General features: G+C 73.1%; 54 protein-coding genes (2 of these 54 only partly in view). 30 read left to right on the plus strand and 24 right to left on the minus strand.

Features of this window, described 5'->3' with window-relative positions:
- Positions 1-1,065, plus strand: partial view of a glycoside hydrolase family 16 protein gene (locus BUE41_RS32530; protein WP_143172333.1) — the 3' portion only. The gene continues 408 nt to the left of window position 1, outside the view; the window shows 1,065 of its 1,473 coding nt (coding positions 409-1,473); the start codon falls outside the window, past its left edge; the stop codon is at positions 1,063-1,065.
- A gap of 62 nt (positions 1,066-1,127) precedes the next feature.
- On the opposite strand, the gene BUE41_RS24550 is transcribed toward BUE41_RS32530, so the two are convergent.
- Together BUE41_RS24550 and BUE41_RS24555 are read right to left on the minus strand one after the other, a co-directional pair.
- The gene (locus BUE41_RS24550; RefSeq protein ID WP_073459687.1) at positions 1,128-1,682 is read right to left on the minus strand and encodes a helix-turn-helix domain-containing protein; all 555 of its coding nucleotides are present in this window, start codon (positions 1,680-1,682) and stop codon (positions 1,128-1,130) included.
- A gap of 59 nt (positions 1,683-1,741) precedes the next feature.
- A complete protein-coding gene (locus tag BUE41_RS24555; RefSeq protein ID WP_073459688.1) occupies positions 1,742-2,560 on the minus strand; it encodes a DUF6319 family protein in 819 nt (272 codons plus the stop codon).
- A gap of 110 nt (positions 2,561-2,670) precedes the next feature.
- On the opposite strand from BUE41_RS24555, the gene BUE41_RS24560 reads away from it, so the two are divergent.
- Genes BUE41_RS24560 through BUE41_RS24570 form a run of 3 tightly spaced genes read left to right on the plus strand, consistent with a single transcriptional unit; the run spans position 2,671 to position 5,090 of the window.
- Positions 2,671-3,354, plus strand: a complete 684-nt coding sequence (locus BUE41_RS24560; RefSeq protein ID WP_073459689.1) for an AzlC family ABC transporter permease — start codon at positions 2,671-2,673, stop codon at positions 3,352-3,354.
- Complete coding sequence (locus BUE41_RS24565; protein ID WP_073459690.1) at positions 3,351-3,659, plus strand: AzlD domain-containing protein; 309 nt, start codon at positions 3,351-3,353, stop codon at positions 3,657-3,659. Before BUE41_RS24560 ends, BUE41_RS24565 begins: the two co-directional genes overlap by 4 nt.
- A gap of 27 nt (positions 3,660-3,686) precedes the next feature.
- On the plus strand, positions 3,687-5,090 hold the full coding sequence (locus tag BUE41_RS24570) for an SDR family oxidoreductase (protein WP_200804095.1): 1,404 nt from the start codon (positions 3,687-3,689) through the stop codon (positions 5,088-5,090).
- Here BUE41_RS24570 and BUE41_RS24575 read toward each other — a convergent pair.
- On the minus strand, positions 5,074-6,255 hold the full coding sequence (locus BUE41_RS24575) for an MFS transporter (RefSeq protein ID WP_200804096.1): 1,182 nt from the start codon (positions 6,253-6,255) through the stop codon (positions 5,074-5,076). The genes BUE41_RS24570 and BUE41_RS24575 overlap by 17 nt on opposite strands.
- Positions 6,256-6,369: 114 nt before the next feature.
- The gene (locus BUE41_RS24580) at positions 6,370-8,493 is read right to left on the minus strand and encodes an elongation factor G-like protein EF-G2 (protein WP_073459692.1); all 2,124 of its coding nucleotides are present in this window, start codon (positions 8,491-8,493) and stop codon (positions 6,370-6,372) included.
- Positions 8,494-8,658: 165 nt separating this feature from the next.
- Here BUE41_RS24580 and BUE41_RS24585 point away from each other — a divergent pair, with 165 nt between their 5' ends.
- From BUE41_RS24585 to BUE41_RS24605, 6 genes are all read left to right on the plus strand, one after another.
- Complete coding sequence (locus tag BUE41_RS24585) at positions 8,659-10,062, plus strand: NAD-dependent malic enzyme (RefSeq protein WP_073459693.1); 1,404 nt, start codon at positions 8,659-8,661, stop codon at positions 10,060-10,062.
- A 41-nt stretch (positions 10,063-10,103) separates the two neighbouring features.
- Positions 10,104-10,697 carry a pyridoxal 5'-phosphate synthase glutaminase subunit PdxT gene (gene pdxT / locus BUE41_RS24590; RefSeq protein ID WP_200804097.1) on the plus strand — a complete coding sequence of 198 codons (594 nt, stop codon included), beginning with the start codon at positions 10,104-10,106 and terminating at the stop codon, positions 10,695-10,697.
- A 79-nt stretch (positions 10,698-10,776) separates the two neighbouring features.
- Positions 10,777-11,130 (plus strand): ArsR/SmtB family transcription factor, encoded by a 354-nt coding sequence (locus BUE41_RS24595; RefSeq protein WP_073459695.1) that lies wholly within the window; start codon positions 10,777-10,779, stop codon positions 11,128-11,130.
- Positions 11,127-11,615: an SRPBCC family protein gene (locus tag BUE41_RS31480; protein ID WP_200804098.1), complete on the plus strand. Its 489-nt coding sequence runs from the start codon at positions 11,127-11,129 to the stop codon at positions 11,613-11,615. The genes BUE41_RS24595 and BUE41_RS31480 overlap by 4 nt, the downstream gene beginning before the upstream one ends.
- Complete coding sequence (locus BUE41_RS31485) at positions 11,605-12,192, plus strand: TIGR03086 family metal-binding protein (RefSeq protein ID WP_200804099.1); 588 nt, start codon at positions 11,605-11,607, stop codon at positions 12,190-12,192. Before BUE41_RS31480 ends, BUE41_RS31485 begins: the two co-directional genes overlap by 11 nt.
- Before the next feature lie 42 nt (positions 12,193-12,234).
- Complete coding sequence (locus BUE41_RS24605; protein WP_073459696.1) at positions 12,235-12,987, plus strand: YebC/PmpR family DNA-binding transcriptional regulator; 753 nt, start codon at positions 12,235-12,237, stop codon at positions 12,985-12,987.
- A 459-nt stretch (positions 12,988-13,446) separates the two neighbouring features.
- On the opposite strand, the gene grpE is transcribed toward BUE41_RS24605, so the two are convergent.
- Complete coding sequence (gene grpE / locus BUE41_RS24610; RefSeq protein WP_200804100.1) at positions 13,447-13,914, minus strand: nucleotide exchange factor GrpE; 468 nt, start codon at positions 13,912-13,914, stop codon at positions 13,447-13,449.
- Between the two features lie 29 nt (positions 13,915-13,943).
- Between grpE and BUE41_RS24615 the strand changes: the two genes are divergently transcribed.
- From BUE41_RS24615 to BUE41_RS24630, 4 genes are all read left to right on the plus strand, one after another.
- The gene (locus BUE41_RS24615) at positions 13,944-15,635 is read left to right on the plus strand and encodes an Hsp70 family protein (protein WP_073459698.1); all 1,692 of its coding nucleotides are present in this window, start codon (positions 13,944-13,946) and stop codon (positions 15,633-15,635) included.
- Entirely contained in the window at positions 15,601-17,673 is a 2,073-nt protein-coding gene (locus BUE41_RS24620; protein WP_073459699.1) for a hypothetical protein, read from the plus strand. Before BUE41_RS24615 ends, BUE41_RS24620 begins: the two co-directional genes overlap by 35 nt.
- 170 nt (positions 17,674-17,843) lie before the next feature.
- Positions 17,844-18,977 carry a DUF475 domain-containing protein gene (locus BUE41_RS24625; protein ID WP_073459700.1) on the plus strand — a complete coding sequence of 378 codons (1,134 nt, stop codon included), beginning with the start codon at positions 17,844-17,846 and terminating at the stop codon, positions 18,975-18,977.
- Positions 18,978-19,010: 33 nt separating this feature from the next.
- On the plus strand, positions 19,011-19,586 hold the full coding sequence (locus BUE41_RS24630; protein ID WP_073459701.1) for a TerD family protein: 576 nt from the start codon (positions 19,011-19,013) through the stop codon (positions 19,584-19,586).
- Between the two features lie 95 nt (positions 19,587-19,681).
- Here BUE41_RS24630 and BUE41_RS24635 read toward each other — a convergent pair whose 3' ends face one another.
- The 7 genes from BUE41_RS24635 to BUE41_RS24660 form a co-directional block, all read right to left on the minus strand.
- Positions 19,682-20,137, minus strand: coding sequence for a tellurite resistance TerB family protein (locus BUE41_RS24635; RefSeq protein WP_073459702.1), 456 nt, complete (start codon positions 20,135-20,137; stop codon positions 19,682-19,684).
- A 51-nt stretch (positions 20,138-20,188) separates the two neighbouring features.
- Complete coding sequence (locus tag BUE41_RS24640; RefSeq protein WP_073459703.1) at positions 20,189-21,016, minus strand: HAD family hydrolase; 828 nt, start codon at positions 21,014-21,016, stop codon at positions 20,189-20,191.
- Between the two features lie 7 nt (positions 21,017-21,023).
- A complete protein-coding gene (locus BUE41_RS31490) occupies positions 21,024-22,154 on the minus strand; it encodes a cysteine protease StiP family protein (protein ID WP_200804101.1) in 1,131 nt (376 codons plus the stop codon).
- Positions 22,151-23,500 carry a phosphoribosyltransferase family protein gene (locus BUE41_RS31495; RefSeq protein ID WP_200804102.1) on the minus strand — a complete coding sequence of 450 codons (1,350 nt, stop codon included), beginning with the start codon at positions 23,498-23,500 and terminating at the stop codon, positions 22,151-22,153. Before BUE41_RS31495 ends, BUE41_RS31490 begins: the two co-directional genes overlap by 4 nt.
- The gene (locus tag BUE41_RS24650) at positions 23,497-24,657 is read right to left on the minus strand and encodes an HpcH/HpaI aldolase/citrate lyase family protein (RefSeq protein ID WP_073459704.1); all 1,161 of its coding nucleotides are present in this window, start codon (positions 24,655-24,657) and stop codon (positions 23,497-23,499) included. Before BUE41_RS24650 ends, BUE41_RS31495 begins: the two co-directional genes overlap by 4 nt.
- 113 nt (positions 24,658-24,770) lie before the next feature.
- Positions 24,771-25,454, minus strand: coding sequence for a TerD family protein (locus tag BUE41_RS24655; RefSeq protein WP_073459705.1), 684 nt, complete (start codon positions 25,452-25,454; stop codon positions 24,771-24,773).
- An 11-nt stretch (positions 25,455-25,465) separates the two neighbouring features.
- Positions 25,466-26,041, minus strand: a complete 576-nt coding sequence (locus BUE41_RS24660; protein WP_073459706.1) for a TerD family protein — start codon at positions 26,039-26,041, stop codon at positions 25,466-25,468.
- A gap of 211 nt (positions 26,042-26,252) precedes the next feature.
- Between BUE41_RS24660 and polA the strand changes: the two genes are divergently transcribed.
- A complete protein-coding gene (polA, locus tag BUE41_RS24665) occupies positions 26,253-29,030 on the plus strand; it encodes a DNA polymerase I (RefSeq protein ID WP_073459707.1) in 2,778 nt (925 codons plus the stop codon).
- A gap of 25 nt (positions 29,031-29,055) precedes the next feature.
- Here polA and BUE41_RS31500 read toward each other — a convergent pair whose 3' ends face one another.
- Positions 29,056-29,505 carry a hypothetical protein gene (locus tag BUE41_RS31500; protein ID WP_073459708.1) on the minus strand — a complete coding sequence of 150 codons (450 nt, stop codon included), beginning with the start codon at positions 29,503-29,505 and terminating at the stop codon, positions 29,056-29,058.
- Positions 29,506-29,615: 110 nt separating this feature from the next.
- The gene (locus tag BUE41_RS24675) at positions 29,616-30,158 is read right to left on the minus strand and encodes an MOSC domain-containing protein (RefSeq protein WP_073459709.1); all 543 of its coding nucleotides are present in this window, start codon (positions 30,156-30,158) and stop codon (positions 29,616-29,618) included.
- A gap of 107 nt (positions 30,159-30,265) precedes the next feature.
- On the opposite strand from BUE41_RS24675, the gene ruvC reads away from it, so the two are divergent.
- The 8 genes from ruvC to BUE41_RS24715 all read left to right on the plus strand — a co-directional run bounded on the left by ruvC (position 30,266) and on the right by BUE41_RS24715 (position 39,001).
- Positions 30,266-30,832 (plus strand): crossover junction endodeoxyribonuclease RuvC, encoded by a 567-nt coding sequence (ruvC, locus tag BUE41_RS24680; RefSeq protein ID WP_073459710.1) that lies wholly within the window; start codon positions 30,266-30,268, stop codon positions 30,830-30,832.
- A complete protein-coding gene (ruvA, locus tag BUE41_RS24685) occupies positions 30,829-31,422 on the plus strand; it encodes a Holliday junction branch migration protein RuvA (protein ID WP_073459711.1) in 594 nt (197 codons plus the stop codon). Before ruvC ends, ruvA begins: the two co-directional genes overlap by 4 nt.
- Positions 31,423-31,564: 142 nt before the next feature.
- Positions 31,565-32,599 carry a Holliday junction branch migration DNA helicase RuvB gene (gene ruvB / locus BUE41_RS24690; protein ID WP_073459712.1) on the plus strand — a complete coding sequence of 345 codons (1,035 nt, stop codon included), beginning with the start codon at positions 31,565-31,567 and terminating at the stop codon, positions 32,597-32,599.
- Between the two features lie 53 nt (positions 32,600-32,652).
- Positions 32,653-33,006: a preprotein translocase subunit YajC gene (gene yajC, locus BUE41_RS24695; RefSeq protein WP_073459713.1), complete on the plus strand. Its 354-nt coding sequence runs from the start codon at positions 32,653-32,655 to the stop codon at positions 33,004-33,006.
- Positions 33,007-33,081: 75 nt separating this feature from the next.
- Complete coding sequence (gene secD / locus BUE41_RS24700) at positions 33,082-34,800, plus strand: protein translocase subunit SecD (RefSeq protein WP_073459714.1); 1,719 nt, start codon at positions 33,082-33,084, stop codon at positions 34,798-34,800.
- 1 nt (position 34,801) lies between these two features.
- A complete protein-coding gene (secF, locus tag BUE41_RS24705; RefSeq protein WP_073459715.1) occupies positions 34,802-36,040 on the plus strand; it encodes a protein translocase subunit SecF in 1,239 nt (412 codons plus the stop codon).
- Complete coding sequence (locus tag BUE41_RS24710; RefSeq protein ID WP_073459716.1) at positions 36,037-36,567, plus strand: adenine phosphoribosyltransferase; 531 nt, start codon at positions 36,037-36,039, stop codon at positions 36,565-36,567. The genes secF and BUE41_RS24710 overlap by 4 nt, the downstream gene beginning before the upstream one ends.
- Positions 36,568-36,640: 73 nt before the next feature.
- Complete coding sequence (locus tag BUE41_RS24715) at positions 36,641-39,001, plus strand: RelA/SpoT family protein (RefSeq protein WP_073459755.1); 2,361 nt, start codon at positions 36,641-36,643, stop codon at positions 38,999-39,001.
- A gap of 54 nt (positions 39,002-39,055) precedes the next feature.
- On the opposite strand, the gene BUE41_RS24720 is transcribed toward BUE41_RS24715, so the two are convergent.
- Positions 39,056-39,862, minus strand: coding sequence for a peptidylprolyl isomerase (locus BUE41_RS24720; protein WP_073459717.1), 807 nt, complete (start codon positions 39,860-39,862; stop codon positions 39,056-39,058).
- Positions 39,863-39,944: 82 nt separating this feature from the next.
- Here BUE41_RS24720 and BUE41_RS24725 point away from each other — a divergent pair, with 82 nt between their 5' ends.
- The 3 genes from BUE41_RS24725 to BUE41_RS24735 are packed head-to-tail and all read left to right on the plus strand — an operon-like array spanning position 39,945 to position 42,505.
- Positions 39,945-40,667: an MBL fold metallo-hydrolase gene (locus tag BUE41_RS24725; RefSeq protein ID WP_073459718.1), complete on the plus strand. Its 723-nt coding sequence runs from the start codon at positions 39,945-39,947 to the stop codon at positions 40,665-40,667.
- Positions 40,664-41,953, plus strand: coding sequence for a histidine--tRNA ligase (gene hisS / locus BUE41_RS24730; RefSeq protein WP_073459719.1), 1,290 nt, complete (start codon positions 40,664-40,666; stop codon positions 41,951-41,953). Before BUE41_RS24725 ends, hisS begins: the two co-directional genes overlap by 4 nt.
- 30 nt (positions 41,954-41,983) lie before the next feature.
- On the plus strand, positions 41,984-42,505 hold the full coding sequence (locus tag BUE41_RS24735; protein ID WP_073459720.1) for a class I SAM-dependent methyltransferase: 522 nt from the start codon (positions 41,984-41,986) through the stop codon (positions 42,503-42,505).
- Here the strand turns inward: BUE41_RS24735 and BUE41_RS24740 are convergent.
- On the minus strand, positions 42,494-43,657 hold the full coding sequence (locus BUE41_RS24740) for a YibE/F family protein (protein ID WP_084755777.1): 1,164 nt from the start codon (positions 43,655-43,657) through the stop codon (positions 42,494-42,496). The genes BUE41_RS24735 and BUE41_RS24740 overlap by 12 nt on opposite strands.
- Positions 43,658-44,214: 557 nt before the next feature.
- On the opposite strand from BUE41_RS24740, the gene BUE41_RS24745 reads away from it, so the two are divergent.
- The gene (locus BUE41_RS24745) at positions 44,215-46,245 is read left to right on the plus strand and encodes an intein-containing Rv2578c family radical SAM protein (protein WP_268794546.1); all 2,031 of its coding nucleotides are present in this window, start codon (positions 44,215-44,217) and stop codon (positions 46,243-46,245) included.
- 91 nt (positions 46,246-46,336) lie between these two features.
- Positions 46,337-47,527, plus strand: a complete 1,191-nt coding sequence (locus tag BUE41_RS24750) for a hypothetical protein (RefSeq protein ID WP_073459721.1) — start codon at positions 46,337-46,339, stop codon at positions 47,525-47,527.
- 47 nt (positions 47,528-47,574) lie between these two features.
- Here the strand turns inward: BUE41_RS24750 and BUE41_RS24755 are convergent, their stop codons facing one another.
- The 5 genes from BUE41_RS24755 to BUE41_RS24775 form a co-directional block, all read right to left on the minus strand.
- A complete protein-coding gene (locus tag BUE41_RS24755; RefSeq protein WP_073459722.1) occupies positions 47,575-47,838 on the minus strand; it encodes a hypothetical protein in 264 nt (87 codons plus the stop codon).
- A gap of 74 nt (positions 47,839-47,912) precedes the next feature.
- Positions 47,913-48,215: a hypothetical protein gene (locus BUE41_RS24760; RefSeq protein WP_143172336.1), complete on the minus strand. Its 303-nt coding sequence runs from the start codon at positions 48,213-48,215 to the stop codon at positions 47,913-47,915.
- A gap of 133 nt (positions 48,216-48,348) precedes the next feature.
- Complete coding sequence (locus BUE41_RS24765; protein WP_073459724.1) at positions 48,349-49,503, minus strand: aminotransferase class I/II-fold pyridoxal phosphate-dependent enzyme; 1,155 nt, start codon at positions 49,501-49,503, stop codon at positions 48,349-48,351.
- Positions 49,503-49,994 (minus strand): Lrp/AsnC family transcriptional regulator, encoded by a 492-nt coding sequence (locus BUE41_RS24770; protein ID WP_073459725.1) that lies wholly within the window; start codon positions 49,992-49,994, stop codon positions 49,503-49,505. Before BUE41_RS24770 ends, BUE41_RS24765 begins: the two co-directional genes overlap by 1 nt.
- 10 nt (positions 49,995-50,004) lie before the next feature.
- Positions 50,005-51,192, minus strand: a complete 1,188-nt coding sequence (locus BUE41_RS24775) for an aminotransferase-like domain-containing protein (RefSeq protein WP_073459726.1) — start codon at positions 51,190-51,192, stop codon at positions 50,005-50,007.
- 183 nt (positions 51,193-51,375) lie between these two features.
- On the opposite strand from BUE41_RS24775, the gene BUE41_RS24780 reads away from it, so the two are divergent.
- Both BUE41_RS24780 and BUE41_RS24785 read left to right on the plus strand, forming a co-directional pair.
- Complete coding sequence (locus tag BUE41_RS24780; protein WP_073459727.1) at positions 51,376-52,722, plus strand: replication-associated recombination protein A; 1,347 nt, start codon at positions 51,376-51,378, stop codon at positions 52,720-52,722.
- A gap of 143 nt (positions 52,723-52,865) precedes the next feature.
- Positions 52,866-53,888 (plus strand): calcium:cation antiporter, encoded by a 1,023-nt coding sequence (locus tag BUE41_RS24785; protein WP_084755791.1) that lies wholly within the window; start codon positions 52,866-52,868, stop codon positions 53,886-53,888.
- Positions 53,889-53,891: 3 nt separating this feature from the next.
- On the opposite strand, the gene BUE41_RS24790 is transcribed toward BUE41_RS24785, so the two are convergent.
- The 3 genes from BUE41_RS24790 to BUE41_RS24800 form a co-directional block, all read right to left on the minus strand.
- Positions 53,892-54,500: a carboxymuconolactone decarboxylase family protein gene (locus BUE41_RS24790; protein WP_073459729.1), complete on the minus strand. Its 609-nt coding sequence runs from the start codon at positions 54,498-54,500 to the stop codon at positions 53,892-53,894.
- 267 nt (positions 54,501-54,767) lie between these two features.
- Entirely contained in the window at positions 54,768-56,126 is a 1,359-nt protein-coding gene (locus tag BUE41_RS24795; protein WP_073459730.1) for an ABC transporter substrate-binding protein, read from the minus strand.
- An 11-nt stretch (positions 56,127-56,137) separates the two neighbouring features.
- Positions 56,138-56,798, minus strand: the 3' portion of a protein-coding gene (locus tag BUE41_RS24800; protein ID WP_073459731.1) for a carbohydrate ABC transporter permease. It continues 221 nt past the right edge of the window; the window shows 661 of its 882 coding nt (coding positions 222-882); its start codon lies beyond the right edge, outside the window; the stop codon is at positions 56,138-56,140.

Below are 56,798 nucleotides of genomic sequence, written 5' to 3' on the forward strand. Positions count from 1 at the left end.
GCGGTCCCGGCCGGCGCCGATCCCGTCTCAGCACCGGCCGGCGGTGGCCCTGCAGCCGCGCCCGCGGGTACTGACCCGGCGGCACCGGCACCGACCGGCACCAGCCCCTCCGGGACCGACCCGACCCGCACCGACCCGGCTGCACCGGTGCCGAGCCCGGCCCCGCTCGCCGGTGCCGCGGTCCCGTCCCTGCCCGTCTCCGGTGCCGATCCCCTCGGCACTCTGCAGGGCGCCCTGCCCGGCGCGAGCAACCCGGCGGACGACCCTGCCGCGGCACCGGCGGCCGACCCCGCCGGTGCCGCGGGCGCCACGCCGGCCCCGGCAGGAGGCGACCCGGTCGCCGGCACGACCGGCTCGCCGGAGGGCTGCGTCGACCCGACGAGCGCAGCGAGCCTGCTGGGCTGGGGCAACCCGGTACGGAGCGTGGACTTCACCTCGGTCGAGGACACGCTCTCCGCGGCCCAGGGCTGGACGGCGTACTCCGGCTCCGGGGACGGCGGCCGCGGCACCCGCACGCCCGATGCGCTGAACCTCCTCGACGGCCTGCTCACCATCTCCGGCGACGCGGGCGGCACCACCGGTGGCCTGGCCCTGGGGCCCGGGCAGCTCTTCGGCCGGTGGGAGGTGCGGGCACGGATCCCGGTCGGTGACCCGAACTACCACGCCGTCCTCATGCTCTGGCCCGACTCGGACAGCGGCGCCGAGATCGACTTCCTGGAGCTGCAGGACCCGGACCGCGGCACCGCCATCGCCGCCGTGCACAACGCGGAGGGCGCGCAGGACGTCGCCGTCACGAAGATCGACGCGACCCAGTGGCACAACTGGGCGGTCGAGTGGACCCCGACCCGGGTGACCGCCTACGTCGACGGCAAGCGCTGGTTCGAGACCACCGATCCGGCGCTCGTCCCGAGTGAGCCGATGCACCTGTGCCTGCAGCTGGACTACTTCGGCGACGGTGACCCCGTCACCCCGTCGAGCATGGAGATCGACTGGGTGCGCCAGTACCCGGCCGGTGAGAACGCCGAGGGCGGGCGCATCGCCGAGGGTGGGCCCGACCAGAACTGACCGATCACGGACGGCGCTCCCCGTGGGAACCCGGGGAGCGCCGTCCGTGATCTCGGCGAACCTCAGACGTGCTCCATGACGAGCACGGCGGTGCTGCCCGGCTCCAGGGCTTCGTAGCGGTGCGGCCGATCGCCGCGGAAGCGGATGTAGTCGCCCACGTTCAGCTCCACCGGTTCCGCCTCCGGCCCGGCCAGCCACCGACCGGTGATCACGATCAGGTGCTCGGTGGTGCCGGCGATGTGGGCGTGCGCGGCGCGGGTGCCGCCGGGCTCGGCCTGCAGGATGTGCAGATCACGCCGGGCCCCCGGCGGGCACGTGGAGAGCAGCACCGCGGCGAACGGGGCCTGCTCGGAGTGCACGATGTACCCCTCACCGGCCCGGATGACCTGCACCGGATCGGCCGGCGGATCCACCAGGCGGCTGAACGGCACGCCCAGCTCCACGGCCAGCGCCCACAGCGTCTCCACGCTCGGGTTGCCGGTGCCGGCCTCGAGCTGCGACAACGTCGACTTGGCCACCCCGGCCCGCCGGGCGAGCTCCGTCAGCGAGAGACCCAGCCGCTCCCGCTCGCGGCGCACGGCGGCGGCGATGGTCTCCAGCGGTGCGGCGCGCTGCACGGGAACTCCCTCCGACCGGCGTTCAGTGCAGGGAACGCACGTACGATCCGCCGAACAACTTATCCGCCCAGCTCCTGCAGGGCCTGCCGGGCCGCCTCCAGCTCGGCCTGCAGCATCGCCACCCGCTCCTGCTGGCGGGCGCGTGCCGCGGCCAGCGCGGAGTCGACCGCGTCCCCGATCGCGGGCGGCAGGCAGCGGGCCGCCTTCGCGATGTCGGCAGGCGGCACCGGGGTCGGCTTCACCACGGTGCGCGAGCCACGGACCACCGACGCCGTCCACTCGCCGTCGCTCGTCGGCTGCAGCACAACGGTGATGTCCGGCACGGTCGTCTCCTTGCTGCTGCGCCGCTTCGCGGGCTTCGGCGTCTTCTCGCTGATCAGCGGAGTGGTCCTGGCAGCCGGCGTCGTCGAGGCCCCGTCAGCCGACCGCGCCACCGTCTTCTCCGCCACCGTCTTCTCTGCCACCGGTCTCCCCGCACCCGTCTTGTCCGTCGCGGGATCCTCGGTCGCCGTCTTCGCCGTGGCCGGCGCCGCCGCGGCGACCGCGCGCGGCCTGCTCCGCGCCGGACGGGCCGGCTCGGTGGTGCCCGACGCCTCCCGCGGCCGCGGCACCTCCGCCTTCGCACCCGCCCGCCGCCGCGGCGGGCGGGTGCGGGTGAGCTCAGCCGGGGAGCAGAACAGCTCGTCGCGTGACCCCGTGGGCCGGACCTGGATGAACTCGCCCACCGCCGGGTCGCCGATCGACACGATCTTGGCCGAGCCGCCCACCGGCATCCCGACGGCGGCTTCGGTGAACCACACCGTGACCGACCTGCCGGCCGCCAGCTCGGCGCGGACCTCCTCGATCTCCTTCTCGGACAGAGCGGTGGCCGTACTCATGCGCGCAGTGTGCACGGCGGTACCGACAACGCTGCGCCGACCCGGCGTTCGGCGTGGCGGTCTACGTGTTCGGGTTGACGAACAGATGAGTCGGGTTCATTCTGTCGAACGTGCGGCCGATTCAACGAACACTGCTCGGTCCCGATCTCCGCGACGCGCTGGCGCTGGCCGCTGCCATCGGGCTGGTCGGCGTCTCGTTCGGGGCGCTCGCCGCGGCCGCGGGGGTGCCGCCGGTGCTCACCGTCGCGCTCTCCGTGCTGGTCTTCGCGGGCGGATCGCAGTTCCTGCTGGTCGCGGTCCTGTCCGCGGGCGGGGGAGTGGTGCCGGCGGTGCTCGGCGGGCTCCTGCTCAACGCCCGTCATCTGCCCTTCGGCCTGGCGATGGCGCCGGTGATCGCCGACCGCTGGCCGGCCCGGCTGATCGGCGCCCACTTCATGATCGACGAATCGGTCGCGTTCGCGAAGGCGCGCGGTACCGGCCCGCGCGCCCGGCGGGCGTTCTGGCTGAGCGGGCTGCTGGCGTTCGTGGTGTGGAACGTGTGCGCGATCGGCGGGATGCTGATCGGCGCGGCCGTGCCGGATCCGGAGGTGCTCGGCGTCGACGCCGCTTTCCCCGCCGCGCTCGGGGCCCTGCTGCTCGGGCAGCTGCGGCATCCCGAGACGCAGCGGGTCGCCCTGGTCGCGGTCACCGCGGCCCTGGCTGCCACACCGTTCCTGCCCGCCGGCGTGCCCGTACTGCTGGGGCTCGCCGGGCTGCTGGTGGCTGGGCGCGCCGCACCGGAGGAAGCGCGATGACCTGGGCAGCTGTCGTCGCCCTCGCCGCCGGGACGTACCTGCTGCGGCTCGCCGGGATCGTCCTGCGCGGCCGGATGACGGTGCCCGCCCACGTCGAGCGGCTGCTCGATCTCGGCGCAACCGCGCTGCTCGTCGCGCTCGCCGCCACCGCAGCGCTCAGCGCCGACGGCGGGTTCGCCGGCTGGGCGCGCCCGGCCGGGGTCGCTGTCGGGCTGGTGGCCGCCTGGTGGCGGGTGCCGTTCGTGCTGGTCGTGGTGCTCGCCGCGGCCACGACCGCGGGCCTGCGGCTGCTCGGCGTGCCCTGATCGCGCCCTTGGGGAACGCTGGGGGGCGTGCACTGCCTCGTGATCGGCGCGACCGGCTACGTCGGCGCCCGCCTCGTCCCCCGCCTCCTCGCCGCCGGCCACGACGTGCGGGTCCTCGCCCGGGACGCCCGCCGGGTCGCCGCCCGGCCGTGGGGAGCCGCGGTGCAGGTGAACGTCGGCGACGTGACCGATCCGGCAGCCGTGGCCGCGGCCTGCTCCGGCGTGGACGCCGTCTTCTACCTGGTCCACATGATGGACGCGACCGGCCGCGACGAGTTCCGCGAGCGCGATCTCGCCGCGGCCGCGACGTGCGCCCGCGCGGCCGGCGCGGCCGGGGTCGTCCGCATCGTCTACCTCGGCGGCCTGCAGCCCGCGACCGGCCCGGCGTCGGCGCACCTCGCGTCGCGGCACGAGGTCGGCCGGGCGTTCCTGGAGTCCGGCGTGCCGACGGCGGTCCTGCAGGCCGGAGTCGTGGTCGGCACCGGATCGGCGAGCTTCGAGATGATCCGCCACCTCGCCGCCTCGGGGCCGCTGCTGCCGCTGCCTGCCGCCGCCGACCACCTCGTCCAACCGATCGCGATCGACGACGTGCTGCACCACCTCGTGGCGTGCCTGCAGCTGCCGCCGCGGATCAGCACCGTGTTCGACGTCGGCGGCCCCGATGTCCTCTCCTACCGCGAGATGCTCACCGGCTACGCCGAGGAGGCCGGGCTACCGCTGGTCGGGGTGCCGGTCCCGCTGCCGATGCCGCGGGCGGTGGCCGCTCGGCTCGTGGCGGCGATGACGCCGGTCGACCGCCACCTCGCCGGACCGCTGCTGGAGTCGATGGCGCACGACCTGGTCTGCCGCGGGGAACCGCCCACACCGCCACCGTCCGGCGGGCCGACGCCGTACCGGGTGGCGGTGCGCCGCGCGCTCGCCGGCGAGGGCGCGGCCGGGTCGATGCCCGCCGACCCGGCGGGGCCCGAGCTGGTGTCGGAGCGGATCGAGCCGGTCGCCGCGCCCGCCGCCGAGCTGTGGCGGGTGATCAGCAGCATAGGCGGGCGGACCGGCTGGTACACGCTGCCCGGGGTGTGGGAGCTGCGCGGCGCGCTCGACGCGCTGCTCGGCGGCGTCGGCGCACGGCGCACCCGGCCCGAGCGGCTGGCCCCCGGCGCGGCCCTCGACTGGTGGCGCGTCGAGGCCGTCGACGAGGGCCGGATGCTGCGGCTGCGGGCCGAGTCGAAGCTGCCCGGCGTCGCGCGGCTGGAGATGCGGGCCGAACCGGACGGCACCGGCAGCCGCTACGTCCAGCGCACCACCTTCATCCCGGACGGTCCGGCCGGGCGGCTCTACTGGTACGCGCAGCTGCCCGCCCACGGGTTCGTCTTCGCGGTGATGGCCCGCACGATCGCCGGAGTGGCCGAGCGCGGGCTCAGCCGACCCTGCTGACCCGGCCGACCGCGGCCCGCGCCCGCGGCGTCGCCAGCACGGCCGCCACCACGGCCACGAGCACGGTCAGCCCGGTCAGCGGGGCGACGAAGCCGAGCGCGCCGGCGTCGGCGCCGCCGATCACCGACAGCAGCAGCGGCACCGCGAACCCGAGGTAGGCGCAGGCGTAGAAGGTGGCGGTCACCGCCCCGCGGGCGGTCGGGTCCGCCAGCTCGCCGACCATCGTCAGCCCGCCGGTGAGGCACAGCCCGTACGCCAGGCCGAGCAGGACCGCCGTCGGGATCAGCACCGGCCACGCGTGCAGGGCCACGCCGAGCAGGGCGAGCCCGAACCCGGCCGCGCCGATGCCGAACCCGGCCGGTCCGGCGGCCGTGCCCAGCCTGCGCGCCAACGGCGGGGCGAGGGTTCCGGTCAGCAGCGTCACACCGGCGACGAACCCGGTGATCGCGACCGCGATCTCGGGCATCGCCGGGGTGAGCAGCAGCGGCAGCACGGTCACCGCGGTGGCGGGGAACGTGAACACCCCGATCGCGATCGGCACCACGACGAGCGCGAACGGCACCCGCGCCGGCTTCGGCACCCCCAGGTCCACCCAGCGACCGCGGCGCCGATCCTCGGGCGCGAGGGTCTCCGGCACCCGGGGGATCAGCACCAGCCCGACGATCATGAGCGCGACGTGCACCAGGTACGGCAGCGCGGTCGGCCACGGCAGCCACTGCGCCAGCACTCCGGACAGGCACGGGCCGAGCGCCCAGCCGGCGCTCAGCGCCGCGGTGGTGCGCCGCGCCGCGCGTGGGGGATCGTCGACGAGCTCCGCCAGCCACGCGGTGCCGACGCTGAACACCACCCCGGACACCGCGCCCTGCAGCCAGCGGCACACGAACAGCAGCTCCACCGACGACCCGGCGCCCAGGAACAGCAGCGACGTGAGCGCGGAGAGCACGACGAACGGGACGACCACCGGGCGCCGGCCGAACCGGTCCGACGCCGGCCCGGCCAGCAGCAGCGCGGGCACGAGCCCGGCGGCGTAGACACCGAAGGCGCCGGTCAGCGCGTCGGAGGAGAGGCCGAGCTCGTCGCGGTAGACCAGCAGCAGCGGAGTGGGCACGTTGGTGCCGAAGGCGACCACGAACACCGCGGTCCACAGCCGCGCCACCGTCGACACCACCTGCACGCTACCTCAGCGCTCGGGTCCCCGCGCCGACGACGGACCCGTGGTGATCAACAGCGCTCGTCGATCACCACGAGGCCGTCCTCGACGCACCGGGGAAGCGGGGCCTCAGGTGGGCATCGGCTCGTACCGGGCGAAGGTGCGGGTGAACGTGGCCGCGCCGCTGGTCATCGACCTCAGGTCGACGGCGTAGCGCAGCAGCTCGGTCTGCGGCACCTCGGCCCGCACGCACGTGTACCCGGCCGGGACGTCCCCGCCGGCGTCCGTGCCCAGCACCCGCCCGCGGCGGGACGACAGATCCCCGAGCACGGTGCCCAGGAACTCGTCCGGCACCGTCACCGCGATCTCGTCCAGCGGCTCGAGCACCACCGTGCCGCACACGGCGGCGGCCTCGCGCAGTGCCAGCGCCCCTGCGGTCTGGAACGCCGCGTCGGATGAGTCGACGCTGTGCGCCTTCCCGTCGACCAGCACGGCCCGCACGTCGACGACGGGGTACTGCGCGTCCCCTTCGCCGAGCCCGCGTTCGAGCTGGGTGCGGATGCCGCGCTCGACGCTCGGCACGTACTGGGTCGGCACCGCCCCACCGACGACCCTCGACTCGAACTGGAACCCGCTGCCGCGCGGCAGCGGCTCGAACTCGACGTGGCACACCGCGTACTGGCCGTGACCGCCGGACTGCTTGACGTGCCGCCCGGTCACCCGGCCCGGCTCGCGCAGGGTCACCCGCAGCGGCACCCGCACGTCCTCGGTCGCCACCTCGGCCCCGGCCGCGCGCAGCCGGGAGAGCACGACGTCGGCATGCGCCTCGCCCATCGTCCACAGCACGGTCTGACGGGTCTCCGCGTTGCGCTCCATGCGCAGCGCCGGATCCGCGGCCACGACCCGGGACAGGGCCTTGACCAGCGCGTCCTCGCCGCCGCGGGTCGCGGGGACCACGGCGACCGGGAACAGCGGCTCGGGCAGGTCCCAGCAGGACAGCAGCAGCGGATCGGACGCGGCGGACACGGTGTCGCCGGTCTCGGCGCCGGCCAGCTTGGTCAGCGCGCAGATGTCACCGGCCACGCAGGCGTCGACCTCGGTCAGCTCGGCCCCCGACGCGGTGTAGACGTGCGCGATGCGCTCGTCCTCGTCGTGTCCCTCGGGCAGCGCCTCGCCCGCGCGCTGCTCGGGTATCCGGGCGTGGTGCCCGCTGACGTGGATCGCGGTGTCCGGCCGCAGCGTGCCGGAGAAGACCCGGATCAGCGACACGCGCCCGACGTAGGCGTCCGCCGAGGTGTGCACCACCTCGGCCGCGAGCGGGCCGTTCGGATCCGCCGTGAGCTGCGGGCGCGGCGAGCCGTCGATGCCGGTGACCTTCGGCAGCGGCCGCTCCAGCGGGGAGGGGAACCCGCCCGCGATGACCTCCAGCAGCGCGTCCATCCCGACCCCGCTCGACGCGCACACCGGGATGACCGGGTGGAAGCCGCCCCGGACGACCGCCGTCTCCAGATCTGCGATGAGCGTGCGCTGGTCGATCTCCTCGCCCGCGAGGTAGCGCTCCATGAGCGCCTCGTCCTCGGACTGCTCGATGATGCCCTCGACGAGGGCGGCCCGGGCGTCGTCGGCGTGCGCGGGGGCGCGGTCGGCCGGGGTCCGCGAGATCAGCCCGTACAGCCCGGTGAGCGAGCCGCCGTCGAACAACGGCAGGTAGAGCGGGGCAACGCCGGCACCGAACGCCTCCTGGCAGGCCGCCGTCGTGGCCTCGATGTCGGCGCGCTGGTGGTCGCAGCGGGCGATCACGACCGCGCGCGGCATCCCGACCCGCGCGCACTCGGCCCACTGCCCGACGGTGACCGGGTCGATCCCGCCCGCGCTCGCGGCGTCGGCCGGGACCACGAACAGCGCCGCGTCCGCCGCGCGCAGCCCGGCCCGCAGCTCCCCGACGAAGTCACCGTAGCCGGGGGTGTCGATGAGGTTGATGCGCAGCTCGTCGTGGGTGATCGGGGCGACGGCCAGCGCCACCGACCGGTGCTGGCGCACCGCTGCCGGGTCGTGGTCGCAGACGGTGGTGCCGTCGGCGATCGTGCCCGCTCTGCTCAGCACTCCGGTGTGCACGAGCAGGGCCTCGATCAGGGTCGTCTTCCCGGCGCCGGACGGCCCGACCAGCGCCACGTTGCGGATCCGAGAGGGATCGGTGACGGCTCTGCCGAGGACAGCGCCGCGCCGCGATCCCGTTGCTGCTCTGCCGGCCATGGGGACCACCTCCTCGTCTCTCCGCGTCGTTGCGTTCGGAGGGAGTGGTCCATCTCACACCCGCTGCCGGGGTCGGCACAACCGCAGGACGGGCGGGCGGGAGTGCAGTCATGGTCACAACGAACGGAATGCTCGGCCCGCCACCCGTCCGAGTAGGGTTCCGCCGTGCCCGTTCCCGGTCCTGGATACGCGATCACCGCGCGGGTCGAGGTGCCCGCCTCCGCCAGCGCTGCGGGAGACCTCACGATGGCCGTCGGCCGCGTCGGCGGCGTCGTCACCGCGTTCGACGTCGTGGAGTCCCACACCTCCACGATGGTCGTCGACATCAGCTGCAACGCGCTGAACGAAGCGCACGTGCAGGAGATCACCGATGCGCTCGAGGCGCTGCCCGGCGTGCGGGTGCGCAAGGTGTCGGACCGGACGTTCCTGGTGCACCTCGGCGGCAAGCTGGAGGTCGCCTCGAAGGTGAGCCTGCGCAACCGCGACGATCTCTCCCGCGCCTACACCCCGGGCGTGGCGCGGGTGTGCCAGGCGATCGCGGCCAACCCCGCCGACGCTCGCCGGCTCACGATCAAGCGCAACACCGTCGCCGTCGTCACCGACGGCTCCGCGGTGCTCGGCCTGGGCAACATCGGCGCCGCCGCCGCGATGCCCGTGATGGAGGGGAAGGCGGCGCTGTTCAAGCGGTTCGCCGGGGTCGACGCGTGGCCGGTGTGCCTCGACACCCAGGACACCGAGGAGATCATCCGGACCGTTCAGGTGCTCGCCCCCGCGTACGGCGGCATCAACCTGGAGGACATCGCCGCACCCCGCTGCTTCGAGATCGAGCGGCGGCTGCGCGAGCTGCTCGACATCCCCGTCTTCCACGACGACCAGCACGGCACCGCCGTCGTCGTGCTGGCGGCGCTGCGCAACGCGCTGCGGGTGGTCGGCAAGAAGGCCAGCGACTGCAAGGTGGTCGTGTGCGGGGTCGGCGCGGCGGGCTCGGCGATCATCCGGCTGCTCAAGTCGAAGGAGGGCTCGGCGGCGCCGGGTGAGCTGATCGCCGTCGACGTCGCCGGGATCGTCTACCGCGGTCGGCCCGGCCTCGACGAGAACCTCACGTGGATGGCCGAGAACACCAACACCGAGAACGTGCGGGGCACCCTCGCCGACGCGCTGGTCGGGGCGGACGTGTTCATCGGGGTGTCGGCGCCGAACCTGTTCGGTGCCGAGGAGCTGGCCACGATGGCCCCGGACGCGATCGTGTTCGCGCTGGCCAACCCCGACCCGGAGGTCGACCCGGCGGTCGCGCTGCAGCACGCCGCGGTCGTGGCCACCGGCCGGTCGGACTACCCGAACCAGATCAACAACGTGCTGGCCTTCCCCGGGGTGTTCCGCGGCCTGCTCGACGCGCACGCCACCGACATCACCGACGCGATGCTCCTCGCGGCGTCGAACGCGATCGCCGACGTCGTCGCTGAGCCCAACGCGTCGTTCATCGTGCCGAGCGTCTTCGACGCCTCGCTCGCGCCCGCGGTGGCCGAGGCGGTGCGCAACGTCGCCACCGGGGCTGTGACGAGCGCCTGACCAGCGCCGCTGCGACCCCACCCGCGCACTACGATCGTCCGGTGTCGACGATCGGTGTGCTGGCCTTGCAAGGGGATGTCCGCGAGCACCTCGCGGCGCTGACCGCGGCGGGTGCGCGCGCGGTACCGGTGCGCCGCCGCAGCGAGCTGGACGCGGTCGACGGGCTGGTGCTGCCCGGTGGCGAGTCCACCACGATGAGCCGGCTGCTGGAGACCTTCGACCTGCTGGAACCGCTGCGGGCGCGGATCGCGGCGGGCATGCCCGCGTACGGCTCGTGCGCGGGGCTGATCCTGCTCGCCCGCGAGGTCCGCGACGGGCGGCCCGACCAGCACCAGCTCGGTGGGCTCGACGTGGTGGTGCGGCGCAACGCCTTCGGCCGCCAGGTCGACTCGTTCGAGGTCGAGCTGGACGTCACCGGCGTGCCCGGGGGACCGGTGCGGGCGGTGTTCATCCGGGCACCGTGGGTCGAGGAGGTCGGGCCGGGCGTGGAGGTGCTCGCGTCGGTGAAGGGGCGCGCGGTCGCGGTGCGCCAGGGTGCGGTGCTGGGCACGTCGTTCCACCCGGAGCTGACCGGTGACGGCCGGGTGCACGGGCTGTTCGTGGACCTGGTGCGGGAGCGCGCTGCTGCCGCCTGATCAGGAAATTTAAACCAAAGGGTTGACGATCGCAGCGAGCGGCGTCTAACCTCATCGTCAACCGAAAGGTTGAGATTGGATGAGTGACCGGCTGTCGCGCGTGTTCGCGGCGTTGGCGGATCCGATCCGGCGTGACATGGTGGCTCGGCTTGCCGTCGGGGACACCACGGTCAGCCGGCTCGCGGCTCCGTACGACGTCAGCGTGCAGGCGGTGTCCAAGCACCTGAAGGTGCTCGAACAGGCGGGCGTGGTGACTCGGACCGGACCGGGGCACCGCAGTCCCGTCCACCTGGAAGCCGAGGTGTTCGACCTGATGACCGCCTGGATCGAGCGCTACCGCCGAGCCGCCGAGGAACGCTACCGGCGCCTCGACGCCGTGCTCGCCGAGATGAACGACGAACCCGACTCCACGAACGAGGAGAAGAAGGCATGAGCCAGCAGATCGTGTCTCCCGAGGCCACCATCGAGGCGGACCCCACCGTCCCGATCATCCACATCCGCCGGGAGTTCGCCGCCACCCCGCAGCAGCTCTTCCGCGCCCACACCGACCCGGACCTGTTCGTCCGCTGGATCGGCCCGAACGGCACCACCACCCGGCTCGAGCACTGGGACGCCCGCGACGGCGGCAGCTTCCGCTACGTCTCCGTGCTCGAGGGCGAGTTCGCCTTCCGCGGCTGCTTCCACACCGTGCGCCCCGACCGGATCGTGCAGACCTTCACCTGGGAGGGCATGCCTGACGAGGTCTCCCTGGAGACGCTGCGCTTCGAGGACCTGGGCAACGGGCGCACCCTCCTGCACGCCACGTCGCTGTGCGACAGCTTCGAGGGTCGCGACGCTTGGCTGCGCAGCGGCATGGAGGTCGGCGTCAACGACGGCTACGCCAAGCTCGACAAGCTGGTGGCGGACGGTGCCGTGTGACGTCTCCCTCCGCGGGTTAAGGCCCGCGGAGCGCCACCGCGCGGTCGCCGGTGCGTTCACCGACCGGGTGCGCGGCACCCGGGACTGGGACGCGCCGGCGCCCGTCGCCGGCTGGACCGCGCGCGACGTGGTCGCCCACCTCGTCGGCTGGTTGCCCGGCTTCCTCGCCGCCGGCTGCGACGTGGCGCTGCCGCAGGTCCCGGACCCGGCCGTGGACCCGGTCGCGGCGTGGGCGGGACACGCCGCGGCCGTCCAGGCGGTGCTCGACGACCCGGCCATCACCGATCGGCGCTTCGCCCACCCTGTGGTCCCCGACGAGCTGCCGCTCGCCGTCGCGATCGACCGCTTCTACACCGCCGACGTCTTCATGCACACCTGGGACCTGGCCAGGGGCACCGGCCAGGACGAGCGGCTCGACCCCGAGTACTGTGCCGAGCTGCTGGCCGGGATGGAACCGATCGAGGGGCTCATGCGCTCCTCGGGGCAGTACGGGCCGCGCGTCCCCGTCCCCGTCCCCGACGACGCCGACGTGCAGACCAAGCTGCTCGCGTTCATCGGCCGCGACCCACATCGGTAACATCGAGCAGGTTGTGCGCAGCAGAGCAGCAAGGGGTAGTGGATGAGTGGCCACTCGAAGTGGGCGACGACGAAGCACAAGAAGGCTGTGATCGACGCCCGCCGAGGCAAGATGTTCGCGAAGCTGATCAAGAACATCGAGGTGGCTGCCCGCACCGGCGGTGGTGATCCCGAGGGCAACCCCACGCTGTACGACGCCATCCAGAAGGCGAAGAAGAGCTCGGTCCCCAACGACAACATCGAGCGCGCGGTCAAGCGCGGCGCGGGGATCGACGCGGGTGGCGCCGACTACCAGTCGATCACCTACGAGGGCTACGGCCCCAACGGGGTCGCGCTGCTGATCGAGTGCCTGACCGACAACCGCAACCGGGCCGCCACCGAGGTCCGCACGGCGATGAACCGCAACGGCGGGACGATGGCCGACCCCGGTTCGGTGTCGTACCTGTTCAGCCGCAAGGGTGTCGTGATCGTGCCCAAGAACGGGCTCACCGAGGACGACATCCTCGCCGCCGTGCTCGACGCGGGCGCTGAGGAGGTCAACGACCTGGGCGAGTCCTTCGAGATCATCTCCGAGCCCGGTGACCTCGTCGCGGTGCGCACCGCGCTGCAGGAGAACGGGATCGAGTACGACTCGGCCGACCCCACGTTCCTGCCGTCGGTGTCGGTGCAGCTCGATGCGGAGGCAGCCAAGAAGGTGTTCCGGCTGATCGAGGCGCTCGAGGACTCGGACGAGGTGCAGAACGTCTGGGCCAACTTCGACGTGTCCGACGAGGTCATGGCCGAGGTCGCCGGCTGAGGTCTCGGTGCCCGGCTGAGATCGTGGCGGGAGAGCCGCTCTCCCGCCGTCTCCTGGCGGGGAGGAAGCTCCTTCAGACGCGATCCGCCTCCACGGCGTCCCCGTCTCACCACCCCCGGCTGTCTCACCGCTCCTCACCGAGTACGACCGGACGCTGACCACGGCGCTCGCGCACGTCGTCGACACGCGACCCGGCGACGGAGGAGGCCGGCGCGATCAACAGGGCCGGGCGCAGTCAGCAGCACCATGTTGGCCCCGGCTTCGACGCCTCCCGCGCACCTCGAGGAGCCTCGGCCGGGTACCCCCGGCTGGACCCCGGTGCCTGACCGTGCACTACCGGACGGTGACAACAGCGCAGTCCGACACTGCTCGCGCGCGTCGTCGACTCCAGGAGCGCGCGAGCCCGCGCTCCGGCGACGACGGAGCCGAGCGGCATCAACACGAAGGAGCAGAGCGCGTTCAACACTGCGGCCCTCCCGCAGTACCGGTCGAGCCCGCTCTGTGCACCGCCACCCGCGCCGGGCGCACCGATCGCTGCCCGACCTGCAGCCCTTCCTCCAGCACCTTCGCCACCGTGCGATCCAGGGCCGCGTCGTCGGTCGGCACGATCTCGGCGGCCTCCATCGTCGCCGCGCTGAACGCGTCTCCCGGCTCCGGCGCCACGACGCTGCCCCCGCGACCGGCGATGAGCCGCTCCAGCCCACCGGCGATGGCGGCGAACGCCGAGCGTTCGCGCTTCGAGCGGGCGGTCGCCGCGCAGGCCAGCGCATCCCCGCGCAGCGCGTGCAGCTCGACCAGCAGCGGCACGTCCGGGCCCGCCGCGCCGCGTGCGTCGGCGAGCTGCGCGATCGTCGCGGACTGGCGCTGGACCAGGCGCGCGACGTCGTCGACTTTGTCGGCGATCTCCCGCAGGGAAGGGTCCGTCACGATCACCACGCTATCGCTACGCTCGCCGCGTGGCCGTCCACGGAATCGACCTCGGAACGACCAACTCCGCGATCGCGCGGACCGGCGCGGACGGTCGTCCGCAGGTCCTCACCGGGCTGTCCGGATCACCGACGACCCCGTCGGTGGTGCTGTTCGCCTCCGCCGGTGAGCACGTCGTGGGCGAGGGCGCCCGCCGGGAGGCGCGGCTGGATCCCGAGCACGTGTGCTCGCTGGTCAAACGCCGGATGGGCGACGCCGAGTGGCGGTTCGTGGCGCACGGGAAGGCCTGGTCGGCCCCGGCGGTGTCGTCGCTGATCCTCAAGAGCCTGGTCGCCGACGCCGAGTTCTGCGGCGACCCGGTGAAGTCCGTGGTGATCACGGTGCCGGCGTACTTCGGCGACGAGGAGCGGCGCGCCACGGTGCTCGCCGGCACCTACGCCGATCTCGACGTCGTCGACGTGCTGTCCGAGCCGATCGCGGCCGCCCTCGCCTACGGGTTCGGCCGGCTCGATGGTGGCCCCGACCTGACCAAGGGTGACAGCCCCGAGACCGTCCTGGTCTACGACCTGGGCGGCGGCACGTTCGACGCCACCGTCATCGAGCTGGCCGATCGGCGGATCTCCGTGCTGGCCGTGGAGGGCGACCACCAGCTCGGCGGTGCCGACTGGGATGAGCGGCTGGCGCTGCACCTGTCGCGGCGGTTCTGCGCCGAGAACCCCGACGCCGAGGATCCGCTCGACGACTCGGCGGGCGCGCAGGCGCTGGTCCTGGCCGCGGAGCGGGCCAAGCACCAGCTCTCCGAGGTGGAGTCCACCGACGTCGTGGTCACCCACGACGGGGCCCGCTCGACGATCACCGTCACCCGTGCCGAGCTGGAGGAGCTGACCGCGCCGCTGCTGCGCCGCACCATCGACCTCACCAAGGCCTGCCTCGCCGAGGCCGCTCGCCGCGGGGTGCCGGTGGTGGACCGGGTGCTGCTGGTCGGGGGCTCTTCGCGCATGCCCGCGGTCGCCGCGGCGATCACCCGTGAGCTGGCCGGCTCGTTCCGCGGTACCCCCGAGCTGCACGATCCCGATCTCGCGGTCGCCCGCGGCGCCGCGCTGTACGGGGAGAAGAAGGAGCTGGAGCGCATGGTCGGGGACGACCTGCGCAGCCGCGGCCGGCTCCGCGACGGCGCCGGTCTGGACGAGGCCCTCCCCGCAGACCTGGACGCCGCCTGCCGCCGTGTCGCCGACGCGTACGGGGTGCCGCTCGCGCAGGTGCGCCGCGCGGTGGAGATCCAGGTCGACACGGTGGTGTCGCGCGGGTTCGGCGTGCTCGCGGTCAACTCGTTCACCGGCCGGCTGGAGCCCACCTGGCTGGTGCACCGCAACGACCGGCTGCCGATCCGGGCCCGCCGCTCCTTCGGCACCGTCCGCAGCGACCAGGAGGCCATCAACATCACCGTCGTCGAGCAGCAGGGTCAGGTGGAGTCCGACCGCGTCGAGGACGCGAAGGTCCTCATCAATGGCCGGATCACCGGCATCCCGCCCGGCTTCGGCGAGGGCAGCGAGGTGCAGGTGACGTTCGAGATGGGCTTCGACGGCGTGCTGCACGTGTTCGCCTTCCACGTCGAGGCCGGCATCCCCCTGGAACTCGCGGCCACGACCGGCGCGACGCTCTCGCAGGCGGAGGTGGCCCGCGAGCGTGCCCAGCTGGGGAAGCTGCGCCGCCGTGGGTGACCTACCGCCGTTCGACCCGAACGACTACCGCAAGCGCGTGCTCGCCGCCGTGGAGAAGCGCGGCGGGCCGGAGGCGTCCGACCCGTTCGAGCTGTACGACCTGCCGCTGGAGCTGGCCGAGGAGCTGACCGACGTCCAGGTCGCCGCGCGCATCGACGAGGTGTGGGGGTTCTGGCAGCGCCAGCGCGATCACCCCAAGTACCGCGTCCTGGTCGCCCTGCTGGTGGAGACGCACGCCGCCCGCAGCGCTGAGCTGCGCGACGCCGCCGCCCGCCGGACGGCCGCGATGCGGGTCCGCGAGCAGCGCCGCCAGCGCGACGCCGCCCGCTACGAGCTGCTCGACGCCGCCATCGCTCGCCTCGTCGACCGCTACGGCGGGGTGCCCCGCGACAAGATCCCCGGGCTCGATGAGGTCGGCGCGCTGACCGGGCTCACGCCGGCCGAGGTGGCCGCCCGGCTACGCCGTCACCCGGTGATCGACCCGGCGGGGCCCGCCGCCGCGGAGCCGGTGATCGGACCCGAGCGGCGTCGCCAGGTCCGCGCCCTGCTCGACGAGTTCGGCCGGCTCACCGAAGCCCCGGCCCCGCCCACGCTGCTCGCGCTGCTCGGGCTGGGCCCGGAGGCGTCCGCCGCCGAGATCGGGGCCACCGCCGCGGCCTTCCGCGCCCGGGCCCGGGAACTCCCGCCGGACCGGCTGCGCGCAGTGCTCGACGAGCTGCTCGTGCACGTGGCCGAGCTGATCGAGCCCGGCCCCGACGCTGTCGCGGCCTACCTGGACACGGTCGCGCTGGACGTGCGCGAGTACCTGGTGCCGCGGGTGCGCGCCGCGGTCCTCGTGGAGGACAGGCTGGTCGCCGAGGACCACGCGCACCTCGTGGAGGAGGCGATGGCGCGCGGGCTCGACCGGCGCCGCGCCACCGACCTGCTGGCGTCGATCGCGGCCGAGCTCGCCACCACGGTCGAGCAGCCGGGGCGGACGCCCGAACCCGCCCCGAGGCCCGAACCGCCCCGGCAGCCGTCCTGGGAGGAGCCGCTGAAGGCCGCCAGGGCGGCGTTGCGCGCCGGGCGGCCCGTCGAGGCCGAGCGGCACGTCGCGGAGGCCCGTCGCTGCGCGGGCACGAACGGCACGACCCCGGTGCGGGCGGTCGCCGACGAGGTGGAGTCGGTCCTCGCCGAGGCCAGGGTGCGGGCGCGGGCAGCCGGCGCCGCTGCGGAGGCCCGCCGGTTCGTGGAGGTGCTCGACCACCTCGACCACCTCGCCCGCACCGCATCCGACCTGGGGCTGCCCGCTGACGCCGAGGAGCTGCGCCGCCGCGCCCGCGCCGCCGTCGAGGAGGCCGACCGGATCGTCGCCGCGGCCGAGGCCGGGCCCGTGGCCGACCGGCCGGCGATGCTGGAGCGGGCGCTGGCCGTGTGCGCCGACCACGTGGGCGCCCTGACCGCGCTCGACACCGTCCCGATCGAGGCCCCGGCGTGGGTGAACGCGGTCCGCGACGGCCGCGGCGACGTGCTGGTGCTGTGGGCGCCGTCGCCCACCCCGGGGGTCACCTACCGGGTGCGCCGGCAGGCTCCGGACGGCGCGTGGCGCGTCATCGGCCGGGTGCCGGACACGTCGATCGAGGACGGCGGCGCCCCGCCAGGGGTGGAACCGCCGGTGTACGCGGTGGCGGCCGTCCAGGGCGGCCGCAGCTCGGCGGAGACGCGATCGGACGAGTCGCGGCCCGGGCCGGCAGCTGCGCGGTCCCCCGCGCCGCCCCCTGTGCCCGCCGGGCCACCCGCCCCGTCCGGGGTCGTGGCCACCCGCACGGCGGACGGGGCGGTCCGGATCAGCTGGACCGCCGCACCCGGTGACGACGGCGGCACCGAGTACCGCGTCCGCTGCCGGCGGCCCGACGGCGGCTGGCGGGTCGTCGGCCGCACCCACGACACCGCGATCGAGGACGGCGGGGCGCCCGCGGGCCCGGTTCCGGTGTACGGCGTGAGCGCCACGTCACGCGGCGGGCCCCGGTCCGCAGAGGTCCTCTCGGAACCCGGCTGACCCCAGCTGCGTTGGTCCCTCATACGGAAGGGATGATCCGGTCGAAACCGGACGTCGCCGTGATCAGCAGAGGCCCGAGGTACTACGGTGGCGGCGGACCGCCGGTGACGGTGGTGACTTGGGGGTAACCGACGGGGGACGGACCGTCGGGGAAAGCAGGGAACAGAGGCATGCACCTTCGGATCTTCGGCTGGTCCTACGCCGTCACGGCTGCGGCCTTGGTCGTGGCCTTCATCTACGGAGGTCTGCCCGGCCTCATCCTCGCGGCGATCCTCGGCATCCTCGAGGTCTCGCTGTCGTTCGACAACGCGGTCGTCAACGCCACCGTCCTGGAGCGGATGGACGCCTGGTGGCAGCGGATCTTCCTGACCGTCGGCGTGCTGATCGCCGTCTTCGGCATGCGGCTGGTCTTCCCGCTGCTCATCGTCGGCATCACCGCGGACCTGAACCCCGCGGAGGCGCTCACGCTGGCGCTGGAGAAGCGGCCGGAGAGCGACCCGACCTCGTACGCGCACCTGCTGAACGAGGCTTACCCGGACATCGCCGCGTTCGGCGGCGTCTTCCTGTTCATGCTGTTCCTCGACTGGGTGTTCGACGACCGGGAGATCAAGTGGCTGCAGTGGCTCGAGGCACCCCTCGCGCGCATCGGTCAGCTGAGCCGGCTGTCGATCGTCATCACGCTGGTCGTGCTGGCCGTGCTCGCCGAGACCCTGGCGGAGAACCCCGGCGCCGTGCTGCTGTCCGGTGCCCTGGGCATGGTCACCTACCTGCTGGTCAACGGGCTCGGTGACTACTTCGAGTCGCGCATGGAGCACGAGCACGAGGCCCAGGTCGAGGCCGAGGAGGCCGCGGGCCGCAGCGGCCCGTCGGGGCTGGCCAAGGCCACCGGCAAGGCCGGGTTCTTCCTGTTCCTCTACCTCGAGGTCCTCGACGCCGCGTTCTCCTTCGACGGCGTGATCGGCGCGTTCGCGATCACCACCGACCCGATCCTCATCGCGCTGGGCCTCGGCCTGATCGGTGCCATGTTCGTGCGGTCGCTGACGGTGTACCTGGTCCGCAAGGGCACCCTCGCCGACTACGTCTACCTCGAGCACGGCGCCCACTGGGCCATCGGCGCGCTGTCGGTGATCCTGCTGATCGGGATCGGATACCACGTCAACGAGATCATCACCGGCCTCATCGGGGTCGCGTTCATCGGCGCGGCGTTCCTCTCCAGCGTCCTGCGCAACCGGAGGCTGGAAGCCCAGGGCATCGAGACCCGGCACACCGTCGACGAGATCGCCGCGGCCTCGCACGAGCACTGAGCACGCAACACCGATCCGAGCAGAGGGGCGTCGATGTCGGTCAGTCTGGTCAAGGGGCAGAAGGTCTCGCTCGCGAAACGCGGCGGCGGGACGCTCACCCGGGTGCGGATGGGCCTGGGCTGGGACGCGGTGAAGAAGCGCGGGCTGTTCGGCAGGCGCGCGCAGCAGATCGACCTGGACGCGTCCGCCCTGCTCTTCGACGACCAGCGCCGCCTCCTCGACGCGGTGTGGTTCCGCCAGCTGCAGAGCAAGGACGGCGCGGTGCAGCACACCGGCGACAACCTCACCGGTGAGGGCGAGGGCGACGACGAGTCGATCATCGTCGACCTGCAGCGGCTCTCGCCCGCGGTCAGCCAGATCGTGTTCACCGTCAACTCGTTCACCGGGCAGGACTTCTCGCAGATCGAGAACGCCTTCTGCCGCCTGGTCGACGAGACGACGGGGGAGGAGCTGGCCCGCTACGACCTGTCCGGCTCCGGCCCGCACAACGCGCAGATCATGGCGAAGGTCAGCAGGGACGGGGCGGGCTGGTCCATGACCGCGATCGGGGCCGTCGCCTCGGGACGGACCTTCCAGGACCTCCTCCCGGCCACCGCGGCCCACCTCTGATCGCCCCCCCGCACACGCCACGAACGGCACTTCCGCAAGGAATGCTGCTCACGGAAGTGCCGTTCGTGGGGTTTCGGCGGGCTCAGAGAGCAACCTCAGAGGTCGAACTCGGCCGGGTTGATCCCCACGGCGTTGCACGCCTCGCGCACGGCCTGCTGCTCGTCCTTGTCGAAGTTGCCGTCGGCGCCGCCGATGATGATCCCCACCTGGATCACCGCGCGGGCCTGCTCAGGCTTGTTGCGCAGCTTGCCGATGGTGGCGATGGCCTCGACCTTGCCGAACTCGAAGTCGGACTGCAGCTTCGAGGCGTACCAGTTGAACTTCTCCAGCAGCTCGCTCGCCTCGAACACCGACAGCACGTCGTTGCTCTGGATGAACGCGCCGGTCTTGCGCTTCTCCTCGTCGTCGATGTGCCCGTCGGCGGCCGCGATGAGCGCACACATCGCCATCGAGGCGTTGGCGAACTCCTTGCTCTTGAACCTGCCGACCTGGGTCTTGGTCTGGGCGGTCATGTCGGCCACCCGTGCCTTGAGCTGGTCCCACAGTGCCATCGGTGGCACCCCTTCCTCGTGATGTGGCCGACCTGATGTGGCCGACCTGGGTCAGTCGTCGGTCATGGGCGGCGCGGCGTGCGCACGCAGCCACGCCACGATCTCCGCGCCCGCCCGGCCGCCGGTCGCCGCGGTGACGGCGACGTGCGGGCGAGTCCATCCCGTGTCGGCCAGCTCGCCGTGCGCGGGACGGACGGCGGCGTCGGCGGCCTCGAGCAGGTCGGCGTCGAGCAGCGAGTCCCCGGCCGCGATCAGCCGGGTCGCGCCGCAGCGGGCCAGCACCTCACGCGCGGCAGCGGACTTGGTGATCGGCTGCGGCACCGCGTAGACCTTGCGGCCCTGCAGTGACACCCGCCACCCGTGGGGCACACACCACTCGGCCAGATCGGCGACCCAGCCGGGCGGCAGCGCGTCCCGGTCCACGACGGCGTACACGAACCCCGGCCCGTCGTCGGGGCCCGCCGTGCGCAGCTTCAGCACGAACGGACCGGACACCTCCGCCAGCCGCGCCCGCACCTCCGGCAGCGGCGCGCACCCGGCCAGCCGCTCCTGCACGGCCGCCGTCCACGCCGGGTCGGGCTCGCCGTCGACGAGCAGGTGCGCCCCGTTGCTCGCGATCGCGAAGCGCGGCGGCGGGCCGGGCAGGTGCACGCGGGCGTACTGCTGCGGGGTCCGCGTGGTCGCCGGCACGAGCGTGACCTCGGCGGCCAGCTTCTCCAGCTCGGCCGCCGCCTCCTCGAACATGAACGACAGCGGCATCCCCTCGTGGACCTCCACGCACAGCAACCGCGGTGCTCGCTCGTCCGGGACCTGCAGGTCCAGCGCGTTCGCCGAGTAGATGAGCGTGCGGTCCAGGTCGACGCAGGCGACGGTGCTCACCCTGCGCTCACCGTGCCCGGCCCGTCACCGCGTACCCGTCGGCCCCGGTGGCGCCGCGGGTGTAGCGCGGGTGGATCAGCCCGATGCAGCTGTAGGGCAGTTCGGCGACCTCCTCGACCGGCACCCCCCGCTGCTCGGCGAGCAGCAGGACGTGCGCGAGGTCGTCGGCGGGCGCCCCGGCCCGCACCAGCACCCGCCACGGCACCCGGCGCAGCAGCACCCGCGTGGTCTCCCCGACGCCGGGTTTCACGAGGTTCGGGTCGCCGATGCCGTACTCGTCGACGATCCGGTCGACGGCGGCCCACCCCGCGTGGTCGACGGTGCGGTCGGCCGGTGGCGGAGTCGGGCCCACCTGGTCGAACGCGGCAGTGACCGTGTCGAGGAACGCGTTCGACACGTCCGCGGCGGCCAGCTCGGCGTAGAACTTCGCGCCGTGGAACATCCCGGGCTTGATCAGCCGGTCGTTGAGCACCGTGCGCGAGACCAGCCCGGACACCGTCGAGTTCAGGCACGCCGACGGGATCAGCCAGTCCTCCCGGGTGCCGAAGACCGGCGTGCACCGACCCGGATCGGCGAGCACGGCGAGCGTGGGGTCGAACGGACTGCCCGCCAGCGCAGCGGCCAGCTCACGGGTGATCGCGCCCTTGCCGGTCCAGCCGTCGACGAACACCACGGTCGCCGGGTCGTGGTGCGCCGCCAGCCACGCCATCGCGACCGGGTCGATGCCGCGGCCGCGCACGATCGACACCGCGTAGTGCGGGAGGTCGAGGCCGTGCCGGGCCGCGGCCCAGCGGCGCAGCAGCACCCCGACCGGGGTACCCGCTCGGGCCAGCGACACCAGGACGACGTCGCGGCCCCGCTCGGCGAGGATCAGCTCGGCCACGGTGCCGACGGCGTGCGCGATCCGGCCGGCCGACGTCGCCAGCGCCCGGTGGTACAGCTGCAGGTAGGACTCGTCGGGCTGGAACTCCTGCGGCAGCGACTCGGCGTAGTGCGCACCGCCGGACTGCACCGCCTCCTCGCGCTCCTCGGTCGGCGCCTCCAGGGGGACGTCGGACAGATCGGTGAGCAGCCAGCCGACCTCGTCCGGTGCGTAGCTGCCGAACGCGGGCCCGCGCAGCACGGGCGGGAAGCTCATGGGGTGACCACCACCGTGATCCGGGCGGACGGGACGGCACCGGCGAGCGCGGCGAGCAGCCCGGTCCGCAGCTCGGGCGTGTCCGCGGGTGGATCGACGACGACGAGCACGTGCTGCCAGTCGCCCGCCACGTTGTAGGCGTAGCGCGGGCCGGGACCGTCGGCCGGGTCGTCGTGCGCGGGGAACGTGATGCCGCTGCGCAGCGCGTACCCCGGCTCGTCGACGACCACCGCGGGGGAGCGGGTGGTGGTGGAGAACGCGACGGCGGCGCCGTCGTCGGCGAGGGTCTGGGCGAGCCGCAGCGGCACCGCCATCAGTTCCTCGGTGCCCAGCACCAGCGTCCGGTCCTGCGGCCCGAGCCCCGCGATCGCAGCCACGCGGCGCGCGATCCGGGGGAGCACCGCATCGAGCAGCGCGTGATCGGCGTCCCGGAACCCGTGCCGACCACCCACCGGCAGCCCGGCCGGCCACCCGAGGTCGGTGAGCAGCACGCGCTCCGCGGGCCGGCCGGAGCCGCCGCCCTGCGGCCCGGTCGGCGGCACGGCGCCCGCGCGGATCCCGTCGGCGCGCTCAGCGAGATCGGCGGGGAGTTCGACGTGGGCGCGGGCGAGGCAGACCACGTCGAGGTCGGCGCCGAGCGCCGCGACCCCGTCGGCGAGTGCGGTGTCCGCGCCGCGCACATCGACCAGCGACGCCACGACGTACCGCTGCCGCGGGGCGATCGCGTGCAGCGCGGCGATCGTGTTCAGCGCGGTGCGGCCGGTGGACAGCTCGTCGTCGACGAGCACCAGGGGCCGGTCCCCGCGCAGCAGCGCCGTGCCGGCGGGCAGCAGCATGTGCTCGGTGGCGTGCGAGTGCTCCTCGGTGAAGCCGCCGACCGGCGCGAACCCGGGCACCGGGCGGCGGGTGGAGTGCAGGTAATCGGCGACCAGTGCCTCCGCGACGGTGTGCCCGAGCGCGGTGGCGGTCTCGGCGAAGCCCAGCACGAGCGCGTCGGTCGGGCTCACGGCGTCGAGCGCGCAGCGGGCCAGCACGGCCGCCGCGGCGGCGGCATCGTCGGCACCGCCGTCGAGCGCCGCGGCGAGCAGCGGCCACGGCAGCTCCCGCGGCTCCCGCCCGGCCAGCACGTCGGCCACCCGCGCGCCGAGCAGCTGCCCGGCCGCGCGCACGATCCGCGGATCGGTGGGCACGTGCTTGCCGAGCACCCGGGAGACCAGCAGCTGGGCCCGCTTCGGGTTGTAGCGCACCGCGAGGCCGAGCAGCGTGCTCGGGTCGGGGCCGCCGGGGTGGGCCGGATGCAGGCGGACGGCGAGCCGCTCGAGCACGGGCTCGGCGGTGGCGGTCACCGGCCCATCCCGGCGGCCAGCAGATCGACGAAGGACACGCCCTCACGGGCGACCCCGAACGCGCGGGCGCGGTCCGCGGTGGCGCGGGCCCACGCGGTGTGCGGGCGGATCTCGTTCATCTTGTTGCGCTTCTCCGACGACATGACCCCGCTCGCTCGGCCGGCGCCGAGCACGTCCATGGCGTCCCGGTACTCCTCCCACGGCACGACGGACAGCGCGTTGACGACCGCGACGTGGCTGGGGTGGATGGTGGTCTTGCCGGTCAGGCCGTTGGCCCGGTCGAGCTGGACCTCCCTGATGAGTCCGTCCAGGGCGCGGGAGAGCAGGTGCCCGCGCAGCTCGGGGACGTCGTGCTCGTGGAACGGGGTGGCCCGCAGCTGCGGCTTGAACAGGCGCTCGACGTCGGTGAAGTACTCCCACACCGGGCCGCTCACGGCGAACCCGCTGCCGTCGACCCGGCCGAAGACGTTCACGACGTCGGCGATCAGGTCGGCGACCACCTTGATGTCGTATATCGACACGTCGGGGGAGCGGCGCAGCCCGAAGTACGAGCACAGGTCGGTGGCCCCGATCCGGACCGCGAGGACCCGTTCCCGGTCGCGGTGCAGCACCGCGCGCATCCGGGTCAGCTCGTCGACGCGGGTCTCGGCGTAGAGCGCCGCCCCCGACTCGACCACCGGCATCACGTAGAACATGCGGCCGACCACGCGGTCGGCGCGGTCGACGGCGTGCAGGTACTCGACACCGCCGGTGGCGGTGAACTTCGGCAGCACGAACCCGTCGACCACACCCGCCGCCGATCCGAGCCGGCGGACGAGCGACGGGATCTGCTGCGGATCGCGCACGCGGACGAACAGCAGCGGCAGCGGGGTGCCCAGGTCGGCGAACTCGGTGAGGGTCGCGACCAGGTTGTCCTCGGCGGCCGCCACCTGTTCGTCGGCGATGGCGTCCTCGAGGCAGACCACCACCGACGTGACGCCGGCGGCGGCCTGCTTGGTGATGTCGGCCGGCAGCGTGGGCCGGTCCGCCGGCATGTACAGGGTCGCGCCGAGCGCCACCGCGAGGAAGTCCGCACCGCTGTCGCGGTGGAACTCCTCGGGCGGCAGCTCGAACAGCGACTCCTCGGCCGACGGGCCGAGATGGCCGAAATGGCGCACGGAAACCCCTCCTGGTGCGGCGTCACCCCGATGTGACACGAGCCTGTGCGGATGGACGAACTGATGTCACTCAGCGTGGCGACGCCCCGGAGCCCGGGGAATGGGGTTACTACCTACTTGCGCCCTGGGGTCCACCTCATTCCCCAGCCGTACGCCCGGTCCAGATCGGCCTGCCCGCCGCGGATGTAGCGGACCTCCCGCTGCACGACGAGCTCGCCGCCGCGGTTCTCCAGCATCGCGATGGCGCAGGTCGGCGCGCTGGGGTCGGACTCGTCGAGGCGCACCTCGATCTGCGGCCCGGCGGCGGGGTAGAGGGTGACCACCCCGTCGGCGCTGGCCCAGTTCGGCACGCCCTCGTAGATGTAGGCGAACACGAGGATCCGGCGGATCTCGTTCACCCGGGACAGGTCGATGAACATGTTCTCGCCGTCGGCCGACGCCCCGGAGCGGTCGTCCCCGTCGAGCCGGATGATCGGCGCACCGTGGTACGGGGCCTGGAACGCGTTGCCCAGCGCCTGCACCACACCCTTGCTGCCGTCGGCGAACTCCCACAGGCAGGCCAGGTCGAGGTCGATCGCCCCGCTGCCCCCGGTCAGCCTGCTGAACAGGCCCTTCTTCTGCGGCTGGCCGGAGCTCCACTGCAGGTTGACGCGCATCTGCCCGCCCGTCGCGCCCTGCTTGGTGAGCGAGACGCTGGGGGCCGACTTCGTCAGCGTGACCTTGGACAGCGACACCCCGCCGCCCTGCGGCGCGGCGCCCTGCCCCTGTGCTGGACGCTTCGTGTAGTCGATGGCCACGACGGAGGACCTCAGACGTTGACGCCGTAGTCGCGGGCGATACCCGCCAGGCCGGACGCGTAACCCTGGCCGACGGCGCGGAACTTCCACTCCGAGCCGTTCCGGTAGAGCTCGCCGAACACCATGGCGGTCTCGGTCGAGGCGTCCTCGGTGAGGTCGTAGCGGGTGATCTCCTTCTGGTCGGCGGCGTTGACGACGCGGATGAAGGCGTTGCGGACCTGACCGAAGTTCTGCTGGCGGGCATCGGCGTCGTAGATGCTGACCGGGAAGACGACCTTCGCCACCTCCGGGCCGAGCCCGGCGAGGTTGACCTTGATCTGCTCGTCGTCGCCCTCGCCCTCACCGGTGAGGTTGTCGCCGGTGTGCTCGACCATGCCGTCCGGGCTGGTCAGGTTGTTGAAGAAGACGAAGTGCTTGTCCGAGATGACCTTGCCGTTCTCGCCCACCAGGATCGCCGACGCGTCGAGGTCGAAGTCGGTGCCGGTCGTGGTGCGCACGTCCCAGCCCAGACCGACCACGACGTTGGTGAGGCCCGGGGCCTCCTTGGTCAGGCTGACGTTTCCACCCTTGGTGAGGCTGACGCCCATCACTGCTCCGAATCTCTTCGCGGGGGACGCGTTCCCCCCTGGTCCCTGCGTTGGCCGCGGCAGCATATCGGGACATACCGGGCCATCGGTCCACCTCGGCAACGGATGGGGGGGCCGGCCGGTTCCCGGCCGCCGCGGCGGATCGGTAGGCGGCCCGGGCCGCCGACGGCGGCGGCGGAACCGTCGGTGCCCGGCCCTAGACTCGCCGACGATGAGCCCCGCCACAGCCACCTCCGCCACGTCCTCCGCCGCACCGCCGTCGACGGGACGGCGGTTGCTGCTGCTCGACGGCCACTCCCTGGCCTACCGCGCGTTCTACGCGCTGCCCGCGGAGAACTTCCGCACCGGCACCGGGCAGACCACGAACGCGGTGTACGGCTTCACGTCGATGCTGATCAACCTGCTCCGCGACGAGCAGCCCACGCACCTGGCGGTGTGCTTCGACGTGTCGCGCAAGACGTTCCGCGCGGAGCGCTACGCGGAGTACAAGGCCAACCGCACCACCACGCCCGACGACTTCCGCGGCCAGGTCGACCTCATCAAGGAGGTGCTGGGCGCGCTGCGGATCCCGTGGTTCGGCGTGGAGGGCTACGAGGCCGACGACCTCATCGCCACGCTCGCCACGAAGGCGGAGGCCAGGGGCTTCGAGGTCCGCATCACCACCGGCGACCGGGACGCGTTCCAGCTCGTCACCGACAACATCACGGTGCTCTACCCGACCCGCGGCGTGTCGGAGCTGGGCCGGATCGACCCGGCGGCGGTGATGGAGCGCTACGGGCTGACCCCGGCGCAGTACCCGGACTTCGCCGCGCTGCGCGGCGACCCCAGCGACAACCTGCCGAGCATGCCCGGCGTGGGGGAGAAGACCGCGGCGAAGTGGATCCGCGAGTTCGGCTCGCTCGCCGAACTGGCCGACCGCGTGGACGAGGTGAAGGGCAAGGCGGGTGACACGCTGCGCGCCCACCTGGCGAACGTGCTGCTCAACCGGCAGCTCACCGAGCTGGTGCGCGACGTCCCCCTCGACGTCGAGCCGGAGGACCTCGAGGTCCGGCCGTGGGACCGCGACGCGGTGCACCGGCTGTTCGACGAGCTGGAGTTCCGCGTCCTGCGCGAGCGGCTGTTCGCCACGCTGCAGAGCGCCGAGCCGGAGGCGGAGGGCGGCATCCAGGTGCAGGGCGGCACCCTGGCGGCCGGCACCGTGCGGGCCTGGCTCGACGCGCACGCGCGTGACGGCCGCCGCGTCGGCCTCTCCTTCTCCGGCGTCACCGGTGGTGCCGTCGACGCCGATCTGTCGGGCATCGCGCTGGCCACCGGCGAACCCACCGTGGAGGCGCGGGCGGCCGGGGCGAAGGCCGGGGTCCCGCAGGCGGCGTACATCGACGTCACCACGCTGACCCCGGACGACGAGCAGGCGCTCGCGGAGTGGCTCGCCGACCCGGGGGTGCCGAAGGCGGCGCACGACGCGAAGGCGGCGCTGCACGCGCTGCGCGGCCGCGGCTGGACCCTGCGCGGGCTCACCAGCGACACCGCGCTCGCGGCGTACCTGTCGCGGCCCGGCCAGCGCACGTTCGACCTGGCCGACCTGACCCTGCGACACCTGCGGCGGGAGCTGGTCGTGGACGGCGAGCCGCAGGACGGGCAGCTGTCGCTGCTCGGCGGCGAGGAGGAGGCGGACAAGGCCGTCGCCGACGGACAGATGGTGGCCGCGTCCGCCGTGGCCGAGCTGGCGGACGCGCTCGACGCCGAGCTGGCCGCGAAGGGCGGCACCGAGCTGCTGGCGGAGCTCGAGCTGCCGCTGCAGTACGTCCTGGCCGACCTGGAGGCGGCCGGCATCGCCGTCGACGTGCCCGCGCTTCAGGAGCTGGAGGCCGAGTTCGCCGCCCAGGTCCGCGAGGCGGCGCAGGCGGCGTACGCGGTGATCGGCAAGGAGATCAACCTCGGCTCGCCGAAGCAGCTGCAGGTGGTGCTGTTCGACGAGCTCGGCATGCCGAAGACCAAGCGCACCAAGACCGGCTACACCACCGACGCCGATGCGCTGCAGACGCTGTACGAGCAGACCGAGCACCCGTTCCTGCAGCACCTGCTGGCTCACCGGGACGCCACCCGGCTGAAGGTCACCATCGAGGGGCTGCTCAAGTCGGTCGCGCCGGACGGGCGGATCCACACCACCTACAGCCAGACGATCGCGGCCACCGGGCGGTTGTCGTCCACCGAGCCGAACCTGCAGAACGTCCCGATCCGCACCGCGGCGGGCCGACGGATCCGCGACAAGTTCGTCGTCGGCGAGGGCTACGCGGAGCTGATGACCGCGGACTACAGCCAGATCGAGATGCGGATCATGGCGCACCTGTCCGACGACGAGGCGCTGATCGAGGCGTTCCGGTCGCACCAGGACTTCCACGCCGACACCGCGGCGAGGGTGTTCGGGGTGCCGACCGACCAGGTCACCCCCGCGCAGCGGGCGAAGATCAAGGCGATGAACTACGGCCTGGCCTACGGGCTGTCGGCGTTCGGGCTGTCCAACCAGCTGCGGATCTCCACCGATGAGGCCAAGGCCCTGATGGAGGACTACTTCAAGGTCTTCGGCGGGGTCCGCGACTACCTGCGCAGCGTCGTCGACGTCGCGCGCAAGGAGGGCTACACCGCCACGATCCGCGGCCGGCGTCGCTACCTGCCCGATCTCACCAGCGACAACCGGCAGCGCCGGGAGATGGCCGAGCGGATGGCGCTCAACGCGCCCATCCAGGGCAGCGCCGCCGACATCATCAAGGTGGCGATGCTCAACGTGCACCGCGCGCTGGCGGCGGAGGGGTTGCGCAGCAGGATGCTGCTGCAGGTGCACGACGAGCTGGTGCTGGAGGTCGCGGAGGGCGAGCACGAGGCCGTCGAGCAGCTGGTGCGGCGGGAGATGGCCGCGGCGGCGGATCTGAAGGTGCCGCTCGAGGTGTCGGTGGGCTTCGGCCGCAGCTGGGACGACGCCGCCCACTGAGAGCGGGGCCGTCACCGCGGTCGGCTCAGTCCGAGCTCCCGGACGATCCGCTGTCGCTCGATGAGCCGCTGTCGCCGCTCGGACCGCTGCTCGTGCTGCTGTCGCTCCAGGACGAGCTGCTCTCGCTCCACGAGCCGGGGTCGTACCGGTGCCCGTCGGCGCTCGCGGGCGGCCACTCGTCCGCGTCGAGGGTGTCCTCGTCCTGCAGGGACCGGTGACCGCGCCACGGGTCGTCGGGACCCTCGTACGTCGCGGCGTCGGGACCGTCCCACGTCCAGTCCTGGTCCCCGTGCGCGTAGCCGTACCGGCGGCCCTGGTGCAGAGTCCGCGTCAGGTAGGTCACGAGCACGACCACCAGCCCGCCGAACACCAGCGGCGCGCCGACGACGAGGGCCGGCCAGCCGATCACGAGCGCGACGAGACCGAACCCCGCCGCCATCACGAGCACGCCTGCCACGAGTGTCCCGATCCGCATGGGCCGCGACGTTAGGGTGCCCACACCTTCGGGCGGTAGGTGCCACGCGGTGACACATCCCTACCCCCACCCGTGCTCGACCGTTCGGCCGAACGGGTAGCTGGCATCGCTCAACCAGGTGGCTCAAGGAGCGTGAACACGCCGGGTCCGACGGTGAGCACACCGTCGTCGAGGGGGGTGCAGCGCACGCCCCCGCGTCCGCGCATCGCCCGCCACGCCCCGTCGGCGAGGACGACGTCCATCCACCGGCACGGGCTGGCTGGGCGATGTGCCTGGAACCGGACCGGGCCGGCACCGGTGTCGAGCGCGAACACCGCACCGTGCTCGTGGCTGCACCGGCGGGCCAGCGCGTCGACGTCGACCGGGCCGCGCACCACGATGTTCCGCCGCGCCGCGAGCGGATCGAACGGCGCGACGCCCAGCTCGGCCGCCACCGCGTCGAGCGCGTCGGCGGAGATCACGGTGACCGCGGCGGTCCGGTGCGCCGCCGCGCCCGCGTAGCGATCGCCCTCGATGCCGTGCTGGGCGCGCACCCGCACCCGCGCGACGGCGCCGCTGGTCGGATCGGCCGCCGGGCCGTCATCGGGGCGCCCTGCGTACGCGTGGACCGGCGCGACGAGCAGTGCTACGACCTGCACGGGAACCGGATCCACAACGCGACCGTAGCCCGGCGCGGCGGTGTCTCGGCGCGCCCTCGTTGCATCGCGCGACGGCACCGGTAGCCTTCCGCTCGAACGACTGTTCGCTGGAAGGGGAACCTGTGCGGGTGCTGGGCGTCGACCCCGGGCTGACCCGGTGCGGGCTCGGGGTGGTCGACGGCAGCGGCGGCCGCACGGTGAAGGCGGTCGACGTGGGGGTCGTGCGGACCCCGGTCGACGCGCCGCTGGAGCAGCGGCTGCACGTCGTCGCCACCGAGGTCGCGGCGTGGATCGCTCGCCACCGGCCCGACGTGGTCGCGATCGAGCGGGTGTTCAGCCAGCACAACGTCCGCACGGCGATGGGCACCGCGCAGGCCAGCGGTGTGGTCGCGCTGATGGCGGCACAGGCCGGCATCCCGGTGGCCTTCCACACCCCCAGCGAGGTCAAGGCGGCCGTGACCGGGCAGGGGCGCGCCGACAAGGCTCAGGTCACCGCCATGGTGACCCGTCTGCTCCGACTCACCGACAAGCCCCGCCCGGCCGACGCCGCCGATGCGCTGGCCCTGGCCATCTGCCACTGCTGGCGTGCCCCGATGCTGGAGCGGATGGCGGCGGCGAAGGCTCGCTCCGACGAGCTGGCGAAGGCGCACAAGGCGCGGCTCGCGGCCGTGGCGAAGGGACGGACATGATCAACTCGGTGCGCGGCGAGGTGCTGGAGATCGGCCTCGACCACGTCGTCATCGACGTCGGCGGGCTCGGCTACGCGATCCAGGCGACCCCGAACACCCTGGCCACGCTGCGTCGCGGCGAGCAGGCCGAGCTCGCGACCACGCTCGTCGTGCGCGAGGACTCGCTGACGCTGTACGGGTTCGCCGACCACGAGGAACGCGACCTGTTCCTGCTGCTGCAGACGGTCAGCGGGATCGGGCCGCGCATCGCGCTGGCCACGATCGCCGTGCTCGATCCCGACTCGTTGCGCCGCGCGCTGTCCGAGGGTGACATCGCCGCGCTCACCCGCGTCCCCGGCATCGGCCGCAAGGGCGCCGAGCGGCTGGTGCTGGAGCTGCGCGACAAGGTCGAGCCGGCCCGAGCGGCTCCCGCGGCGGCGCCGGGCGGCGCGGCCGGGACGAGCCCCGAGGTCGTCGAGGCGCTCGTCGGGCTCGGGTTCCCGGTCAAGCCGGCAGAGCAGGCCGTCGCCGCGGTGCTGGCCGAGAACGCCGATGCCGACGCGAGCACGCTGCTGCGCGCAGCGCTGTCCCGCCTGGGCCGCAACCGATGACGGTCTCCGTCCCAGCCTGGCCACACTCGGTGACGGCCCCCGATGGCCTCCCGCGTCGAGAACGAACCTATGGTGATCGAAAGGCCCTGTTGATCACCACGAGTTCGTTCTCGACGCGGCGCACGTGCGGGAGGGTGTTGCGGTGAGCGACGAGCTGTCGTTGTCCCCTGAACCCGAACCGGACGACCTGCTGGTCGAGGCATCGCTGCGGCCGAAGACGCTCGCCGAGTTCGTCGGGCAGCCGCGGGTGCGCGAGCAGCTGGAGCTGGTGCTGGAGGGGGCGCGGCGGCGCGGCACCCCGCCCGACCACGTGCTGCTGTCCGGCCCGCCCGGGCTGGGCAAGACCAGCCTGTCGATGATCATCGCTGCCGAGCTGGGCGCGCAGATCCGGCTCACCAGCGGCCCGGCCCTGGAACGCCCCGGCGACCTGGCCGCGATGCTGTCCAACCTCTCGCCCGGCGACGTGCTGTTCATCGACGAGATCCACCGCATCGCCCGGCCCGCCGAGGAGATGCTCTACCTCGCGATGGAGGACTTCCGCGTCGACATCGTGGTGGGCAAGGGGCCGGGAGCGACGTCCATCCCGCTGGACATCGCGCCGTTCACGCTGGTCGGTGCGACCACCCGGGCAGGGGCGCTGACCGGGCCGCTGCGCGACCGGTTCGGCTTCACCGCCCACATGGAGTTCTACGAGCCGGAGGACCTGGAGAAGGTCCTGCGCCGCGCGGCCAAGATCCTCGGCATCGACCTGCGCCCCGACGGCGCCGCGGAGATCGCCGCCCGCAGCCGCGGCACCCCGCGCATCGCGAACCGGCTGCTGCGCCGGGTCCGCGACTACGCCGAGGTCCGCGCGGACGGCGCGGTGACCCGCAGCGTCGCCCGCGCCGCGCTGGCCGTCTACGACGTCGACGAGCTCGGCCTCGACCGGCTCGACCGGGCCGTGCTCAGCGCGCTGGTGCGCAGCTTCAACGGCGGCCCGGTCGGCATCTCGACGCTCGCCGTCGCGGTGGGCGAGGAACCGAGTACCGTCGAGGAGGTCTGCGAGCCGTACCTGGTGAGAGCCGGGATGCTGGCCCGCACCCCGCGGGGCCGGGTGGCGACCGCGGCGGCCTGGGCCCATCTCGGGGCCACTCCGCCGCCGGGCAGCCCCGCCGGTGGACCTGCCGCGTTGTTCTGAACCGGGAGCTGGCAGACTCTGGTGGCTTCCGACGTGCGGAGACTACGGAGACCATGGACATCTCACTGTTCCTGCCCCTGCTGTTCCTGGTGCTGCTCGTGCCGCTGTTCCTGCAGGCGCGCAAACAGCGCAAGCAGATGACCGAGATGCAGACCATGCAGAACTCGCTCACCGAGGGTGACGTGGTCATCACGATCGCCGGGGTGCGGGGCACCGTGGTCGACGCGTCGTACGAGGAGACGGTCGACCTGGAGATCGCCGACGGCGTCGTCACCACCTGGCTGCGGGGCGCGATCCGGCAGAAGGTCACCGAGGAGCACGCCGAGACCCACGAGGCCGAGACCACCGGCGAGGCGAGCGACGCGCCGTCGCTGGAGAAGCCGTCGCTGGAGAAGAACGACAACTAGGCCCCAGCGCAGCTGCGGCCGCCCCGGTGCGGCCGGCGAGTCCGGAACCATCAGCAACGAAGGCAGTGGCGATCAGTGGCAACCACCCCGGGGCAGATCCGCCCCTGGCGCTACCTCGCGGTGTTCGTGGCCCTCATGGCGGCCTTGTACGCACTGGTGTTCTTCACCGGTGACCGCAACCCCTACCCGAAACTCGGGATCGACCTGCAAGGCGGCACGCGCGTCAACCTGCAGGCACGCACCGCCGACGGCGGCCTCCCGCCGCGGGACCAGCTCGTCCAGGCGCAGCAGATCATCGACCAGCGGGTGAACGGGCTCGGCGTGCAGGGCGCAGAGGTCGTGCTGGACGGGAGCAACATCACCATCACCGTGCCGGGCCAGGACGGCGAGCGCGCCCGCTCGCTCGGCCAGACCGCGCAGGTGCGGTTCCGGGCGGTGCTGAACGCGGCGCCGGTCGTCCCGCTCGCGACCACGCCGACCGATCCCGGTGCTCCCGCGCCGGGTGGCGAGCAGGCCACGCCGACGCCCGCGCCCGCAGCACCCACCCCGGAGTCCGGCCAGCCGCAGGGCGCGGGGCAGTCGCTGCAGGTCACCCCGGTGTCGTACGACCGGCCGCTGCAGGACCCGGCCCCGCCGCCGGACGGGAACGAGCCCGTCGACCCGCGCGCGGCCGAGGCGCTGCGCGAGGCGAAGGCGACCCGGCAGAGCACCGACCCGGCGGTGCTGCAGGCGACCTTCGACTCGTTCGTCTGCCCGGCCGATGACCCGCTGCGCGGCTTCGACGACCCGAACCTCCCGCTCATCACCTGCGACCGGGAGGGCACCACGAAGTACCTGCTGGGCCCGGACCCGACCGATCCGTCGGCGCTGCCGCTGCCGCAGGGCACCGACATCGACACCGCGCAGGCGCAGCAGGACCCCAACGGGCTCCGCTGGATCATCAACCTCACCTTCAAGCCCGAGGGTGCCGAGAAGTGGGCCGCCTACACCGCGGCCAACGTCGGCAACGCGGTCGCGTTCACCCTCGACGGCGAGGTGGTCTCCGCACCCCGGATCGAGAGCGCGATCTTCGGCAACACGCAGATCTCCGGCGACTTCACGCAGAAGTCGGCCACCGAACTGGCGGGCATCCTGCGGTACGGGTCGCTGCCGCTGTCGTTCGAGGCCTCCGACGCGCAGACCGTGTCCGCGACGCTGGGCCTGGCCTCGCTGGAGGCCGGGCTCATCGCCGGCGCGATCGGGCTGGCGCTGGTGTTCCTCTACTGCCTGATCTACTACCGGGTCCTCGGCGTGCTGACGGTCCTGTCGCTGATCCTGTCGGCGGTGCTCGTCTACGCGGTGCTGGTGCTGCTCGGCCGCTGGGTCGGGTTCACCCTCGACCTCGCCGGCGTCGCCGGGTTCATCGTGGCCATCGGCATCACGGCGGACTCGTTCGTGATCTTCTTCGAACGGTTGAAGGACGAGGTCCGCGAGGGCCGCACGTTCCGCTCGGCCGTCCCGCGGGCCTGGGTGCGGGCGCGCCGGACGATCCTGTCGGCCGACGTCGTCATGTTCCTGGCGGCCGGCGTGCTGTACGTCCTCGCGGTCGGGCAGGTCCGCGGGTTCGCGTTCACGCTCGGCATGTCCACCGTCCTCGACCTGATCGTCGTGTTCCTGGTGACGCACCCGCTCGTCGCGCTCGCGTCGAACTCGCGGGTGTTCTCCAGCCCGGCGCTGTCCGGCCTGGGCTCCGTGGCGAAGATCGGTGCCGAGAAGCGGAAGCTCGCCCGCGTCGGCAGCTCGAAGGGGGCCTGACATGAGCACGCCGAACGCAGCGGCCGAGCAGGGCGTCTTCAGCCGGCTCTACACGGGGACCGGCGCCTTCGACATCGTCGGCAAGCGGAAGACCTGGTACATCGGGTTCAGCGTCCTGATCCTGATCTGCGTCGCATCGATCGTCGTCAAGGGGTTCAACCTCGGCATCGACTTCACCGGCGGCAGCCAGGTCCAGTTCCCCGCGCGGACGCAGGCCGCTCCGGCCGAGGTGGAGACCGTGCGGGCGGTGTTCGAGGAGACCCTCGGCCGCGAGCCCGACGCGGTGCAGTCGGTCGGCACCGGCGACACCGCGACGATCCAGATCAAGGCGCAGACGCTCACCGACGCGGAGCTGATCAGCCTGCGGGAGGCGCTGTTCGAGAAGTTCCGCCCGATCGGTGCGAACGGGGAGCCCGACCCGGCGGTGATCAGCGACTCGGCCGTCTCCGGCACGTGGGGCGGGGAGATCACCCGCCAGGCGCTGATCGCGCTGGGCGTGTTCCTGGTGCTGGTGACGCTGTTCCTCGCGCTCTACTTCGAGCGCGCCATGGCGGTCGCGGCGATCGTCGCGCTCCTGCACGACGTCGTCGTCACGGCGGGGGTCTACTCGCTCGTCGGGTTCGAGGTCACCCCGGCCACGGTCATCGGCCTGCTGACGATCCTCGGGTTCTCGCTGTACGACACGGTCGTCGTGTTCGACAAGGTCAAGGAGAACACCCGCGGGCTGCTCAGTCTCACCCGCCGCACGTACGCCGAGGCGGCCAACCTCGCGGTCAACCAGACGCTGATGCGCTCGATCAACACCTCGTTGATCGCGGTGCTGCCGGTGCTGGGGCTGCTGGTGGTCGGCGTCGGCCTGCTCGGCGTCGGCACGCTCGCCGATCTGGCCCTCGTGCAGATGGTCGGCATCATCGCCGGCGTGCTCTCGTCGATCCTGTTGGCCACCCCGTTGCTGGTCGACCTGAAGATGCGCGACAAGCGCTACCGCGACCACACCGCGAAGGTGCTGGCCAAGCGGCGCAAGCGGGCCGAGCAGGCCGCCGGGAGCAGTGCCGCCGGGTCGAACCCGGCTGCTGCGGACGACGCCGAGCCGCCGACCGAGGCACTGCCCGTCGACGAGGAGACCGCCGCGCGGCGGGAGCGGGCCATGGCCGCGGCGGCCGGCGTGCCGGCGCGGGCCCAGCGGCAGCGTCCAGGCAGCAGGGCAGCCGCTCGCCCGACCGGGAAGCGGCGCCGGTGAGCGAGCTCGATCCCGATCTAGTGCGGGTGCGGGGCCTGGTCCGGGACGTGCCCGATCATCCGCAGCCGGGGGTGCTGTTCCGCGACATCACCCCGGTGCTCGCCGACGCGGAGGCGTTCACCACCGTCGCCACGGAGCTGGCTTCGCTCGTCGGCGCGGCCCGGCTGGTGGCCGGCATCGAGGCGCGCGGGTTCCTGCTCGGCTCGGCGGCCGCGCTGGTCGCCGGTCTGGGAGTGGTGCCGGTGCGCAAGGCCGGCAAGCTCCCGAAGGTGGCCGCATCGCGCACCTACCAGCTGGAGTACGGCACGGCGACGCTGGAACTGCCGGCTGACACCGTCGAGCCCGGCACGGACGTCTTCCTCGTCGACGACGTGCTGGCCACCGGCGGGACCGCGGCCGCGGCGTGCGACCTGGTGGCGTCGGCCGGCGGTCGAGTGATCGGGTTCGGCGTGCTGCTGGAGATCGACGGGCTCGGCGGGCGCGAGCGGCTCGGCGACGTGCCCGTCCACGCTCTGCTGACCGTCTGACGCACCGTTCGCGTCCTGCCCTCGCGCCCCTGGCCGGGCGGACTATCCTGGGTGACGTGAGGGTGGCATGCCGATGACCGGGGTTCCCCACACCGGTGCGCCCGTGTCCGACACGGACGACCAGTCCCTGAGCCCGGCTCCGCAGGCCCGCCCCTCCGCGACGCGGCGTGTCCGGGCGCGGATCGCCCGCCGGATGACCCCGCAGCGCGTCGCCGCGGTTGCGCCCGAGCTGGAGCCGCTGGCGACCGTGCACCGGTCGATGCACCCGAAGGCTGATCTGGCCTTCCTGCAGCGCGCCTACGACGTGGCCGCCGAGAAGCACGCCGGGCAGAAGCGCAAGTCCGGCGATCCCTACATCACCCACCCGCTCGCCGTGGCCACGATCCTGGCCGAGCTGGGCATGGACACCACCACGCTCGTCGCGGCGCTGCTGCACGACACGGTGGAGGACACCGGTTACCCGCTCGCGGCGCTGCGCGCCGAGTTCGGCGACGAGGTCGCGCACCTGGTCGACGGCGTCACGAAGCTGGACAAGGTCGAGTTCGGCCAGGCCGCGGAGGCCGAGACGATCCGCAAGATGATCGTCGCGATGGCCCGTGACCCCCGGGTGCTGGTCATCAAGCTGGCCGACCGGCTGCACAACATGCGCACCATGCGCTTCCTGCCGCCGGAGAAGCAGGCGAAGAAGGCGCGCGAGACGCTCGAGGTGATGGCCCCGCTGGCGCACCGCCTCGGGATGGCGACGATCAAGTGGGAGCTGGAGGACCGCTCGTTCGCGATCCTGCACCCGAAGAAGTACTCCGAGATCATGCGCCTGGTGGCCACCCGGGCGCCGTCCCGCGACACCTACCTCAAGCAGGTCATCGACGAGCTCACCCAGCAGCTCGACTCCGCGCGGATCAACGCGAAGGTCGAGGGGCGCCCCAAGCACTACTACTCGATCTACCGCAAGATGATCGTCAAGGGGCGCGACTTCGACGACATCCACGACCTGGTCGGCGTCCGCGTGCTGGTCGACGAGGTGCGCGACTGCTACGCGGCCATGGGCATGGTGCACGCGCTGTGGCAGCCGATGCCGGGCCGGTTCAAGGACTACATCGCCCAGCCCCGCTACGGCGTCTACCAGTCGCTGCACACCACCGTCATCGGGCCGGACGGGAAACCGCTCGAGGTGCAGATCCGCACCCACGAGATGCACCGCACGGCCGAGTACGGCATCGCGGCGCACTGGCGGTACAAGGAGCTGCGCGGCAACAACGGACCGTCCACCGGAACCGTCGAGATCGACGAGATGTCGTGGATGCGCCAGCTGCTCGACTGGCAGCGCGAGGCCGCGAACCCGTCGGACTTCCTCGACTCGCTGCGGTTCGACCTCGCCGCGCCGCAGATCTTCGTGTTCACGCCGAAGGGTGACGTCGTCACGCTCCCGGCCGGCTCCACCCCCGTGGACTTCGCGTACGCGGTGCACACCGAGGTGGGGCACCGCTGCATCGGCAGCCGGGTCAACGGCAAGCTCGTCGCGCTGGAGCGCAAGCTCGAGTCCGGCGACGTCGTCGAGATCTTCACGTCGAAGGCCCCCGACGCCGGGCCGAGCCGGGACTGGCTGTCGTTCGTCGCGTCGCCCCGGGCGAAGACGAAGATCCGCCAGTGGTTCGCGAAGGAGCGGCGCGAGGAGGCCATCGAGGCCGGCAAGGAGGCCATCGCCAAGGAGGCGCGGCGCACATCGATGCCGCTGCAGCGGCTGGTCTCCGCCGACGCGGTCGCCGCGCTGGCCCGCGAGCTGCGCTACCCGGACGTGTCCGGGCTGTACGCCGCCGTGGGGGAGGGGCACGTGTCTGCGCGGCACGTCGTGCAGCGGCTGGTCGCGCTGCTCGGCGGCGAGGAGGAGGTCGAGGAGGACCTCGCCGAGCGCTCCACCCCGTCCACGGTGCGGCAGCGCCGGGCGGCGCCGGACTCCGGCGTCGTGGTGGACGCCGACGGCTCGGTCAACAACGGCCAGAGCTCGATGGCGGACGTGTACACCAAGCTGGCGCGCTGCTGCACGCCTGTGCCCGGGGACGAGATCCTCGGGTTCGTCACCCGCGGCGGAGTGATCAGCGTGCACCGCACCGACTGCACCAACGCGGCCGACCTGAAGAAGCGCGAGGAGCGCCTGGTCGACGTGCGCTGGTCGGTGTCGCCGGGTTCGGTGTTCCTGGTCGGCATCCAGGTGGAGGCCCTCGACCGACACCGCCTGCTCTCCGACATCACGAAGGTGCTCGCCGACGAGAAGGTCAACATCCTCTCGGCGTCGGTCACCACCTCGCGGGACCGGGTCGCGGTCTCCCGGTTCTCCTTCGAGATGGGCGACCCGAAGCACCTCGGGCACGTGCTGCAGGCGGTGCGGAACGTCGAGGGCGTCTACGACGTCTACCGGATCACCAGCGCGAGCTGAGCGGCACCCTGGCCTCGGTCCGCAGCCTCGGTCCGACAGCCTCGGTCCGCAGCCTCAGATCAGGCTGACCTTCTCGATCGTCACCTGCGTGGTGGGCCGGCCGTCGCCCGGTCCGTTGCTGCCGTCGTCGCCCGCCGCGGCGATCTTGTCCAGCGTGGCGAGGCCGGCCTCGTCGACCGTGCCGAAGACCGTGTAGTCCGGCGGCAGCGGCGAGTCCTCGTAGACCAGGAAGAACTGGCTGCCGCCCGAGTTCGGGGCGGCCGTCTTCGCCATCGCGAGGGTGCCGCGCGGGTACGTGGCGGTGCCGGCGGTCGGGCCGGGCGGCAGGTGCGTCGGCGGCTCGTCGTTGATCGTGTATCCCGGGCCGCCGGTGCCCTGCCCGGTCGGGTCGCCGCACTGCAGCACCTTGATGCCCTCGGTGGTGAGCCGGTGGCACGGGGTGTCGTCGAAGTAGCCGACCTGGGTCAGGTTGATGAAGCTCTCGACCGCGCACGGGCCGGTCGAGCGGTCGAGGGTGAGGCCGATCGGGCCGGCCGAGGTCTGCATCTGGACGGCCTGGGTGCCGGTGGTCGCCACCTGCCCGCTCACCGGGACGGGCGCGGGCTTCGCCGGGGCCTCCCCGTCCGGGGTGAACGTGCAGTTGCCCAGCGCGGCCGTGGTCGTGTCGCCGGTGGTGCCGGGATCCTCCTGGCCGGACGGGAGCGTCGTCAGGATGACGACGGCGATGACCACCACCACGACGACGGCTGCAGAGGTGATCGCAGCGATCCGCTTGCGTCTGCGGGCCCGCTCGATCCGTCGCTGCCGTTGCCGCTCGAGCTTGCGCTTCGCCGCTTCACGACGCATCTGGTTGGTGGCCACGGGCCCGGAGGATAGCGATCGAGCCGAGCAGGCCCGGGCACCGGGCCGAGGCCTGCGAGCCCGCGCAGCCTAGGCTGGACAGGTGCTCGTGGCCGGATTCCCCGCAGGTTCGTTCCGGACGAACTGCTACGTCGTCGCACCCGCCGCCGGTGGGCCGTGCGTCGTGGTGGATCCCGGCCAGCACGCCGTCGACCCGCTCGAGGAGACCCTGGCCCGCCACCGGCTCACCCCGGTGGCCGTGCTGCTGACCCACGGGCACCTCGACCACACGTTCAGCGTCGCCCCGGTCTGCGACGGCCACGACATCCCGGCCTGGATCCATCCCGGCGACCGGGAGCTGCTCGCCGATCCGGCCAAGGGCATGTCCCGCCAGGCGACAGCCGTCTTCGGCGGCCGGATCGTGTTCCGCGAGCCGGCGGACGTGCGCGAGCTGACCGACGGTGCCGAGCTCGATCTCGCCGGGCTCTCCGTGCGGGTCGAGCACGCACCCGGGCACACCCCGGGTTCGGTGGTGTTCTCCAGCGCCACCGAGGACGGTGTCGAGATCGTCTTCGCCGGTGACACCCTGTTCGCCGGCTCGATCGGCCGCACCGACCTGCCCGGTGGTGACATGGCGGCCATGCGCGGGTCGCTGCGCAAGGTGTTCCTGTCGCGCCGCGACGACACCGTCGTGCTGCCCGGGCACGGTGCCGCCACCACGGTCGGGCGGGAACGCGCGGCCAACCCCTATCTGCAGGACCTGCACGAGGACGACGTGCCTACCGACGCGCCCGCCGTGCAGCTGGATCGGAGGATCGGACTGTGACCGGCCGTGACAGTGGCGCCCCGGGCGCCGGACGGTTCGCCGCCCCCAAGGGCGTGCTGGAGTACGTGCCGCCGGAGTCGATCGCCTTCGAGCACGTGATGCGCACGCTGATCGCCGCGGCCGACCGGGCCGGCTACGCCCTGATCGAGCTGCCGGTGTTCGAGGACACCCAGCTGTTCGCCCGCGGGGTGGGGGAGTCCACCGACGTCGTCACGAAGGAGATGTACACCTTCACCGACCGCGGCGACCGCTCCGTGACGCTGCGGCCGGAGGGCACCGCCGGTGTCGTGCGCGCGGTCATCGAGCACGGCCTGGACAAGGCCGGGCTGCCGGTGAAGGTGCGCTACGCCGGGCCGCTGTTCCGCTACGAGCGGCCGCAGGCGGGCCGGTACCGGCAGTTCTACACGGTCGGCGCGGAGGCGATCGGCGTGGACGACCCGGCGCTGGACGCCGAGGTCATCGCGATGGCCGACGAGGGGTTCCGCGCGCTCGGCCTGCGCGACTACACACTGGAGATCAACTCGCTGGGCGACGCGGAGTGCCGCCCGGCCTACCGTGAGCTGCTGCAGGACTTCCTGCGCAAGCTGCCGCTGGACGAGGCCACTCAGGAGCGGGTCGCGGTCAACCCGCTGCGGGTGCTCGACGACAAGCGGCCCGAGGTGCGCAGGATGGTCGCCGACGCACCGCTGCTGATCGACCACCTGTCCACCGCGGCCAAGGAGCACCACACCGCGGTCAAGCAGCACCTGGACGATCTCGGCATCCGCTACGTGGAGAACCCGCGCCTGGTCCGCGGGCTGGACTACTACACGAAGACGACGTTCGAGTTCGTGCACCCGGGTCTCGGTGCGCAGTCGGCGATCGGCGGCGGCGGCCACTACGACGGGCTGATGTCCCTGCTCGGCGGTGCCGACCTCGCCGGGATCGGCTACGGGATCGGGGTGGACCGGGTGCTGCTGGCATGCCGCGCCGAGGGCGTCGAGCCGTGGTCGACGGCCCGCGTCGAGGTGTTCGGCGTGCCGCTGGGCGACGGTGCCCGGCGCAAGCTGGTGCAGCTCGCGGCCGCGCTGCGGAAGGCCGGGGTGCGCGTCGACATGGCGTACGGGGGCCGCAGCATGAAGGCCGGTATGAAGGCGGCGGACCGCTCCGGCGCCCGCTACGCGCTGGTCCTCGGCGACCGCGACCTGGACGCCGGCACCGTCGGGCTCAAGGACCTCAGTTCGGGCGACCAGGACACCGTCGCGCTGGACTCCGTCGTCGACGAGATCGTCAACCGGCTGGCCTGACACCGGTCGCCCGCGGCTATCGTCGCCCACGTGCGCAGCGACGCCGAACGCTGGAACGCCCGCCACGCCGCCGCGGACGACGCCGGGCCGCACCCGCCGGACCTGCTGCGCGGTCGCGAGCACCTGCTCCCGCCCGGTGGCCGGGCCCTCGACGTCGCCTGCGGCCGCGGAGCCGTCGCGCGCTGGCTGGCGGCCCGCGGCTTCGAGGTCGACGCGGTGGACGTGTCCGCCGTCGGCCTGGCTGCCGCGGCGGCCCCCGGCGTGCGCACGATCGAGCACGATCTCGACGACGGCCTCCCGCCGCGGTGCACCGGCCCCTACGACGTGGTCGTGTGCCAGCGGTTCCGCGATCCGCGCCTGTACCCGCAGCTCACGGCGGTGCTCGCCCCGGGCGGTCTGCTGGTCGTGACCGTGCTGTCCGAGGTCGGCGTCGGCCCCGGCCCGTTCCGCGCGCCCGCGGGGGAGCTGAGGGCCGCGTTCTCCGGGTTGGAGATCCTGGTCGACGTGGACGGCGGCGGGGAGGCCGGCCTGGTGGCCCGCTCAGCGGGCTGACGGGCGCCCCACCACCAGCGCGGCGATCCCGGTCGTGATCGGCACCGACGCGACCAGCCCGATGCTGCCGACCAGCGTGCGCACGATCTCCGTCGCCACGTCCTGCTGCGTCGCGATGACCTCCAGCGGCTGGCCGGAGAGCGTGAACAGCAGCATCAGCGGCAGCGACGCACCCGCGTAGGCCAGCACGAGCGTGTTCACCGCCGAGGCGACGTGGTCTCGGCCGATCCGCATCGCGGCGGCGAACAGCCGGCGCGTCCCCATGGCGGGGTCGACCGCGTGCAGCTCCCACACCGCGCTGGTCTGGGTCACCGTGACGTCGTCGAGCACGCCCAGCGCGCCGATCACCACCCCGGCCAGCAGCAGCCCCCGCGCGTCCACCCCGGTGCCGAGCGAGGCGATGAGGGTGGTGGTCTGATCGTCGAGCCCGGTCAACCGGGCCGCGGCGGAGAACGCCGCACCCAGCCCGCCGATCAGCGCGAGCGAGAGCAGCGTGCCGAGCACCGCCGTCGACGTGCGCGCGGAGAACCCGTGCGTCAGGTACAGGACCAGGAACATGATCAGGCCCGACCCGACGATCGCTACGGACAACGGATCCCGCCCGGCGAGGATCGCCGGCAGCACGAACGCCAGCAGCACCACGAAGCTCAGCCCCAGCGCTACCAGCGCGGCGAGCCCCCGCCACCGGCCGAGCAGCAGCACGGCCACCGCGAACAGCGCGGCCAGCCACCACAGCGGCTCCGAGCGCTGGAAGTCCGCGATGCGGTACGAACCCGGGTTGTTCGGGTCCGCCCCCGACCAGCCCAGCACCACCTCGTCGCCGACCGCGAACCGCGGCGTGCCCGGTTCGATCGGTACAACCAGCAGGAGGTCCTGACCGGGCACCGGCCCGTCCGCGGTGCGGACCGTGATCCCCGCGCAGGCACCGTCGCCGGACCCCGCCACGCAGTCCGAAGCGGTCGCGGCGACCACCGTGGCCCGCACCGGCTCCTCGGCGCCGACGGGCTCGCTGTGCCCGGCACCGCCCGGCCACAGCAGCACCACACCGATCAGCGTGGCCAGTGCGCACGGCACCAGGAGCGCCGCGATCGCGAGCCGGACCCGCCGCCCGGCCGGCGCGGCCGGTGCGTGGCCGTGCCCGTGACCGTGCACCCCACCGCGGTGACGATCGGGGGCGGGCGCGGCAACCGCCCGCCTACGCCCGCGCGGTGGGCCCCCGGCGACGCGCCGCCGGTCTCCGGTGGCCGCCGCGCCGGGGTCCGGGTGTTCGGCGGGGACTCCCGCGGGCGTCCGCCGGCGCGACCGCGGAGCCGCGCCGCCGTCCGTCCGTCGCGTCGCGCGCGTTGTCGGCGGGCCCGGGTAGAACTCCGGTGACGACTCCGCATCCGGGCGTTCGTCCGCGCGGAGGTGGCGGCCACCACCGGTCGCGGGCGGCGGCTCGTGCAGCGCTCGACGCGGAGGCTGGTGCGGCGGCCGGGCCGTCCCGCGGCCCGGTTCCGGCCGGGCGGCGTGCCGAGGGGTCGACGAAGGCCCGTCCGGGCCCGGGTGGGGCCGGGACGACCGTTGCGGATCCGGCCCGTCCACGGGCACATCCTGTCAACCGGTCGAGGAGGCCGGGTCGGGCGGAGGGGGCCACCGGAGCCGCGGGGTCGCCGGCCGGCATCGGGTTCCCGCTTGCACTCTGCTCGAACGTGTGTTCGACTACACCTATGCGGTGGAGCGGCCAGCAAGTTCTCGACGACGGCGTGGGTGACATGCCCGCGCTCCCCGGCCTGCGCGGGCTCCTGCGCACGGTGCGGCCCCCGGAGTTCGCCGGCATCACCTTCCACGAGGTCGAGGCGCGCTCGGCGCTCAACCGCGTGCCGGGCACCTCCCGGATGCCGTTCACCTGGACGGTGAACCCGTACCGGGGCTGCTCGCACGCGTGCGTGTACTGCCTGGCCGGGGCCACACGCGTCCTGCTCGCCGACGGTGGTGTGCGGCCCATCGCCGAGCTGCGCGTGGGCGACGTCGTGCTCGGCACGGAGCCGGATCCCGCGCGGCCCGGGGCCCGGCGGTACGTCCCGACCCCGGTGCTCGCTCACTGGGCGACCCGCAGGCCGGCCCACACCGTGCGGCTCGCCGACGGCACCGCACTCGTGACGAGCGGGGAGCACCGGTTCCTCACCGACCGTGGCTGGCGGCACGTCGCGCCCGGCTGGTGCCGGTCGGGGCGGCGCCCCCACCTGCGCGCCGGCAGCCGCCTCCTCGGTCTCGGCTGGCTCGTCGCCGACCTCGTCTCCGGGCGCGGTGGAGGAGCGCACCCGGCCGCCTACCGGCGCGGGTACCTCTGCGGGCTCGTCCGCTCCGATGGGCCGGCCGTGTTCCCGTCCGAGCGGCTGGCGCTGGAGGCGCTCGGCCGCGCGCACCACTACACGGCCGTCGCGGAGGCCGCGCCCACTCGGCCGGTGGTCGCCGGGGTCGAGGCCGGTCGCATGGTGCTGGTCGCCCCGGCCCGCCGGGCGCAACGGCCGGACCCCGAGGGGATCGCGCGCTGGCCGCTGGATCCCGACGACGACTGGTGCGCCGGGTTCCTCGCCGGCTGCGTCGATGCCCGCGGCAGCGTGTCCGGCGGCGAGCTGCGGATCGAGCACGAGGACGAGGAGGTCCTCGGCCGGGTCGCCGGCGCGCTGCACCGGCTCGGCTTCGGCTTCGTCGTCGAGCTCGCGGGCCGGTCCCGAGCGGTGCGCCTCGCCGGCGGGGTCCCGGAGCTCATGCGGCTGGTCCACTGCGTCGACCCGGCGGTCGGCGCCCGGCGGCGGCTCGCCGGCGCACCGGTCGAGGGCGGGCCGGAGCTCGACGTGGTCGAGATCCGGGCCACCGGCCGCGAGATGACGATGTACGACATCACCACGGGCACGGGCGACTTCGTGGCCGAGGGGGTGATCAGCCACAACTGCTTCGCCCGCAACTCGCACACCTACCTCGACCTCGATGCCGGTGCCGACTTCGACACCCAGATCGTCGTGAAGACGAACGTCGCCAGGGTGCTGGAGAAGGAGCTGCGGTCCCCGCGCTGGCGACGTGAGCAGGTCGCGCTCGGCACCAACACCGACCCGTACCAGCGGGCGGAGGGCCGCTACCGGCTCATGCCGGGGATCATCCGGGCGCTGGCGCGGTCGGGCACCCCGTTCTCGATCCTCACCAAGGGCACCGTGCTCCAGCGTGATCTCCCGGACCTGGTGGCGGCTTCCGCCGACGTGCCCGTCGGCCTCGGGGTGTCGGTCGCGCTGCTCGACCGGGCCCTTCAGGAGAGCCTCGAACCCGGGGCTCCGTCCCCGGCCGCGCGGCTGGACCTGGTCCGCCGCATCACCGACGCCGGGTTCGACTGCGGGGTCATGGTGGCACCGGTGCTGCCGCTGCTCACGGACTCGGAGGAGGCGCTCGACGCGGTGCTCGGCCGGATCGCAGCGGCCGGCGCCAGCGGGGCCACGGTGCTCGCCCTGCACCTGCGTCCGGGAACTCGGGAATGGTTCCTGCGCTGGCTGGAACAGGAGCACGCCGAACTGGTCGAGCCGTACGCGCACCTGTACCGCCGCGGCGCGTACGTCGATCCCGACTACCGGCGGATGCTGGCCGCGCGGGTCGCGCCGCTGTTGCGCCGGCACGGCCTGGACCGGCGAAAACAGGTTCGCGAGCTGCGCCCGCCCGAGCAGCTCGTACCCACCGTCGTCGCCGGGGAGCAGCTGAGCCTGCTCTGAGTGCGCGCCGCGGGCGGGCCCACCCGAGTGGGCGGCTGCGCGGGTGGGAGCCACCCCGTGCTCGGGACACGTTCACGGTAGGGTCGGCCCGATGGCTCGCGACCTCGCCGGGTTTCCGCGGCCCGTGCTGGCGGCACTGGCAGCGGGTGAACGGCTTCTCACCCGCCGCGCTGGCGCCAAGGTGGTGCTGGCTGATCCGGAGGACCTCGGGGGCAGCGACCGTTCGGTCGTCGCGAGGGCGCGGGTCGCGCGCAACCCCTTCTCGCTGCCGCGCACCCTCGTGGTGAAGCACTACCTCGGCGATCCGGACCCGAACCGGCCCGATCCGTTCCACTACGAGGTCGCCAGCTGCCAGCTGTTCACGGCGCTGCCGGCGGACGCCCGGCCGAGCCCGGTGCTCATCGCGTACGACCAGCAGGCGCGGCTGCTCGTGCTGGAGGACCTCGGCCGCAGCTCCACCCTCGCGGACAAGCTGTTCGGCCCGGACCCGGACTCGGCGAAGCGGTGCCTGCTCTCGTGGGCGCGGGCGCTGGGCCGGATGCAGGCCGCCACCGCCGGGCGGGAGAACGACTTCGGGGCGCTGCTGCGCCGGCTCGGGGAGCGGGCCTGGCGTGACCCGGTGGCCGAGGACGCCCGGGTCGCGCTCGCCGAGCTGCCGAAGGTGCTGGCGCAGGATCTGGGCGTCACGGTGCCGGCCGAGGCGGTGGCCGAGGCGCGGGAGACGGTGCGGCTGCTCGGCAGCACCCGCTACCGGGCCTTCAGCCCCGCCGACACCTGCCCGGACAACAACCTGGTCACCAGCCGGGGTGTGCGGTTCGTCGACTTCGAGTGGGGGTGCTTCCGCGACGTGGCGCTGGACGCGGCCTACTTCCGGGTGCCCTTCCCGGGATGTGAGGCGTCGTTCGCGCTGCCCGACGGGATGGCCGAGGCGATGCTCGAGGCGTGGCGGAGCGAGATCGCCCCGGTGTGGCCCGAACTCGACGACCCGGAGCACCTGGAGGAGCGGTTGCTCGATGCGCAGCTGCTGTGGGTGTGGCTCTGCACCTGGTGGCTGCTGCCCCGGATCCGTGTGCGGGACGTGACTGTGGGCGCCGACGCCACCCGCTCGCCGCGGATCAGCACGGCGCTCTCGCACTACTGGAGGCAGGTCGCGCGGATGGCCACCGACGTGCGCCCGGCCTCGGCCGAGCTCGGCACGGCGGTGGCCGACGCGCTCGGCCGCCGCTACCCGGACACCCCGGGCACCTTGCCGGTCTTCCCGGCGTTCCGCTCCCTGGCGTGATCCCGGGCGTACCCCTCCGCCCGCCCGGGGCCGTGCACATCGCCGGCTCAGGCGGCCGGACGCAGCGCGGTGGGCGCGACCGGCGCCGTCGGGCTGGCCACGGCGAGCAGCGCCTCGATGCGCCACAGCTGGGCGCGGGTGCAGGTCGGGCAGATCCAGGTGATGCTGCCGTCGACCTCGTGCTGGCTGCTCCACTCGAGTCCGGCCACGTCGGCCGGGGTGCGGAGGCGGGCGCAGAGCGGGCAGCGGCCAGCGTCCGCCGTGGTGCCGCAGGGTGCTTCAGGAGGTGCGGGGTGCGCGGTGTCGTCCATGCCGTGACAGCGTGGCCGGCGCGCATTGCAGGGCTGTGAACGGCGCGCGAAGACTGCGCTGCGTCGACGTCCGACTACCGGCGGTCGAACTGCGCGCGACCGGTGCGCGGGCGTCGCACGACGGGCTGTGTCCGGTGACGCGGTGCAGATCGGTGAGCGGCACGGACGGTGCTCGAGCAGCCGGTGTTGGGTCGCTGCACCTGGCGGGCGAGATCGCCGCGGGTCGGGTCGGCGCCGAGCGCGACCGGGGTGGGGATCGTGGTGAGGAAGAGGCCGACGGCTTCCTCGACACCGTCGAGATCGGCGGGCCAGCCGGCGACGACCATGCCGAAGACGACGGTGTCCTGGCCGTGACTGCGTTCAGCACCACGCCCCACGCGGCCTGCACCAGGCCGCTCAGGGTCGCGTCCGCCCGCTGGGCGGCCCGGCGCAGGGCGGCGGTCACATCCGGTTCGAGCTCGAAGCGCTACCGTCGGGGAACGCCGTCGCGCTCGCCGGTGCACCCGGCGGTCAGAGCGACCGGAGGAAGCGGTCGATCCGCACCAGCGCCTCCTCCAGCAGCGGCAGCGCCGTCGCGTACGAGCAGCGCACGTGCCCCTCGCCCGACGGGCCGAACACGCTGCCCGGCACGACCGCGACGTGCTCGGCGTGCAGCAGCTTCTCGGCGAACGTCTCGGAGTCCAGGCCCGACGACCGGATCGACGGGAAGGCGTAGAACGCCCCCTGCGGCTCGGGGCACTCCAGCCCGGTCTCCCGCAGACCCTTGACGAACACGCGCCGCCGCCGGTCGTAGTCGGCGACCATCGCGGTGACCTCGTCGTCGGCGTGGGCGAGCGCCTCCACGGCGGCGAGCTGGGAGATGTGCGGCGCACACAGCATCGTGTACTGGTGCACCCGCACGGCGAGCTCGGCCACCGGCTGCGGCGCGCAGATCCACCCGACCCGCCAACCGGTCATGGCCTGGGCCTTCGAGAACCCGCCGAGCACCACCGTGCGCTCCCGCGCCCCGGGCAGCGCGCCCAGGCAGGTGTGGGTGCCGACGTAGGTGAGTCGGTCGTAGATCTCGTCGGAGACGAGGTAGAGATCGTGCTCCTCGGCCAGCCGCACGAGCCCTTCGAGGGCCTCCCGCGGCTGCACCGCACCGGTGGGGTTGGCCGGCGATCCGAGCAGCACCGCCTTCGTGCGCGGGGTGATCGCGCCCTCGATCGCGGCCGGGTCGATGGCGAAGCCGTCCTCCCATCGGGTCGCCACCCGCACCGGGGTGCCGCCGGCGAACGCGACGCACGGCTCGTAGGCGACGTAGCACGGCTCCGGCACGATCACCTCGTCGCCGGGGTTGAGCAGCACCCGCAGGGTGAGGTCGAGGCCCTCGGACACCCCGGTGGTGATGAGGCACTCGTCCTGCCAGGAGTAGTCGGCGCCGTAGCGCTGCTTCAGCCCCTCGCAGATGAGCTGGCGCAGCTCGGGCAGCCCGGCGTTCGACGTGTAGGTGGTGTAGCCGTGCTCCAGGGCGTAGATGCCGGCCTCGCGCACCCGCCACGGGGTGACGAAGTCCGGTTCGCCGACCCCGAGGGAGATGACGTCGTCCATCTCCGAGGCGATGTCGAAGAACCGCCGGATGCCCGACGGCGGACAGGCGGAGATGACGTCGTTGAGCGGGCGCATCAGGGCGTCACCCGCAGCCGGTGGTCGGGCTCGATCGGGGTGAACGCGACCCCGTCGCGCTTGTAGGTGCGCAGCACGAAGTGCGTGGCGGTCGAGCGGACCCGGTCGATGGTGGACAGCTTCTGCGACACGAAGTCGGAGACGGCGCGGATGCTGCGGCCGGTGACGGTCGCGCGCAGGTCCTGCGTGCCCGACACCAGGTAGACGCTGCGGACTTCCTCGAAGCGGGCGATGCGCTCGGCGACGTCGTCGAACCCGACCCCGCGGGCCGGGGTGAGCGACACGTCGATGAACGCCGTGACCTCCTCGCTGGTGGGGTCTTCGTCGACCTTGTCCCAGTCGATCACGGCACGGTAGCGCCGGATCGCGCCGGACGCCTCCGCGTTCGCGATCGCCGCCCGTACCTCCTCGACGGGCTTGTCGAGCATCGTCGCGATGGTGTCGGGGGAGAGCTGGGCGTCGCGCTCCAGCAGTTCGAGGATCTGCCGCACGACAACGACCCTACGTCGCAGCGACCGGCACGACGGAGGCGAGCCGCCGCACAGCCTCGCGGACCGTGCCCGGCGGGTAGGTCGCGAAGCAGCAGCGCGCCTCGGCGGCGTGCCCACCTGCGGAAACGTCCTCCCGGACGGCGAAGGCGGCGCCCGGCACGTACCCCACCCCTGCGGTCAGGGCGCGGGGCAGCAGCTCGGCCGTGTCGGTGCCGTCGGGGAAGGTCAGCCAGCAGAACATCCCACCGGTGGGTGAGGTGGACTCGACGCCCGGCAGGAGTTCTGCGACGGCCGCGGTGAACGCGGCGGCCCGCTCGGCGGTGGCGGTGCGGACGCGTGCCACGTGACGGGCGAACCACGCGGTGTCGGCGAGCAGCTCGGCGGTGATCGCCTGGGTGAGCGAGGAGGTGCACAGGTCGGTGAGCTGCTTGAGTCGCTCGACCCCGGCGCAGACCTCGGCGGGGCCGGTCAGCCAGCCCACCCGCAGCGCCGGGGCGAGCACCTTCGAGGTCGAGCCCAGCCGCACCACCCGCTCACCGTGCGCGGCGACGGGCCGCGGCGGCCGGCCGTCGAACGCGAGCAGCCCGTACGGATCGTCCTCGACGACGAGGAACCCGTACCGGTCGGCGAGCCCGGCCAGCACCCGGCGGCGCTCCGGCGCGAGCGTGACCCCGCGCGGATTGTGGAAGCTCGACACGGTGTGCACCAGACGCGGCCGCAGCCCGGCGGCGAGCCGGTCGGCCAGCACGTCGACGCACATCCCGTCCTCGTCGAGCGGGACGGGGTGCAGCTCGGCGCCTGCGGCCTGCAGCACCTGCAGCGCGCCGACGTAGCCGGGATCCTCGACGACCACCGGGTCACCGGGGTCGAGGAGGGTGCGTGCGAGCAGGTCGAGCGCCTGCTGCGAACCGGTCGTCACCACCGTCCGGTCGGCGGGGACGGGCCGGCCGAGCCGCTCGCTCTCGTGCGCGGCGAGGACGGCGCGCAGGGCGTCGGTGCCGGTCGTGGGGCTGTACTGCAGGTGTGCGGGATCGGTGAGGGCGCGGGCGGTCGCGGCGGCGATCCGCTCGCGCGGCATCAGGTCGGCGGCGGGCAGGCCACCGGCGAGGCTGAGCACGTCGGGCCGCGCGGTCAGGGTGAGCAGGTCGCGGATGGCCGAGGCGCGGACGGCCCGGGCCCGGGTGGAGAGCAGTGTCATGCGGAGGCACCTGTCGTCAGGGCGGGTGGGGCTCGTCCTGGATCGGCAGGGCGGAGAACGGGGTCCGGGGTGTCGGACAACCCGATGATGCAACGCGTGGTCCCGATATGCGAAACCGATTCCCACGATATGGACATTTGGAGTCGGGGCGGGGCACGATCTCCGCCCTGGCAGGCTGGTCGCATGGATCCCGACGGCTTGTTCGACATCGACGAGGCGCCGCCGACCGCAGCAGGCGTGGACCAGCCCGGCGCGACGGCGCCGCTGGCCGCGCGCATGCGCCCGCGCACCCTCGACGAGGTCGTCGGCCAGGCGCACCTGCTGCGGCCCGGTGCCCCGCTGCGCAGGCTCGTCGAGGGCGGCACGGCGGCGTCGGTGCTGCTCTACGGACCGCCCGGCACCGGGAAGACCACGATCGCGCAGCTGCTCGCCGGTGAGGGCCGGCACTTCGTTGCGCTGTCGGCGCTCTCCTCCGGGGTGAAGGACCTGCGTGCGGTGATCGACGACGCGCGGCGTCGCCGCGATCGGTCCGGTCAGGTCACCGTGTTGTTCATCGACGAGGTGCACCGGTTCTCCAAGACGCAGCAGGATGCGCTGCTGGGCGCCGTGGAGGACCGCATCGTGCTGCTGGTCGGCGCGACCACGGAGAACCCGTCGTTCTCGGTCGTCTCGGCGCTGCTGTCGCGCTCGCTGGTCCTGCAGCTGCAGCCGTTGTCGGACGACGACATCCGGGTGCTGTTGCGCCGCGCCGTGACCGACGAGCGCGGCCTGGCCGGCGCTGTCGAGCTGCGCCCCGATGCCGAGGACGCGCTGGTCCGGCTGGCCGCCGGTGACGCCCGCCGGGCGCTCACCGCGCTGGAGGCCGCCGCGGACGGCGTCGCGGGCACGGACGGCACCACCCTCGACGTCGAGGCGGTGGAGCGCGCGGTCACCGAGGCCGCGGTGCGCTACGACCGGCAGGGCGACCAGCACTACGACGTCATCAGCGCGTTCATCAAGTCGATCCGCGGCTCGGACCCGGACGCCGCTCTGCACTACCTCGCCCGGATGCTGGTGGCGGGGGAGGACCCGCGGTTCATCGCGCGCCGGCTGATGATCCACGCGAGCGAGGACATCGGCATGGCCGATCCCACGGCGCTGCTGGTCGCGACCGCCGCTGCGCAGGTCGTCCAACTGGTCGGCATGCCGGAGTGCCGGCTCGCGCTCGCTCAGGCCACCCTGCACCTGGCCACCGCGCCGAAGTCCGGTTCGGTGATCCAGGCGATCGACAAGGCCATGGCCGACGTGCGGGCCGGGGCGGTCGGACCGGTGCCGCCGCACCTGCGCGACGGGCACTACGCCGGGGCGCAGAAGCTCGGCAACGCGATCGGCTACCGCCACCCGCTGCTGGACCCGTCCGGCGTGCTCGCCCAGCAGTACCCGCCGGACGATCTCGTCGGGAGGAACTACTACGAGCCCACCGCCCGGGGCGCGGAGCGGGCGGTTGCCGAGCGGCTGCCGAGACTGCGGCGGATGGTGCGCGGCGAGTGACGCGCCCGGGCACCATCTGATCGCCCGATTCGACCGATTCGTGATCGACGTGTGACAGCCTTGGCGGCGTGCACGCACCGCTGACGCTCCGGACCGTCGCCACCCCGATCGCCGCGCTGGTCGCTCTGGTGATCGCCTTCGGCATGGAGCTGCCCGGTTGGGCCGTGGCGGTGGTGGCGATCGTGCTGGTGGCGGCGGTGCTGATCGCCGTGCACCACGCCGAGGTGGTCGCGCACCGGGTGGGGGAGCCGTTCGGGTCGCTGATCCTCGCCGTCGCCGTGACGGTGATCGAGGTGGGGCTGATCCTGTCGATCAGCGCGTCCGGCGGCGAGGAGGCGGCTTCGCTCGCCAGAGACACCGTCTTCGCCGCCGTGATGATCACCTGCAACGGCATCGTCGGGCTGTGCCTGCTCATCGGCGGTATCCGCCACCACGTGGTGTCGTTCCAGGCTGAGGGCTCCAGCGGGGCGCTCGCGGCCGTCGTGACGCTCGCGACGCTGTGCCTGGTGCTGCCGACGTTCACCACGACGTCGGAGGGTCCGACGTTCTCCGCGTCCCAGCTGGTGTTCGCCGCGATCGTCTCGCTCGTGCTGTTCGGCGTGTACGTGTTCGTGCAGACGGTGCGCCACCGCGACTACTTCCTCCCCGTCGACGACGACCCGGACTCGGCCGACGATCTCGACCACGACGGCCACGTCGATCCGCCGTCGAACCGGACGGCGCTGATCAGCCTCGGCCTGCTGGTCGCGTCGCTGGTGGCGGTGGTCGGGCTGGCGAAGACCATCTCGCCGACGATCGAGGAGGGGGTGCGGGCCATCGGGGCGCCGCTGACGGTCGTCGGTGTGGCGATCGCGCTGCTCGTGCTGCTGCCGGAGACGCTCGCCGCGGCCAGGGCGGCCGGGCGGGACCGGCTGCAGACCAGCTTCAACCTCGCCTACGGCTCGGCGTTGGCCAGCATCGGCCTGACGATCCCCGCGATCGCCGTGACGTCGCTGTTGTTCGAGAACCCGCTGCTGCTGGGTCTGTCCGGCACCGAGGTGGTGCTGCTCGCGCTCACGGCCCTCATCGGCTCGCTGACCGTCCTGCAGGGCACCGCGATCGTGCTGCAGGGCGCGATCCACCTGCTGTTGTTCGCGTCGTTCCTGTTCATCGCGCTGCAGCCGTGAGGCTCACCGGTTCGCCGACTGCAGCTGCGCCAGCCGCGCCTTGAGGGCGTCGTCCTTGTTCACCGCGTCGTGCGCCCCGTCCGGCTGGACGCCGGTGGCCAGCGCGATGCGGTTCATCGTGCCGACCATGCGGCACAGGTGCGCGATCCGCGCCTCGGTGGCGTTCATCGGGCCGGTGTCGCCCGCCACCAGCGCGAGCGTGCGCTCCACCCAGATGACCTCGGCGTGCAGGCCGGACTCCTCCAGCAGCCCGCGCAGCCGCACGGTGAGCTCCCGGCGGGACAGGTCGCGCCACGACGCCAGCGTGCGGGCGTCGACGGGGAACAGCCGCCCCTCGTCCCGCAGGTAGATCAGCTCCAGGGCGTGCGCCCGACCGTAGGCGCAGTACGTGCAGCCGTTGTAGAGCGAGATCGTCAGTGCCGCGAGGTGGGTGCGGATCGGGCCGAGCACGTACAGCGTGACCAGGAAGCGCGGGAAGTTCGCGGCGAACCACATCACCGCCCGCGCCGCGCCCATCTCGGCCACCATGGCCGGGATGACGTCGGGCGTGAAGCCCCACATGGAGGTGCACATGCGTCCGATCAGCCGGATGACCAGATCCCCGCCACGCATTTCCCCGACACCCTTTCCCATGGACGGAAGGGACTGTACGCCGCAGCGGGCCGGGATGGAGCGTCATCGGGCGACAGGTGAGGACGAAGCGCCGAACGGCACCCTCCGTGCCCACCCGGATGCGGTGTGCGCACCCCTCCGGGTACGCAACGAACGGCACTTTCGTCCACTCCGAGTGGACGAAAGTGCCGTTCGTTGTCCAGTGGTGAGGTCCGGCGGCGGGCGCGGGGACCCTCCGAACGTGCGGGCCGGCCCGGCCTCCTGGGCTCACAGGTTCGGCTTGACCTGCGTCTCGTAGATGTTGTTCAGCGTGGCCTTGAGCGCCTGCATGGTCTCGGTGACGTCGGCCTGCTCGTTGAGGATCTTCGCCGCGGCCTTGGCCATCTCACCGTCGCCGCCGGGGAAGAAGACGCGGGCGTTGTCCTGCGGCCGGGTGACGGCCAGCTGGTCGATCGCGACCTTCGCCTGCGGGGTCTTGGTGACCAGCTCGTCGATGTTCGCCGAGTTGCGGATCGGCAGGTACCCGGTCTCCTGCGAGAACAGGATGCAGTTCTCCGGTGAGGTGAGGAACTTGATGAACTGGGCCGCGGCGAGCTGGTTCTCCTTCGGGATGTTCTTCGGGATGCCCAGCCCGGCGCCGCCCGTCGGGCACACCGGCTTGTCGACCTTGGAACCGCCGGGCAGGAACCCGACGCCGACCGGGAACTGCGCGGTCCGCAGCACACCCGCGAGCGAGCCGGTGGAGCTCACCGTGGCTGAGACGGCGCCCGCGGACAGGTCGTTGGCCTGGTCCTTCGCCGAGACGCCCGCCCAGCCGCCGGGCGCGGCGGCCTGCTTGAGGAACTCCAGCGCCGAGACCGACTCGGGCGAGTCGCAGATGACCTCGAAATCGCGGCTCCAGCCGCCGCCCTCGCCCCACAGGTTGTTCTGGAACGTCCAGCCCGCGTAGTCGGCGAGCGCGGGCATCTGGAACGCGTGCTGCGCACCCGTATCGGCTGCTTGCAGCCGCGGCGCCCACTCGGCGAACTCCTGCCACGTGGTCGGCGCCCGGTCGGGGAGGCCGGCGGCCTGCCAGTGGTTCTTGTTGTAGTAGAAGAGCGGGGTCGAGCGCGCCCACGGGATCGCCCACTGCGCACCGTTGTACTGGTAGTCCTTCACCAGGACCTCGCGGTAGTCGCTGAGGTCGATGCCGACCGCCTCGATGACCGAGTCCAGCGGGATGATCGAGCGCTGCATGTAGTAGCGGAACCACCACACGTCCGACAGCACGACGAGGTCGGGCACCTGGCCGCCGGTCTGGGCGGTCTGGAACTTCTGCGCGATCTCCTCGTAGTTCTGCCCGGCGTTGACGAGGTTGACCTTCATCCCCGGGTTGGCCGCCTCGTAGGCGTCGATGATCTGTTGGGTGACGGGGCCGGAGCTACCGGGGTTGTTGCTCCAGAAGGTGATCGTCTTGGCCGGGGTGACCCCGGTGAAGTCGACCTGCTCGACGGCCGCCGGGCCGCTGCCCGGCGCGGTGACCGTGGGACCGCCGCAGGCCGCGACGGCTGCCGCGGCCCCGGCCATGCCCGTCAGGCGCAGGAACCCCCGACGGTCGAGTTCGGGCATGCGGATCGAACCGGTCATTGTCGTTCCCCCTAATCCTTGACCGCGCCCTGGGTGAGCCCGGCGATGATGTAGCGCTGGAGTGCGACGAAGACGATGAGGACGGGCACGATGATCGCGACCGAGCCCGCCATGAGCAGGGGATAACCGAGCGCGCTGGCCTCGCTGTTGCGCAGCGTGTTGAGCCCCACGGGCAGCGTCATCATCGACGGGTCGGTGATGATGATCAGTGGCCAGAGGTAGTCGTTCCACTCGAAGACGATGCTGACCAGCGCGACGGTGGCGATCGTCGGCGCGGACACCGGCACGACGATCTGCCACAGCCTGCGCCAGTGGCCGGCGCCGTCGATCTCGGCTGCCTCGGTGAGCGACTTCGGGATCGACAGGAACTGCTGGCGCAGCAGGAACGTGCCGAACCCGGTGCCCAGCCCGGGCAGGATGATCCCCCAGTAGGTGTTGACCCCGCCGAGCTGGCTGATCAGCAGGAAGTTCGGCAGCATCGACACCTGCGGCGGCACCATGAGCGTCACGAGGATGCCCGCGAAGATCACGTTCTTGAACGGGAACTTCACGTACACCAGCGCGTACGCGGTCATGATCGCCAGCAGCACCTTGATGCCCGCCCCGATGACGGTGACCAGCACCGAGTTGAAGAACAGCCGGACCAGCGGGATGCGCTTGGCGGCCTCGACG

The organism is Pseudonocardia thermophila (assembly GCF_900142365.1).
Classification (GTDB): Bacteria; Actinomycetota; Actinomycetes; order Mycobacteriales; family Pseudonocardiaceae; genus Pseudonocardia; species Pseudonocardia thermophila.

Excerpts from the sequence above, each read along its gene's own strand:
- BUE41_RS24555 (WP_073459688.1), bottom strand. The coding sequence starts at position 2,560 with ATGAGTACGGCCACCGCTCTGTCCGAGAAGGAGATCGAGGAGGTCCGC.
- BUE41_RS24565 (WP_073459690.1), top strand. The coding sequence starts at position 3,351 with ATGACCTGGGCAGCTGTCGTCGCCCTCGCCGCCGGGACGTACCTGCTG.
- BUE41_RS24580 (WP_073459692.1), bottom strand. The coding sequence starts at position 8,493 with ATGGCCGGCAGAGCAGCAACGGGATCGCGGCGCGGCGCTGTCCTCGGC.
- BUE41_RS24595 (WP_073459695.1), top strand. The coding sequence starts at position 10,777 with ATGAGTGACCGGCTGTCGCGCGTGTTCGCGGCGTTGGCGGATCCGATC.
- BUE41_RS31480 (WP_200804098.1), top strand. The coding sequence starts at position 11,127 with ATGAGCCAGCAGATCGTGTCTCCCGAGGCCACCATCGAGGCGGACCCC.
- BUE41_RS24605 (WP_073459696.1), top strand. The coding sequence starts at position 12,235 with ATGAGTGGCCACTCGAAGTGGGCGACGACGAAGCACAAGAAGGCTGTG.
- BUE41_RS24625 (WP_073459700.1), top strand. The coding sequence starts at position 17,844 with ATGCACCTTCGGATCTTCGGCTGGTCCTACGCCGTCACGGCTGCGGCC.
- BUE41_RS24630 (WP_073459701.1), top strand. The coding sequence starts at position 19,011 with ATGTCGGTCAGTCTGGTCAAGGGGCAGAAGGTCTCGCTCGCGAAACGC.
- BUE41_RS24635 (WP_073459702.1), bottom strand. The coding sequence starts at position 20,137 with ATGGCACTGTGGGACCAGCTCAAGGCACGGGTGGCCGACATGACCGCC.
- BUE41_RS31490 (WP_200804101.1), bottom strand. The coding sequence starts at position 22,154 with ATGAGCTTCCCGCCCGTGCTGCGCGGGCCCGCGTTCGGCAGCTACGCA.
- BUE41_RS24660 (WP_073459706.1), bottom strand. The coding sequence starts at position 26,041 with ATGGGCGTCAGCCTCACCAAGGGTGGAAACGTCAGCCTGACCAAGGAG.
- polA (WP_073459707.1), top strand. The coding sequence starts at position 26,253 with ATGAGCCCCGCCACAGCCACCTCCGCCACGTCCTCCGCCGCACCGCCG.
- BUE41_RS31500 (WP_073459708.1), bottom strand. The coding sequence starts at position 29,505 with ATGCGGATCGGGACACTCGTGGCAGGCGTGCTCGTGATGGCGGCGGGG.
- ruvA (WP_073459711.1), top strand. The coding sequence starts at position 30,829 with ATGATCAACTCGGTGCGCGGCGAGGTGCTGGAGATCGGCCTCGACCAC.
- yajC (WP_073459713.1), top strand. The coding sequence starts at position 32,653 with ATGGACATCTCACTGTTCCTGCCCCTGCTGTTCCTGGTGCTGCTCGTG.
- secF (WP_073459715.1), top strand. The coding sequence starts at position 34,802 with ATGAGCACGCCGAACGCAGCGGCCGAGCAGGGCGTCTTCAGCCGGCTC.
- BUE41_RS24715 (WP_073459755.1), top strand. The coding sequence starts at position 36,641 with ATGACCGGGGTTCCCCACACCGGTGCGCCCGTGTCCGACACGGACGAC.
- BUE41_RS24745 (WP_268794546.1), top strand. The coding sequence starts at position 44,215 with ATGCGGTGGAGCGGCCAGCAAGTTCTCGACGACGGCGTGGGTGACATG.
- BUE41_RS24750 (WP_073459721.1), top strand. The coding sequence starts at position 46,337 with ATGGCTCGCGACCTCGCCGGGTTTCCGCGGCCCGTGCTGGCGGCACTG.
- BUE41_RS24755 (WP_073459722.1), bottom strand. The coding sequence starts at position 47,838 with ATGGACGACACCGCGCACCCCGCACCTCCTGAAGCACCCTGCGGCACC.
- BUE41_RS24765 (WP_073459724.1), bottom strand. The coding sequence starts at position 49,503 with ATGCGCCCGCTCAACGACGTCATCTCCGCCTGTCCGCCGTCGGGCATC.
- BUE41_RS24775 (WP_073459726.1), bottom strand. The coding sequence starts at position 51,192 with ATGACACTGCTCTCCACCCGGGCCCGGGCCGTCCGCGCCTCGGCCATC.
- BUE41_RS24780 (WP_073459727.1), top strand. The coding sequence starts at position 51,376 with ATGGATCCCGACGGCTTGTTCGACATCGACGAGGCGCCGCCGACCGCA.
- BUE41_RS24785 (WP_084755791.1), top strand. The coding sequence starts at position 52,866 with ATGGAGCTGCCCGGTTGGGCCGTGGCGGTGGTGGCGATCGTGCTGGTG.
- BUE41_RS24790 (WP_073459729.1), bottom strand. The coding sequence starts at position 54,500 with ATGCGTGGCGGGGATCTGGTCATCCGGCTGATCGGACGCATGTGCACC.
- BUE41_RS24795 (WP_073459730.1), bottom strand. The coding sequence starts at position 56,126 with ATGACCGGTTCGATCCGCATGCCCGAACTCGACCGTCGGGGGTTCCTG.